Here is a 57671-nt window from a genome sequence, read left to right on the forward strand (position 1 = left end):
ACCTACAGCGTCAATGGATTTCGAAATATCATTGATGGGCACCAGCAGCAGATGCTAATTCAGAATTCGTGGGTATTGGCTGGTTACGCTGTGCTTGGTTTAGCCTTGAGTGTGGTTACTTTTACCATTAAATTTCATCTGGATCAAAAAAAGATTAAAGCAAGAAACTATGAAAACAGTACCGCGGGCTAATCCGTACTTAAAAAAGATCATCAGACCGAAACTTAAGGTCTGATGATCTTTTTTTTTTGCACGATAAGAAAGAATATAAATTCTATGGAGATCTGTAGGGGCAACGCCACCGCATCCTGCGGCAGTAAGGGGCGGATGAACGTTTCTCGTTAAGCAGCCTTATAGGTTCTCTGTTCGGCCAATATAAGCAATTTTAAAGACGCCGTTTTCAAAAACAACTTTGGTGACACTCGTATTTTCAATAGAAGAAACATGAATTTTAGCATCGGACAACAGGTAAATCAGACAGCTGATGTATAAGCCGTGGCTGACTGCAAGAATGTTCTGTTCGTCACTGTGTGCCATGACGCTGAGTATGGCGCGGATGCGCGTCTTGACGTCTTCGAAGTTCTCAGCCAATCCGGTTGTATCCAAACGTTTCAAGCCATCGAGTGCTTTAATCTTCAACTCATCCGGAGAATCGCCGCGAAGTTCCGGATCACCTGCCGCTTCACTTGCAGCTTCCCACATTGAATCATTGGGGTCACCTTCGAATTGGCCGAAGCTTACTTCACGTAAATCCTTGGTTTCAATGGGAGTGAGTTCAGGATTTGCTGAATGATCCAAAATCAGTCGCGACGTCCGCCGTGTACGCCCGAGATCACTCGAATAAGCACCATCAAATGTAATTTTTTCTGCTTTGAATCGCGTGCCTAATTCAGCCGCTTTTTTCTCACCAAGTTCTGTAAGCGGCGTGTCTGAAATGCCTTGAACCTTCCAAAGCTGGTTGAATAATGTTCGGCCATGTCTCACGAAATAGATGCTTTTCATGAGGTACCTCCTATTCTTTGGGTATCACGAATTGTTCCGTTGTTCTTAGTACTCAATCTTCTATAGATTAGCGTAATTTAACAAGACTTGTAAAGAAAAACGCGAGAATTTCCTAGAAAGTGGCTTGTATCTAGACGTGTGTGGCTGCGGGAATTATGATTAGAGAAGAGATATTGCTATAAGCTGAGAGGAGAATAATGATGATCTATATAAATAATCGAGACCTACTTGATCAAACACTCAATTTCGCTCTTGAAGAATATGCGCTCAAACAGCTGCCGAGTGATGAGACCTATCTGATGTTTTACCGTATGGCGCCAACCGTGATCGTTGGGCGCAATCAGAACACCGTTGAAGAATTAAACATGGATTTTATCAGCAAACATGACGTGACGGTCACGCGACGTCTTTCTGGAGGCGGTGCAGTGTATAACGATCCGGGCAACCTGAGTTTCAGCTTTATTGCAAAGGACGACGGCGACAGCTTTAATAATTATAAAAAATTCACCGAGCCGGTCATTCGTGCGTTGGCGCACATGGGCGTAGATGCCCAATTGGAAGGGCGCAACGACTTGACTGTAGCGGGTAAAAAGATTTCCGGAAATGCTCAATTTGTCACTCAGGGACGTATTTTCAGTCATGGAACCCTGCTTTTTGATGTCGACTTGGACGTGGTTTCAAAGGCACTGCATCCGGACAAGGCGAAGTTCGAGTCTAAGGGGATTAAGTCCGTGAGAAGCAGAGTAACGAATATTCGCGAACACTTAGCAAAAGATAGAACCATTCATCAATTTAAGGAAGAATTACTGCACTATATCTTTGAAGGACAAGATCATGTGCCGGAATACAGATTGACGGATCAGGACTGGACAAAAATTATTGCACTCGCCAATCGTCGCTACCGGAATTGGGATTGGGTCTATGGAAAATCGCCGGAATTTAATCTGCAGAAGGCACGCCGTTTTCCAGGTGGACGTGTCGATTTCCGGATGAATGTCAAAAAAGGAAGGATTGAGAAACTGGCGATCTTTGGTGATTTTTTTGGCGCTGGCGATGTGCATGAGTTTGAACGGCAGCTCATCGGGCTAAAATATGACCCAAATATACTTGATCAAAAACTGAAAGCGATCGACTGCCACCATTATTTTGGAAAAATTGGCGCGGAAGAACTGCTTGCTGCACTTTTCTGACAGCAAAGCGACAAGGTCAGATTGCGAATCAAACGCACGGGCTTTTGCGGGATTGATGTTCTAAACAAAGAAGTTGCGGACTAAATTGATAATAGCCCGTCCTTTAGTTATGAGAGACGGACAATCTGTGGGTAATGAAAGAGGAGGGTCCATCTTGAGACGTAAAAAAGTGTTCGGGTGGTTTATCATTTTATACGGGATTTATCTGCTAACCATGGCTGCTTATTTTTTTGTTTGGGCAAAATCATCCATTCCTTTGACAATGAAAGGAACAGCGGCCGATCCTTCTTTATTCATGAACAAACAACAGCTTGCTGAAAGCAGCACATTGAATGCATGGCGTCATTTTCTTTCTTTCGCGACCATTCCGCTCGATTGGGGCGTTTATCTGTTTGTGCTTGTTGGAGGCTTCTCATTATGGATCAAGAAATGTTCAGAACGGCTGTCCCGTTCGTTTATTGTCCAAATGGTTCTGTGTTATGTTTGTCTGTCATTGATCACGCTCATCGTTTTTCTACCGGTTTCCTTTGCGTCATATCAGTTATCCGTGCACTTTGGCATCTCGGTTCAGTCGCTTGCGGACTGGCTTAAGGATCAAGCAATCAGCACAGCAGTCAGTACATTGATTGGGTTGATCGCCATGACGGCGGTAATGGCTCTGGTCCGGCGCTATCCAAAGAATTGGTGGCTGCCGGCTTGGTTGCTGTCGATTCCATTTATTCTTTTTATGATGTACGTACAGCCGGTTGTGATTGATCCGCTGTATAATCATTTTCAGCCGCTAACAGATGGGGAATTAAAGACTGAAATTCTGAATATGGCATCGAGAGCAGGCATCCCGGCGAATAATGTTTATGAAGCAGACATGTCTCGGGAGACGAATGCAATGAACGCTTACGTGAATGGTATCGGCACACATTTGCGTATTGTCCTATGGGATACAACGGTCAATCGTCTGAGTCATTCCGAGGTACTGTTTATTATGGCACACGAAATGGGCCATTATGTGATGCACCATATCATATGGGGGACCGTTTCGGCACTGATTGGACTTCTGCTGACGTTGTGGATTGCTGCGAAAATTCATTTATGGGCAAGCATTCGCTGGGGGGGACGCATGAATATTTCTCACCCAGGCGATTTAACGGCGCTGCCAATGCTGCTTCTCATTCTGTCGCTCCTTTCATTTGCTGCCGAACCGGTGCAAAATATGATTTCGCGCGATTTTGAATGGCAAGCCGACCAATACGCGATTGAGATGACACAAGACCGTCAGGCGGCGATTCGTTCCTTTCAGAAGCTATCTGTATCCAGCCTTAGTGAAATGAATCCACCGGCGTTAGTAAAATGGATTCAATACGATCACCCAACCATGCTCGAGCGAATAGATTATTTAGAGCATGTGAAATTAAATCGGTGATGGCAAAATTCAAAAGGCGCTTTCCTTTCTTTGTGAGTATGATAAAGTAATGTGGAAAGCGTTTTCATAATATGGATAAAGGGACTGAGGCATCTACGATGGCAAATGAGAGGAAGACAGTCGCTGTTTTGTACGGTGGAAAGTCTACAGAACATGAAATCTCACTGCTCACTGCCTTTTCAGTAATCAATGCGATCAATTTAAAGCGATATCGCGTCTTACCTGTTTATATTAATCAGGACGGACGTTGGATTCCAGGCAGTGAAATCACGGGAAAACTTGAGTCAAAGGATCAACTGCTGCTTCACGAGAATAGTAAAGCGGAACACGCGGTGGAACACTGGATTGCACCGTCCAGTCCGGTGGATGCAACAAGCGCTCGCCCGGATATTGTTTTCCCACTTCTTCATGGACCAAATGGCGAGGATGGTACGGTGCAAGGCTTGATGGAGCTGCTTAATCTTGCTTATGTAGGATCCGGTGTTGCCGGATCGAGTGTTTGTATGGATAAGGTATTGATGAAAGATATCTTAAAAACGCATAAGATTCAGGGCCCGAATTATCTGTCGGTATCACGTTTTGAATGGGAAAGCGATGCACCAAGCCTGATCCTAGCCATTAAGCGTTCGATTGGCTATCCTTGTTTTGTAAAACCGGCAAACGGGGGATCCAGTGTAGGGATCAGCAAGTGCGTCAGTGAGACGGACCTGTCGGCGGCGATCACAGAGGCACTTCTTTACGATTCAAAGGTTATTGTTGAGGAGCATATTAATGGGCGCGAAATTGAAATCGGCGTTCTCGGCAACCATGAGCTTTCCATTTCGGTTCCCGGTGAAATCATTACGAAAAATGCAGCCTTTTACGATTATCAATCTAAGTATCATGAAGGAAACAGTACGCTAGTTATTCCGGTTCATTTATCTGAAAAGGTATTGGCGGAACTTGAAGAAACGGCAAAGCGTGCGTTTGCGGCACTCAATCTGTCCGGGCTTGCGCGTGTCGATGTGTTTCTCAGAGAGAAAGATCAACGCATTGTCGTTAATGAATTAAATACGATGCCTGGCTTTACTCAGTTCAGCATGTTTCCTTTACTCTGGCAGCATACTGGATTGTCCTATCCGCAATTAATTGAAACGTTGATTGATCTGGGGTTACAGCGGCATGACGACAAGCAGAAGATCCATTATCGTATTCAGTGCTGAATTAGGGCATCAAGAAAACCCCCAAAAAGGCTGATTGAGCCAAATGGGGGTTTTTGTACGACTAGAAAGTAGCGACATTTTCAAGGAAAGCGCATTTCTTTATGTAAAACAAAGAAGCTTGCCCGCTAAGGAGCAAGCTTCTTGTCTTAGTTAAGTACGGTAACGGTTAAGGTTCTACGGCCAAATTGTAAAGCTTGATCCCGCGATGGAAAATGAACGTCAATTCGCTTTCCCTTAATCGCTCCTCCGGTGTCTCCGGCGACAAAGACGCCGTACCCGGGGATTTTTACCTTTGATCCAAGTGGAATGACTTTTGGATCCACAGCAATCACTTTGGCGTTCGGATTACTGGAGAAATCAATCCCGGTGGCGGACCGTCCTCCAAGAGAATAACTTGTCGCCTCCACAGTTATTGATCGACCGGCTTGCTCAGCGGGCGCTGACTTTGGCGCTTGGGCTGGCTGAGCTGAAGTTTTACTTGCCCTTGGCTTATTTGTGTCTGCAGCACGCTCAGCTTCTTTTTGAGCTTGTTCTTTTGCTTCTTTTTCAGCCGCTTTGCGCGCGGCTTCTTCAGCAATTTTCTTTGCTTTTTCTTCAGCCGCCTTACGTGCACGCATTTTGGCTTGCTTTTTTTTCTGAATCTTAAGCGTAACGAGACCTTCTTGATTTTCTTTCGCTTCGCTGGTATGACGATATACCGTGTAAAGAACCGTTTTTGTACCCGCACCAATGAGTTCTTTTGAATCATTGGTTGAATCCGTTTCAAAGGCACTGACTGCCGACAGGGTGGATTCACCGACAACACCGTGATCTTCTCCGTCATAATAGCCAAGTTTTTGAAGTTCCTCTTGTAGCTTCTCAACGATTGGTCCTGAATCGCCTTGCTGAATCAAACTATTCCCAAATATTATGTTGATCTCCTGGCTGTCTGATTGAAGAGCCGGTGTGTTTGCTGCAAAACCAATTGCCTGACTCTGTTTAGGATCCTTACTTTTGTATGCGTGACTATCATTCGTACTGCCCGTTTTGGCGAAAGCAATAGTCGTTGGTGTTATGACACCAAAACATACTGCTAAGCTCGTCATCGCCGTCAGCCTTTTAATGATATTCATAAAGTAATAACCTCCTTAGATAAGCCGCCATGAAAGAATCATGGTCAACTCCAAGGGCTATTCTAAGGGTTTAATGTCTCAGCCGTGTTTTAGCGATATTACAGTTCTGTAACATGAGATCAATAGTGTTCATTTTGTCAATACATTTTTCGCTGTTTTTTACTCTATTTTTGTGAAATAGAGACAGGCGTGGCGACTTTTGTCCAATCGTTTCCTTGCCTTGCATCTTCATTGAATCGCAAATTTTGCGGTCTGCTTTTTGTTCATCTATACTGGTTAATAGGAGAAAAAAATAACTAAAAAAAGAATGATGTCGATACAAGACATGTTCCAATGTAATGATGACTAAGTCGCGTTTTATTAAAAATTGGAGGACAGTCATGGAAGCGAAAAGAGCACGAGATTCATTCGCAGTACTTTCATCTCAAGTTATGCCAAATGACACAAATAATCACGGAACATTATTCGGAGGAAAATTAATGATGTATGTTGATAATATTGCGGCAATTGCGGCAAATCGACATGCTCGGGAGCTCGTTGTGACTGCTTCTATTGATTCCGTTGACTTTTTGCGGCCAATTGATACGCAATCATCGGTGTGTTTTGAAGCGTTCGTTACATGGACGCATAATACATCAATGGAAGTTTTCGTAAAGGTTATTGCTGAAAATCTACGAACGGGCGTGCGGAGGTTGTGCACGACCTGCTTTTTGACTTTTGTTGCGCTTGATGATCAGGGGAAACCGACTACCGTGCCGAAAATAATTCCGGAGAGCGAAGAAGAGAAGATGCTGTTTTCGAGCGCTGAAAAGCGCTATACGCAAAGGAAACAGCGCCGCGGGCAAGCAAAGGCGTTTACAGAGCGGCTCTCATTGAACAAACCTTGGGCATGAGTTATTGCCCGGTTTTTCACAGGCTTTCACACGAAATGAAGGTTTCTGCATAACATGTAGTGTTGAGTAAGGACACAAGCTCAATAATTTTAAATGAAGGGGCGAGTGACGATATGGGTGCTTCTACTGGTGGATACAGCGGCAGTTTTGCGTTAATCGTTGTTCTGTTCATTTTGCTGATCATTGTGGGTACAGCTTACGTTTATTAATGACTGATGCTCATTAATGTATGATGAAGAACACCCGCGGCATGCCGCGGGTGTTCTAATTATGGACTTTAGTCCGTTGAGTACGTGTAGCGTGCGAAACATAAAACCCCCCGCTATGCGGGGGGAGTACCAAATCGTTATACAAAGAAGCGCTTCCTTTCGATAGAATATAGATGTTCAGGCTATATTGCTACATGAAAGGAAGCGCTAGAATGGCTAATAAAGCAAACAGTTTAGCCCATACCAAATGGTTGGATAAGCTACTTACCGCAAGAGGTCACGAATTCGTGCGTTATGCGGATGACTGTAACATCTATGTCAGAAGCCGGCGCGCGGGATACCGAGTTCTTGCCAGTGTCACCAGGTTTCTGGAAAAAGATCTAAAAGTGACGGTCAACCGGGAAAAGACGCAGGTGGGTTCGCCGCTGAGGCTTAACTTTCTGGGATTCTCCCTGGGGGTCTCCCGTAACGGTGCCTATGCGCGACCAAGCATGAAAACCAAGAGGCTCCAGTCTATTCAAAGTGCCTAAGTTATTGAACCACCGTATACGGGTCCGTACGTACGGTGGTGTGAGAGGTCGGAAACCGAAGGTTTCCTCCTACTCGATTAGGGATGTTCAATGGTTGCGTGACACAAAAATTTTCCTTCTATTATATATGAAGAAAAATCATTTTCCTCAAGCTGCGATACGCTTGTCAATAAACCGTTTCAACCGTGCACTGACCGGAATCATGATTAACGTGAGAGCGGCACCTTTTAGTAGATTAAAGGGCATAACGCCATACACGATTAAGGTCAGCAGGCTGTGGATGCTGCGATTTGCCGATTGTGACATGCCAACCATTGCGTCAATGCTGTATCCGAGAAACAGAGCATAACTTGGGAAAATAAAGTAATAATTGATGACTGCCATAATCACGGTCATTGTTAGCGTGGCTGTAATCATGCCGAACAAAAGCGAGAGAGCTGTTCTTTTTCTCCGGTAAAAGCCCCAAGTAACCAAGATAAAAATCGTTCCAGCAGCAAAGTTGGCAAATTCGCCAACAGGAACGACGGTAAGCGATCCCGTAAGCAGGACATGGAGAATATTCTTAATCGCTTCAATTGCGATTCCGGCTCCTGGTCCTAAAATAATTGCGCCAATGAGTGCAGGCAGATCACTGAAATCCATGGTAAGGAAGACCGGAAAAAGCGGAATTGGAAAGGCGATCAGCATAATTAAAAAGCCAAGTGCAGACAACAGTGAGATAAGTACCATTTTTTTCAAAGATGTGTTCATCAAAATACCCCCATATACGTTTACATTTTGGGGATCATGCGACGTGTAACTGAATTTACACGGTGCTATCAATACGCTTTTACAGAATCTTAACGTCAAAAGAGCCCAAAGGAAGTTCCTTTGGGCTCAATAAAATCAACGTTTCAAAAGCGTACGAAAAAATACGCACAACGACAAATAAACGCGTCACATCATCCTTCTTCCATCCAGACTTTACTGTCGGTTCCGGATTCGCACCGGATCTGCCTTTCGGCTCGCGGACTCTGACATTTGCCATTACCGCCGGTCGGGAATTACACCCTGCCCTGAAGGAACACTATTCAATTACAAAATCAGTATACACCAAAATTGATTAAACAACAATAGCCATCATCCATTGTCTCTCCGTGAATGACCGAATACACAACGAAGGCCGGCTAAATCCACATGCCATTTTGCAGCAGTACGTTCGTTTCGAAATGATTAAATATAATGATCAAGCACAACCCCTATGGAAAGAAGGATACCGAACAAGGTCTGCATTTGGGCGGTTGCTTTCATTGCGGGCATCATCTGAATTGCTTTTGTCTTCATCTGAAAACGTTTGGCAGCTTGAATGGCTTTAGGCAGGCTGGCAAAAACAATCAGCAGCCAAGCCGATTCAACATGAAAGACCATGAGGCCGATAATCCAAGCATAGGAAAAGGCGAATACACTTGCCAGCACCTTGATTGCTTTTTGTCGACCAAGCAAGATTGGCAACGTCAACCGGCCTTTTGCTTGATCGCCTTCCAAATCACGAATATTGTTGGCCATGTTAATGCCACCAACCAACAGGCCAATCGGAATCGAGATCAGGATGCAGTTAAGCGTAAGGGTTCCCGTCTGGATGAAAAATGAAATCCAGATAATAAACACCCCCATGAATAAGCCGGAAATGAGTTCGCCAAAAGGGGTATAGGCGATCGGATAAGGTCCTCCGGAGTAGAGATATCCCGTCAAGATGCAGATTGAGCCAACCAAGGCAATCCACCAACTGCTGTTGGCACAAATATAAACACCAATAAGCATTGCGGTAAAACAGAGTGCAAAAGCGAGTCTGAGAATCGTTTTTGGATGAAAGCCGTCCCGCACGATGCTGCCGCCAATCCCTACGGAATGCTCATCATCCAACCCGCGCTTATAATCAAAATATTCATTGAAAAGATTCGTTGCAATCTGAATCAGCATTGAGGCGATCAACATTGCAACAAATAAACGTATATTGGGACTTTTTACTGGTAATACAAGTGCTGTTCCAAGGGCTACCGGTACAAATGAAGCAGATAAGGTATGCGGTCGGAGCATAAACCACCATTTTTTAAAGCCGGTATTTTTTTCGAGTGCTCGTTCCCCCATCATTAATCTCTCCCACAATTAAAAGATACTGTTATGCAACAATTTAGCAGATTCATAGATTTCACGTACGAAAAATGCTGAGAATTGTCACTAAATTGACATACTCTTGTTCTTTTTTAGTTTATGGAATCGAGAAGCAGGTGTCAATATGAAGAGGGGAATGATTCGTATAAATTGGGAAATTTGTGTTGCACGCTTGAATTTGAAGATCGATGGACAGGCTACCGAAGCGGGCTCAATGAAGATCAGGACTGGGAAGTTTGGACAGGTGTTCCGTTAGAAGGATTTGAAGCGGACAGGGGGTGTCGGTTTAATAAACGTTTAAGCGTGTCGCACTCAAGGCCGGTCAACGTGATGCCTCGACTCATTTTTTTCTTGTCGGGGGCCCAGCTGCGTATATCGTATTTTGCTTCGCGCTGGTTCCAGCTGACTAAGTTAAACTCCTTTGTCCAACCGCTGTTTTCCGTTGCAAGCACGCCATAGTGCTCAACAATAGCGAATGTTACTTCTGAATTTGAATCTGCCATCGTATAATCACCTCTTCGAATGATTTGAACAAATGTTCTGATATTATTGTAAAAGCAAACAAATGTTCTGTCAATGGTTTATCTGAATTTTTCAAAGTTGATCTTGATACGTTCTGTTATAATTACTGCAAGAAACCTTTTATTTAAAGGAACGCATCAAGGAGTTGTGTGCCCGTGTTAAAATATACCATTGCTTTTTTAAAAATTCATGAGCAGCTATTAATGATTAATCGGCAGAAATCACCCTGGCAGGGAGCATGGAACGGTGTTGGAGGAAAATTGGAACCGGGAGAAACACCTGAAGCGTGCGTGATTCGTGAGATTTGGGAAGAAACAGGAATTGTCGTTCATGATCCGCAGTTTCGAGGGATTGTAACCTGGGAACCAGACAAAGAACCGACACAAGGAATGTATGTGTTCCTTGCCAATATCTCAGCGCAAGAGGTTATGGATTTACCACGCGCGACACGTGAGGGGATATTGGCATTAAAGGATATTTCTTGGATTCTTTCTGAGGATAACTTTGGAATTGTTCCGTCCATCCGTTTCTTTCTGAAACATACGCTTGACGAAACAAAACGCCCGGCAGATTACCACTGCACCTTTGAGGGGGACGAAATTGTCCGCGCAGAAATTCGTCCACTTCACGATAGAGTCCTGCGTTAAGGAAGCAGAAGCAGAATAAGCAGCATTAGACAACCAAGTATGCCGATGATAAAAAGGATCCAGTAATCGGCGCCCATCATGACGGTAAGCAGAGGGGAAAGTACGGTATAAACACCGGCAATGAACAGGATGATACTCACAGTCGTGAGAAATCGTACAGGCTTATTCATGTGCTGCAAGCTGAGTCGTGTCAAAAATGCTTTTTTGCGGAAACAATAGAGAACGATGCTGCATATTAGAAAAAGAAGACCGAGCATAACCCATTTATCCATGTCTGATGAACATCCTTTGTATCAATTTCATTCTTCCTATTCATTATACATAAGCTTTAGAAGAAATTGAGAAAACAGAGCTAATTTTTATATGAAAATTGGCTGTCTCGCAAGGGGGGCTCGAATAAATGTAAACGGCGCTCCGGTCGCTTGGCTCGCGGCTCGCACAGGAAGCCTGCACCTGAGCGCTTGATTCAGCATTTATGCATCGAAAAAGGGTGTCTCAAACGTCTGTTTTCGACTTTGAAACACCCTTATTCAACAGGTTAATGTGTGTGAATCGGCTGTTGATTTGATTCATCCGGAAGATCTGCAGTACAGTGCGCACATTTCGTTGCCTTGATCGGGATCGAGGAGAAGCAGTATGGACAAGTCTTTGTTATCACAGCGGTTTCTTTTTTCGGAGTCGCTTTTTGCAACATTTTAATGGCACAGAAAATGACAAATGCGATAATGATGAAGTTAATTACATTATTGATAAAAACACCATAATTTATTGTTGGTGCACCGGCTTTTTTTGCTGCTTCTAAACTGCTGTATGTGTGTCCCGATAAATTGATGTATAGACTGCTGAAATCAACTTTGCCAAGCAGCAGCCCGATTGGCGGCATGATCACATCTGTGACAAGCGAGCTGACGATTTTGCCAAACGCGGTTCCAATAATTACCCCAATCGCAAGATCGATGACATTTCCCCGTGCAAGAAACTTTTTAAATTCGTCTAATGTCTTCATATACACCCACCCTGGTCAAGTATTATAACGTAAATCATAGCATTTTCGACATTTTATTAAAAGAAATCCACATTTAGATGAGTAAAACCGGATCAATCGGCGCATTCTATGCTCAGGAGGTTGATTCGGGTGAAGTATCAAAAGCTGATTTATGCCCTATGTGCAATGCTTGCACTTATCGTCATTGCCTTTGTGCACCATCCGCATTTAAGCGCTAATGCAAAAGATGCTCAGAACGGCAAACTGATTGTTTCATTGATCAATGCCAAAAATGAGGAAATGGGTACAGCAAAACTTAGTGAAACAGCAAAAGGGGTACGTATCGAGCTGGAAGCAGAGGGATTAACACCCGGCATTCATGCCATTCACTTCCATGAATACGGAAGTTGTACGCCTCCTGACTTCATGTCTGCCGGTGCTCATTTTAATCCGGAAAATAAGAAACATGGATTAAAGAATCCAATGGGTCCGCATGCAGGCGATATGGTCAATATCTTTGCGGATCGTCACGGTCATGTGAAAACGGTTCTTTTCAATTCGATGGTTACCTTAAAAGAAGGGAAACCCAATTCTTTGCGTGATGCTGATGGTTCAGCGTTAATTATTCATGAAAAAGGCGACGATCAAGTCACTGATCCTTCTGGAAACTCAGGGGACAGGATCTTGTGCGGCGTCATTAAATGAAAACAAAAAAAGATGAATCGACCGCAACGATCGATTCATCTTTTTTTGTCGAATAAATGTATAGAGGCTGGGCGATGCCTGGTTTTTCTTAGTCGGCCAGTAAGGACAGTCCACCGTCGACAGTAATTGTTTGGCCGCGAATCATAAATGCAGCCGGAGTGCACAAAAAGTAGACGGCTTCAGCCAGATCTTCAGGCTTAACGATACGGCCGGCCGGATTGTGTTTTGCTGCTTGCTCGAGCAGTTCCTCGCGATTTGGAAAATGCTTGAGCGCGTCGGTATCTACCGCACCGCCGGACACCGTATTCACCGTGATGTTCATTGGGGCGAGGGCAACGGCAAGATAACGGGTCAATGACTCGACAGCAGCTTTGGACACGCCGACGACAACGTAGTTTGGAAGTGCACGCACTGCTCCAAGACTAGAAAGTGCGACAATGTGTCCGCCGCCGCTTTTGTCCATTAGTTTTGCAGCGCGCTGGGCGGCGAACAGATACGCTTTTGCATTAATATCCTGCGTCCAGTCCCAATGCTTTTCTGTGATTTCCATCAAGGGACGCTGAACACCGGATGCAGCATTGCTGATAAAAACATCAAGCCGTCCAAATGCAGATTCTGCTGCCGCAAACAGTTGATCAATCTGTGCCAGTTCACCGATATTTGCCTTGACAAGTTGAACCGAAACACCATATTGATGTTCAATTGCTTGCTTGGCTGTTTCCGCATTGGTACTTTTACGGGCGTAATTTAGTACCAGATCGTAACCGTTTTGGGCAAACTTCTCAGCAATGGACTTGCCGATACCACGAGTTCCGCCGGTAATCAAAGCCACTTTATTCACCATGTTAATCTCCTTTAAATTGAACTTACTTCGTATACAAATCGAATCAAGTATAGCAAAAGGTTTCGAATAAGGACAAGAAAAAATACATGAATGAACGCTTGAAGTCATGATCTTTTGTCTGGAATAGGGTATGATACGATTAGAATCTTTTTCGTCAAGAAAGGGGCCCAATCGATGGTTATTGTCTATCTAAGTCTTGTGCTGATTGCCGCTGCGATTATCTTTTTTGTCATTTCTATGATGAAAACAGCGCATTTAATGAATGGATCACTTGCGAAAATATCAAAGACCGGTGCAAAACTTCAGGATCAATCCGCAAAGGTTGTGAAAGAAAGTGAAGCATTGACGGTGAACCTTTCCCGCATTCAATCGGATATCATGCAAAAGAAGGGAAAAGTTCAAGACACTGTAAATCAAGCGAAGCAATCAATCCTAAGTGTTCAAGTTGCCATTTGCAAGGGAAAATCAATTTATAACACCATCCGCGCTTCTAGGGTACAGCGATAAATTTAGGCTCGATGTCGATCTGAACATTGCCCTTAACTGCTTTTGCGATCATACAATCCTGTTCGGCTCTATGGATACAGTACTCAAGACGGTCAGTGCCGGTTTCATCGAACGGTTTTAACAGGTAGATGGTTGGCTGGTGAATCACTTTTTCAAAATGGAGACCGCCGCGCTTGGTCACAACACCTTGTGTTTGAATAGCGATATGGTCATAAGCGATCTTTTCTTTATCGAGGCGAATGCCCAGCGTGATCAAAAAACAGGAGGCGAGTGCACCGAGCAGCAGTTCATCGGGATTGGTCCCGATTCCTTTTCCAGACATCGATTGATCAACGGAAACAACGGTTGAGAGACCGTTTGTTTTGATTTGTCCGCTGCCATCCCATGATCCGTTCCACGTTCCCTTAAGTTTAAAGTGAAAATCTGTCATAAAGTTCAGCTCCCAACTTAAAATAAGAAAAGGGACATGCATTGTTTTTAACGTTATCGTACCATAAATCGATTCATTTGGAAGCAGGGGGAAGGGCTTGTGTCAGCAAGAAAAAAAGAGCTTCAATCCAATACCGTCACACCATGGCTGTGGCTGTCTTTGACTTGCGTTTTATTTTTTTTGATTTTGGTTATCGCCGTGCGCCAGCCGGCTGTTCAAGCCTTAGATCGGGCATTGATTAAAAGTCTTGATCCAATCCGAACGCCGTCAATCGTAGCTTTTTTTTCCAGATTTACTGATTTTGCTTCAGGTAAACGGTTGTCGGTCATTATTGCACTTTTTATGGTGTATCTGTTAGTGTACAAGCGCTATCTGTCGGTGATTATTCTGCCGCTTTTTTTTCTGCTGGAGCGCCGGACAAATGCAGTGTTGAAGGACTGGGTGATGCGGGATCGTCCGCCGATGCACCATCTGGTTCATGAGACTGGCTATAGTTTTCCGAGCGGTCATGCCATGAATGCGTCAACCGTATACGGACTGCTCATTTTATTGGTTCTCCCGCTCATCAAACGCAGATGGATTCGGGTGTTGTGGGTGGTGCTCGGGTTTAGCATGATTTTGCTGGTTGGATTCAGTCGCCCATTTCTTCGGGTTCATTACTTTACCGATATCCTTGCTGGATACTGCGCAGGTGGTTTCTTTGTCGGGCTGTCGGCAATACTTTTAAATAGTGTATATAGGAAGCGATAACGAACGACTTGACCCACATTATGGCGCAAGCACCAAATACGGCTGAAACTTTTGAATAATCGGCCGATTCATAGCTTCTATGATGGTGTAGCTTTTCACAGTATGACCCCGGGTGTTGTCAGCCTGAGCGGCAGATACAGGGATGGGACGGTAAACACATTACCAAGAATAGTATTCCATTCTGTAATCAAAAATCCTTTTTTGACGACAAAGTTCTCTTTTGCAGCTTTTTGCGCAAAAAATAAGGACAGGAAGAGGGCCTGCCCAATTATAGGCTATTCTTTTTAATTCCACTTCTTAATTGAAGGAGCCATGTTAGCCCGCAAGAAAAAGAAATTGCACCTATAAGGATTCCTATTATAGGAATTCCAAATGTCTCAAATAAATAGCCTAAGCAAGCATATGAGTGTTGCATCACTCCTGAATATGTTGAGTTATGTAATGCAAAAACTCTACCCCTAACTTCTGGCTTTGTATGCACTTGCATTAAATAGCTGCCAAGCGGAATGATGATTTCTGAGCTAATTCGCATCAGGAAGAGGAAAATTGCTCCATAGATGAAACCATTAGATTGTGCCAGTAGGGCAAAAAAGGATTATCCGAGTGCTATGTACTTGATAATGAGACTTAATGGCTTGGTTCTCTTTTTTGTTTTATGTTTGACCTATGCTAAAATTAACAGATGATAAGTAGTTAATCTAGGAGGATCATTGATGACTAAAAAAGGATATATTCTGATGGAAAACGGCGAAAAAATTGAGATCGATTTGTTCCCCAATGAAGCCCCAAATACGGTTGCGAATTTTGAAAAACTAGCCAATTCCGGCTTCTATGATGGTGTAACTTTTCACCGTGTGATCCCGGGTTTTGTCAGTCAGGGTGGCGACCCAACGGGTACTGGGATGGGCGATGCTGGCTACACCATTAAGTGTGAAACAGAAGGTAATCCGCATAAACATGTGGCTGGCGCCCTATCGATGGCTCATGCAGGAAAAGATACAGGTTCTTGCCAATTCTTTATTGTCCATGAGCCGCAGCCGCATCTTGATGGTGTGCACACGGTTTTTGGACAAGTAATCAGCGGTATGGCTACAGTATTGGCCATGAAAAATGGCGATGTTATGAAAACGGTTAAGGTCTGGGACGAAGCATAAACCAATTTTAGGAGGTCTTACCGATGCCGATCAGTAATGTTGGGCTTCAAATTTTGCCCTTTTCTAAGGACAAGGACACCTACGGACTGGTGGATGAAGCAATTAAGGTCATTCAAGAGTCCGGTGTAAAGTATGAGGTAACAGCACTCGAAACGATACTTGAAGGGGAACTGGACGAGTTGCTAGATGTGGTGAAAAAGACGGTCTACGCAACGGTTGAAGCTGGTGCCGATGAAGTTGCGGCAGAAGTGAAGATCCATTTTCGCCCTCAAGGAACATCGATTGAAGAAAAGGTAGGAAAATACCGGAAATCAAATCAGTGATTAAAGCAAACTGAAAAGAAACAAGAAACCGCAGCGCGCGATTGCACTGCGGTTTTTGACTGTTTAACAGGACAGCAAGAAGCAGAATCAATCAATAGAACGGATGTTCTGTGTATGCTATAATTATAGGCAACGAAGCGAACGAATCCATTTAGACTTTCAAGAACAAAACAATGATTGGAGCGAAGATAATGTCTGTTCGATTTATTTTAGGACGCCCAGGGACTGGAAAGACGTCAGCGTGTTTGACGGATATTCGCCGCAAGCTGCAAGAGCAGCCCAATGGGGCGCCGCTAATCTATTTGGTCCCGGAACATATGACCTTCAGTCTGGAATATACACTGGCTTCGACTCCGGATCTCGGCGGCATGACCCGATTGAATGTATACAGTTTATCCCGTCTCGCATTGCGTGTTCTGCAACAGGCAGGAGGAGCGACACGGCAGCATTTGAATACTGCCGGTATCTCGATGCTCCTTCGCAAAATCGTTGAGAATCGAAAGAATGAATTGCATCTTTTCCGAAAGGCGGCACAGCAAAGCGGTTTTTATGACTTGCTTGGTGACACATTAATTGAATTTAAACGGTACTGTCTCGAACCGGAAGAGATTGCTCTCCGAGGGCAGCAGATTAAAAGCGACGATGCAGATCAGCAGCTGCTGAAGGACAAGCTTCATGATCTGTCACTAATCTATCAATCATTTAGTCAGGCACTGGAAGGAACCTATATTGATAGTGAAGATTATTTGTATTTAATGGTTGAACGAATGAATGACGCTGAATTTCTGAAACAAGCGGAAGTGTGGATTGACGGGTTCCAGACGATGACACCACAAGAACTTCTGGCCGTCGAACAACTGATGGGTTTGTGTAAACAGGTCACCATTGTTTTGGGAACAGATCAAATTTATGATCGGCTCCCGGACGAATTTTCTGTTTTTCGTCATCCGGCACACCTGTTTCTCCAATTAAAGGAACGCGCGGAGCTGAATGGACAGACCATTGATCCGATTGTTTTGAAAAGAACGCTCGTTCGTCCGGAGTCTAAGGCGTTGAAAAATTTAACCATGCATTTTGGACAATTGCCTCTGCAGACGAGCGCGCAGACCGATGGCGTTCGTTTGACGGAGGCAGCAAATCGGCGCGAGGAAGTGGAGCAGACTGCGCGCACAATTATCGAATGTGCCCAAGTCCACCATGATCGTTACCGGCAGATGACGGTACTTGTTCGCAATCTTGAAGACTATCGTGATCTCATCGAAACGATTTTTGAAGATTATCGGATTCCATTTTTCATTGATCAAAAGCGCACAATGAAGCATCATCCGCTTATTGAATTTATTCGATCTTCATTAGAGGCTCTTCTACAGAACTGGCGCTATGAGCCTATTTTCCGCTGCGTGAAAACTGATTTTCTTATTCCATTTGAATACGATCTGCAAACCGCACGCGAAGGTATGGACCGATTGGAAAACTATGTGATCGCTCACGGTTATTACGGAAAAAAGTGGACCGATAACGTGAAATGGTCTTATCGAACGTACCACGACTTGCAGGAACAAGAACGAAGGCAGTCCGATCAAGAGTTGGAAATCGAAAGAACGATTAATGAATACCGCTCGCTGATTGTGCAGCCGCTGGCAGCCTTTGAAGCTGAGCTGAAGGGTGCCTCAACTGTAGCCGAACGCTGCAGCGCGCTCTATCGTTTTCTCATGGGTATGGCTGTTCCTGAAAAATTGGAACGGATGGCAAGAAAAGCGGAACAGGAACACCGGCTCTATGAGGCAAAAACACATGGTCAAGCTTGGAAAGCTGTGATCGATCTTCTTGACCAATGCGTGGCAACCGGAGGCGATGAACCCATATCGCTTCAGCTGTTTGCCAACATCATCGACACCGGACTGGATGCACTGGAGTTTGCCATGGTTCCGCCGGCGCTTGATCAAGTCTTGGTGGGCAGTCTTGATCGCATGCGCGCTTCAGAACTAAATAATGTTTTTCTGCTTGGTATCAACGAAGGGGTGTTGCCGGCAAAACCGGTTGAACAAGGCCTTTTCTCGAGTAAAGATCGAGAGCTCCTGCACGATGAAGGGGTCACGGTTGCCGACGGAGAATCGGAACAGATGGCTGGGGAAAATGAATTAATCTATCGCGCCTTGACGCTGGCCAAAAAAAGGTTGTTCCTTTCCTTCCCATTGGCCTCTGAAGATGGCGAAGCATTGCGGCCGTCGCCACTTATCGCACGTTTGCAGCGCTTTTTCCCAAATCTGAAACAAACCGTTGCGGCCGCATCGCCAAGGGAACTCTCCGATCAGGAACAACTTGCTTTTATCAATACGCCGCGTAAGACGATCAGTACGCTTTCAGCTCAGATTCGTGCATGGAAGAATGGGTATCCAATTGCGGAACTATGGTGGGATGCCTATAACTGGTTTACCGTACATCGTGAATGGGGCAGTGCGGCAAAGATGGCGCTGTCCGGATTATTCGCGCGTAACGATGAGCAACTTAGTTCCGATGCTGCACGTGCATTGTATGGACAAACCATTCAAACCAGCGTTTCGCGAATGGAGAAATTTAATTCCTGTCCCTTTTCTCAGTTCGCTTCTTACGGATTAAACTTGAAAGAGCGCGACGTCTTTCAGCTTGCTGCACCCGATATTGGTCAACTGTTTCATATGGCGATTAAACAGATGACAACGAAAGTTATGAAGCAAAAGCGCAAATGGGATGATTTGTCGCCAGAAGAGTGCGATCATCTGGCAAGCGAAACGGTAGATACACTTGCGCCAAACTTGCAGAAACAGATCTTGACGAGCTCAAATCGACTGCGTTATTTGCAGCATAAATTAACGCAGGTTGTCGCCCGGGTTGCCCGAGTACTCCGCCGTCATGCGCGTTCCAGCGGTTTTTCACCACTAAGTCTGGAGCTTCCTTTCGGCCCGGGTAAGCCGATCCCGGCCTTGCATTTCCCTTTAAAACAAGGTGCGGAAATGGAAGTGGTCGGACGGATTGACCGTATTGATCAGGCGACGGATGAGCATGGACGGCTACTGCTTCGCATCATTGATTATAAATCGAGCGCTAAGAGTCTTGATCTTTCGGAACTCTATTATGGTCTGGCTCTTCAGATGCTTACCTATTTGGACGTGGTCATCACCCATTCGAAAGAGTGGCTGGGCACGCAAGCCGAACCCGCCGGCGTTCTTTATTTTCATGTACACAATCCGCTTCTGAACGTTAACGAAAAGCTTCCACAAGATCGGCTTGAACGCGAACTCTATAAAAATTTTAAAATGAAAGGGTTACTTCTGGAAGATGAAGAAGCGCTGCTTTTATCGGATCAAACGGCACAAGGAAAAATGTCGGACATTGTTCCGTTTGGGGTTAAGAAAAATGGGGACTTTTATAAAGCGTCTTCGCTGGCAGGAAAGGAAGAATTTGATCTGCTCCGCACTTATACAAGGCGAGTCATGACAGATGTAGGCTGTAAAATTCTCGACGGCGATGTAGCGATTGAGCCGTTTAATCTCAAAGGACAAGTTCCTTGTACTTATTGCCCCTTCCGGCCATTTTGCCGTTTTGATCAATCGCAGCCGGGCAATCAGTATCGGATGCTAAAGAAAATGAACGACAGCGATGTGTTGGGAAAATTAGCGCAGTTGGGGGAGAAGCCGGATGAGGACTAAACCAAAAAATGTAACGTGGACGGACGCTCAATGGCGTGCGATCACAGAGCAAGGGCATGACTTGCTTGTCGCGGCAGCCGCCGGTTCGGGCAAAACAGCGGTACTTGTTGCACGAATTATCCAGAAACTGACAGACCCGAATCAACAGGTGAATATCGATGATTTGCTCATTGTGACGTTTACAAAGGCGGCTGCCTCAGAAATGCGTGAGCGTATCGGCAAGGCGCTTGATCAATGTTTGGTTGACGACCCGAATCAGTTGTTCTTACGCCGTCAGCAAGCTCTGCTCGGCAAAGCATCGATTATGACCCTTCATGCGTTTTGTATGTCGGTTGTGAAACATTACTATTACTTTCTTGATCTGGATCCGGGATTCCGTCTGCTTGATGAGACAGAAGCGCAATTGATGCGTGAGGAAGTTCTGGAGGAACTCTTGGAGAAGTACTATGCAGCGAATGATCCGCAATTCTACCAACTTGTTGATCGTTATTCAGGTGATCGAAGCGATGACGCATTGAATCAGCTGCTCCTGCGTATCTATGAATTTTCGATGAGCCATCCATGGCCGGGAAAATGGTTGGATCATTTGGCTGAAACCTATCACGTTGCGAGCGAAACGTCGCTCGATCAATGCCAATGGCTGTCCGAATTAAAAGAATCGCTCGCTCAAACAATTAACGGAACGGTTCATGGAATGAGAAAGGCGGTTTGGCTTTGCGGCCAGCCCGGGGGGCCATCTGTCTATACGGAAACTTTGGTTGAGGAACTCCATGCCTTAGAGCAGCTCCAAGCAGTAGCTGGGGCAGAATGGCAGGTTCTGCGCGCAGCTGTATTATCTATTTCATTCGGCAAATTGAAACCGGTCAGAGGTAAAGAGGTGCTTCCGCAACTTAAAGACCAAGTCAAAAAAATACGTGATACGATAAAAGCACAAATAAATGATTTGCAACAGCAATGGTTCGCACGGCCGGCCGATGAATGTCTGAAGGATCTCAACGATATGGCACCTTCTGTTGATCTGATTATTGAGCTGGTAAAAAGCTTTATCAGGCACTATAAAAAAGCGAAACGACGCAAAGCTGTACTGGACTTTTCTGATCTGGAGCATGAATGCCTTGCGGTGCTGCGCGCTGAGGGTTCTTCGACCGAACATGAGCGTCCTTCTATAGTTGCCGAACAATTCAGATCGCGTTTTCAAGAAGTCATGATTGATGAATACCAAGATACCAACCGGGTACAAGAGGCGATCCTTCAGCTGATTACAAAAGACGGCGCTAATGGTGGTCATTTGTTTATGGTCGGCGATGTAAAGCAAAGTATTTACGGCTTTCGTTTAGCGGAACCTGGACTGTTTCGTGAGAAATACAAGCAGTTTTCCCGCCCTGATACAAACGGTCAGGTTATTGATCTGTCAAACAATTTCAGAAGCAGGCAGGAAATCATCAATGGAGCCAATTTTCTCTTTCGCCAGACAATGGACGAAAGGGTTGGGGGCGTGGCCTATGATTCTGCTGCTGAACTGTGTTTTAGTGCCAAGTACCCTGAAGAGAATCGTCCAATTGATTTAGAGATCATTAATCGGGCGTCTACTGAGGGCGAACCAGCCGGAGACACGGACGATTTGGACTCAGCAGAATTAGAAGCAGCGGTGATTGCCGACCGAATTCGTGCAATGATTGGCGATGACGGATCGTCTCCGTCCTTTCAGGTTTTCGACCGTTCTCGGGGACAGATGCGAGCGATTCAATTTCGTGATATAGCCATCCTGCTCCGCTCAGCCAGCACAACAGCAGCGGTGATCAAAGAGGTACTCGATCAACGCGGCATCCCGGCCTATGCAGAACTGTCAAATGGATACTTCGATGCGGTAGAGGTATCCGTGATGCTATCTTTGCTTCAGGTGATTGATAATCCAGATCAGGATATACCGCTGGCTGCCGTGTTGCGTTCGCCGATCATTGGGCTACATGCTGATGAACTAGCAGCGATCCGAATGGCTGATCGCCGTTCCGGGTTCTATAAGGCAATGAAAAGCTATTTAACAGAGGGCAAGCAGAAAACGGTTCAACGATTATCCGTCTTTTTAGAAAAGTTAGAGGAATGGCGCGACTTTTCAAAAAATCATGCAGTCTCTGAATTAATTTGGCAAGTTTATCGAGACACCGGTTATTACGACTATGTCGGTGGATTGAGCGGCGGGGCGCAACGCCAAGCCAATTTAAAAGCTTTTTATGACCGTGCACGTCAGTATGAGAAGACAACATTTCGCGGTTTATTTCGTTTCCTTCGCTTTATTGAACGGATGCGGGCTAATGGCAGCGATCTTGGTGAGGCAAGAGCCTTAAGCGAACAGGCGGATGTCGTGCGGATTATGACGATTCATAAAAGCAAAGGCTTGGAGTTTCCCATCGTTTTTGTTGCCGGAATGAATAAACGGTTTAATTTACGTGATACAGCGGAACCGGCACTGCTTCATAAAGACTTGGGTTTTGGTACGAAGTGGATCAGTCCTGAATATCGCATGAGCAGTCCGACCCTGCCTTATTTAGCGATTAAGGAGCGTATGAAACATGATGCGGTTGCTGAAGAACTGCGTATTTTATATGTCGCTGTCACGCGGGCGCGCGAAAAACTCATCCTTATTGGTACGGTTAAGGATGCACTGAAACAAGTTGAAAAATGCCGAGACACGTTGCATCAAACGGATTGGCTGCTCCCGGCCGACAGTCGCTCATCGGCATCAACCTACTTTGATTGGCTTCTTCCTTCAGTTGCCCGGCATCGGGCGGCAGAAGCACTCCATGAACTGCTTGAGGATGAACCAAGTAGAACCTCGGTATCTTTGGATCAATCGGCATGGAGGGTACAGCTTATCCCGGCTTCCGGGCTTCGCCAAAATGACGAAGAAAAGAAGCAGATCAATCAGGAACGGCTGCAGTTGCTGAAGCAAGGCAAATCGATGAGCTCCCATTCTGGTGTTCAGGATGAGGTCGCTGATCGATTGGCGTGGACCTATCCTCATGCTGCTGCAGCAGTATCCATGGCAAAACAAACCGTCACAGAAATCAAAGCGCAGCAGGATTACTTTAGCAGCGGTAATGATGATGCACTGCTAAGCGGCTCGGAACGATTTTCAGCGATTGGGCATGATCGGCCGCAATTTTTGCAACAAACTGCTCTATCTGCAACAGAACGCGGAACGGCGCTCCATTTGTTTATGCAGCATCTTGACTTGAAAAAATCAGAAACCCTTGAGCAGCTTAAGGAGCAGGGAACGGCACTTGTAGCAAAGGAAGTCATCACTGAAGCACAAGAGCAGAGTTTTGACTATCACGCCGTCCATGCCTTTTTTGACACCGCTATTGGCAAGAAGATGCGGGAAGCCGGCAAAGTGATCCGTGAATCGCCGTTTAGTCTTGCATTGCCAACTGATGAAGTATATCCGACATGGAACAGAGAAGAAGATCAAGAGAAGGTACTTGTACAAGGGGTCATTGACGTTATGATTGAGGACGAGGATGGATTGATTCTTCTCGACTATAAAACGGATCATCTTGGCCGATTCCCAACGCCCGAGGCCGCCGTCGCTGAATTAAAACAACGCTATGCGGTGCAAATCCGCTTGTATCAGCGGGCGATTGAACAGATTTGGAAGCGAAAAGTAATGCGTGCCGGGCTGTATGCGTTTGATATCGGCTGTTTTGTCGATTTGACGAAAGGAGGAATAAGCAGATGAGGCTGATGCACACGGCTGATTGGCATCTCGGACGAACGCTGGAGGGACGCTCTCGAGAGGAAGAACAAGAGCACGTCATGGATGAGATTTGTACCATAGCGGACGATGCACATGTTGATGCTGTGCTTATGGCCGGCGATGTCTTTGACACGGTTAATCCGCCGGCAGCCAGTGAAGCGCTGTTCTATGAGACGGCGCTGCGGTTGTCAAATAACGGAAAACGTCCAGTACTGATCATTGCGGGAAACCACGACAGTCCGGAGCGTTTAGAAGCTTCACGGCCGCTGGCGGGAAGGCAGGGAATTACCATTATCGGAAAACCGGTTTTGAAGCCATTAATGGTACCCATCGTGACGACTGGCGAGACGCTTGTGCTTGGCAGCATCCCCTATCCTTCGGAATCGAGGCTCAATGAGTGTCTGAGTGAACGAAATGATGAAGAATCAATCAAAACCGCTTATAATGATCGACTTGCTGAGCTTTTTCAACAGCATGCCGCTGCATTTAAAAAGGATACGGTCAACATGCTGATGACTCATCTTTTTGCGGCGGGAGGTAAGGAATCTGATTCCGAACGGCCAATACAAGTCGGAGGTGCCTACACGGTTCATCCATCAGCATTTCCAAAATCGGCGCAGTATGTTGCGCTCGGGCATCTGCATCGACCGCAGACTTTGGCCGATTCCGCGGTGCCGGCACGCTACGCCGGTGCCCCACTTGCGTATAGTTTTTCTGAAGCCGGACATGCCAAATCGGTAACGATTCTTGATGCATCTCCAGGTACGCCGATTGCGATGGAGCATGTTGAACTCAGCTCCGGACGCCCGCTGGTGCGCTGGCGTGCGGAGAAGGGGCTTGAAGAGGTGCATCAATGGCTTGAAGAAGGCCGTGATACAGAAGCGTGGATTGATCTCGAGATTTGCCTAAATGAGGCAATGAATATGCATGATATTCAGGCGCTGCGCAAAATGCGGCCACATCTTGTAACGATACGACCAATCTATCAAAACAACTTAGTGGAACATGATCACCAAGCGCGATCAAAATTGCCCATTGATGAATTGTTTGTTCGTTTTTACAAGCAGCAAACGAACGGTGCAGTTCCAGGAAGTGAGCTTATCCACATGTTTATGCAGCTGATTGACGATCAAGCGGAACGTGAAGCAGCAGCAGGGAGGGACTTGCATGAAACCGATTGAATTGACTATTAGCGGGCTGAATAGTTTTCGTCAGGAACAGAGAATTGATTTCGAAGCACTCTGTGCAGACGGATTATTTGGTATCTTTGGACCGACCGGAAGCGGTAAATCGACGATACTTGATGGGATGACGCTCGCACTCTATGGCACTGTTGAACGGGCGGCCAATAATACGAGCGGCATTTTGAATCAATTGGAACAGCAGCTTTCAGTCGGTTTTACATTTGAACTTTCCGGCGATTGCACCGTTCGTTACCGTGCAGAGCGCAGTTATAAACGGATGAAGGACGGTGGACTGCGTCAAGCAAGCTGCCGTTTGATTAAACTGGGTAAGGTCAAAGAGGTCCTTGCAGATAAAGAACGCGATCTGACTCAATCGATTCGAAAGATTCTTGGCTTAACGCATGACGATTTTACGCGTGCAGTCGTTTTGCCACAGGGCAAATTCGCTGAATTTTTGACCCTGAAGGGGAATGAACGACGCAAAATGTTACAGCGGCTTTTTCATTTAGAGAAATACGGCGATGAATTGTCCGCACGACTCAAACGTGCCGCAGAGGGACGGAAGCAGCGGCTGCAGGTTATTGTTGAAAAACAGGCGGTACTTGGCGATGCCTCGCGCGAAGCGGTAAAGGCTGCCGAAGACCGATGCGCGCAGATTGCAATCGAGCAAAAGCGGATTTTAGAAGAACTCGAACACATTGAAACGCAAAAAGCACATTTTGAGGACGTCCGCAGTCTGATCGATGAGAAGGATAACAAAACGCGTAAGCTTGAGCAATTGAAGCAGGAAAAGGATCATTATCATACGATTAAACGCGAGCTTGAAAGCGATGAAGCCGCTGATCGGTTGGTGCCTTATTTGGAGGCCTTAGTTGATGCAGAACGCGAAACAACTGAAGCGAAACGACTCATGGCGGAAGTAAGCGGCCGTTATGAACAGACAAAAGCGGCTGTGCAAGCGACGGAAATGCAGCATGCGCAAGCGAAGCGGGCTTTAGATGATCAGCTGCCGAAGCATGAGCGTGACAGGCAGCGGCTGCTTGAAGGTGCCTCTGTCCAAAAACAATTGCAAGAGGAGATCAGCACTGTTGAGATTTTGAAGAGAAAACGCTCGGAATTGAAGCAGAAAATTGATCGCGCACGGCTCGCCGTACAGCAGCAGCAAACACAATGCGCGCAATTGAAAGAAATTCTGGAATCCAATGAAGAGAAACGGATGGCACTCACCGTGGACAGTGAGCGCCGATTACGCGTGCAGCATGCACTCCAAGAGAAAAAAGAAATCGATAGCTTGGATCTGTATCTTGAAGAGAAACGAAGTGAATGGATCGGACTGCGCGACCGACTGCGCAAACTTTCCGAACAGCAAGATCAATTAAAGCACGAACAGAAGCAAGCCGAACAAAAAGCAGCTGTACTAAATGAGCAGAATCAATCGCTCTATAATCGGTCGGTACACCTTTCTCGGTTGATTCGCTCTGCTCGAGCATTTATCGAGTATGAACGAAACAAAATGGAACAGGAACGAGAGAAGATTCACCGTCAAAATCTGTCACGGCAATTGGTGGACACGCTGCGTGACGGTCAGCCATGTCCGGTATGCGGCGCGCTGCATCACCCCCATCCTGCGCCTAATCAAGTCATCTCAGAAGCCCCCTTTGAAAAGAGGCGCTTGGCTTTTGACAAGGCAGCGGAGCAGCTGAATCAAGCGCAACAGCACATCGGGATTTATCGCGCGCAATTGGAACAGCAGGCGAAAGTATTGACGGCATCTTTTGTGCAATCCGATGCGCTTAATCGAGGTCTCCGTGAAGATGAGCCTGCTGATTTTGTAAAGTGGGAACAAGATGGGGTGGACGCGTGTGTGAACCCTATTGAGGTTGCCGTGCGAGAATTGAAACAGGATCTCATCCATTTGGATCAGGCAACGGCTGCATTTCAAAATAAACAGCTGAAACAGGAGACTTTGCAGTCAACCTGTGCGGCGCAGTTCACCATGTATCAGGAAAAGATGCGTTTGCTGAAGGCGCAGGCCAGCGAAAAGAGCGCGTTACGGGATCAACTTTGGAGCAAATGGAGCGCGCAGTATGCTTCTTCTGAGCAGATGCAAGCTGAAGAACAGGAGATTGCATCTTCAGATAAGCAAAGTGAGCAGTTGCGCAAAGAAATTAGTCAATTAAAAGACCAACTAAAGCCGCTGGAGCGGATGCTTGAGAAAAATCTGCAAACGCTGCACGCACTGGAGAGCAAATGGAGTGAGAGCAGTGGGCGGATGGAGGCGGCCGAAAAAGCATTGCAGGGCCGGCGCAGTCAATTGAAAAATTTGCAATTAAGTGAAGAAATGCCGCTTGAGCAGCTGGCATTGGATCTCGAGCAGGACATAAAACGGATCAAGCAAGCGTTTGAGACAAGCAGCCGCGCGGCAGAGCATGCACGTGAAGCCTACCATCTGGCGGATAAGAACGCTGCGAATGCAAAATCGCGATTTGAACGTGCAGAACAAATACATCATGAAAAGTTACATAAGTGGTCGAACCATCTGGAAGCTTCTCAATTTGACGCGCGCGAGGCGGTAATGAACGCTCATCTGACCGATGAGGAGCGCATGCGGCGTACAAATGAATGGGAGACTTATGTTGCGCAAAGCAGGAAGCTTGTATCGGAGATTGACGCGCTGTCCGAGCGGATTGGTGGTCAAGACGTCTCCAAAGAACAGCTCAATGCGATCCGGCAGAAATGGACTGAACGGAAAGAAAAAGGTCAAGAAGTCAGCCAAGCGCTGGGAGCAGCAAATAAAGAAAAGGAAACCTTGATAAAAAATCATGCGTTGTTTCGCACGCTGGAATCGGAACGAAAGCGTAACCAAAAAGAATTGGATCAATTTGAAAAACTTCAGCGTGTTTTTCGAGGCAATGCTTTTGTTGAATTTGTTGCAGAGGAACAGCTTCAGCAGGTTTGCGCTGCGGCATCAAAGCGGCTTGGTGAGCTGACTCATGATCGATATGTACTTGAAGTCGATGAGCAGAGCGGCTTCATCATTCGCGATAATGGGAACGGTGGCGTCTATCGCCCCGTCTCATCCTTATCTGGCGGAGAAACCTTTTTAACTTCGCTAGCACTTGCCCTTTCACTTTCGGAACAGATTCAGCTGCGGGGCAATGTGCCGCTACAATTCTTCTTTTTGGACGAGGGCTTCGGTTCGCTTGATCCCGATCTTTTGGATACCGTGGTCACGGCACTGGAGAAACTGCATATGCGCCGTTTAGCAATTGGCGTCATTAGTCATGTACCGGAAATGCGCGAACGGCTGCCGAGGAGGCTTGTTGTTTCGCCCGCCATACCGTCTGGACGAGGAAGCCGCGTCCACATGGAGATGCTGTAATCTTTTGAAGCAGCCTAATCGAAACGAAAGCATTGTTTATCATGAGGGTGTCTCTTAACGTCGGGACACCCTTTTCTCATAGGTAAAGGAGGTCGATGATTTTGGATATGCAGAAATGGGACTAGCGGTATAGCACTAATCAAGTGATGATTCAGGATTGTTTGTAATAGAAAACAGCGAGCTGCGTTCGATCACGCAAAGCCAATTTATCCAAAATCGAACTGATGTAATTACGCACCGTGCCCTCGCTTAAATAGAGTTCTTGCGCAATTTCACGATTTGATTTTCCATCTGCTACCAGCCTGATCATCGCGAGTTCGCGGCTGCTAAAGTGATAATCGCTGAGGTTTGGCTGCTCATTTGACTTCATCAGAGACGGAATCTTATCAATGATTGCGTCACCAAAAACGCGCTGACCGCTAAAAACGGCCTTGAGTGCAGGGATAATACTTTCAAAATTTTGCTTAAGAATGTAGCCCTTAGCGCCAATACGCAGGGCTTCAATGATGTATTCATCATCTGAAAAGGTGGTCAAAAACAATACCTTCGTCTTAGGGGCTTGATTCATTAAACGTTTTGCAGCCTCAATTCCAGATAGGCCATCCATTCGAATATCAATTAAGAGCAGATCCGGACAAAGCCTCTGGCAAAGGTGCAGGGCTTCAGCTCCTGAGTATCCCGAACCGACAACCCGAATCTCCGGATCAGTCTCCAGTATTGTATTCAGCGAAGACACAACCAGTCGGTCATCATCCACAATGATCACATTCATGATCGGTTTTCCTCCTTAGGAATTGAGATAAAAAGCATAAATCCATTTTTATCGTCGATCGTGAAAATGCCGTGAAAAGCCTCCACACGCTCTTGAATATTCTTCAACCCCATTCCTTGGCCCTGCCAATTGCCGGGCACTTGCCCATTGTCATGGATGATGAGCTGATAGAATGCCGGGTGCTCACGCAGCGTTGTTTCAGCATGGGTGGCGTTTGAATGCCGAACAATGTTGGACAAGGCTTCTTTAACAATTGAGATCAGTGCATAAGTGAGTTTGCTCCCGGGAGTATGCTGTACCGCAAGGTCAAGGGTCATCGGACAGTACGTGAATTTCCGGATCAGCTTGTCGAGTTCATGCTGCAAATTGATCGACTCATCATGCAGATTATGAACGCTTTTGCGAATGCTTGTCATTGCTTCTGTTAAAGTGTCCTTCAGTTCGATCAGCCCACCAGTTGTTTGCGGCTTTTGTGAGACAGCGAGCAGGGCACCGGTTTGCAGCAACGCGCGCGACAGCAAATGACCAACGTTGTCATGAATCTCTCGTGCGATGCGATTACGTTCCCCTAGAGTTGCCATGGTCAGTTCGTTCGTTTGCTTTTTAAGCAAGTTCTGATTCTGACGCTTCAGTTGCCGAGCCATTTCTTTGGTGGTATCTCGCAAATAGTAATGACGGCGGATCAGCTGCGCCAACGCCTTTGTACGAAACCGCAGAAGTATGGAGAAAAGAAATAGGACGCAGAGCCCTAAATCAATCTGCAGCGTGCCAAGCGGCCAGAACTTCAGAAAGGGAAGTAAAGCTAACAGACAGATCCACTGCTTTTTCGAGTAAAACATGTCATAAAGTGCGAGTGGCAGAAACACGCACAGCCAAGGCAAAAACAAGCTTATGAGCAAAAAGAAACCGACAAGAAACAGGTGGAGGCGTTCTTGATGAAAATAGCTAAGAAAGCAAGAAAAAATAATCGTCAGTAAAAATGGGAGTACATCATAAGCAAAGGGTTTTCCTGTCAGAAACAGAATAGAGCAGCTTAAGAGCAAGACCAGTTTATCGATAATCGAATTCATCGCGCATATCCGTCCTGATTTATTCTTTTACTTCCTTTATTTAACCATGTTTTATGCATCCAAACAATTTATGACGTCCGAATGATGACAAATGTCATGGCGATTGATGATTGGCGACACTGATGTGTCCAGCAGCGATCAATTAAACTAAAGGTAAACTGGAAGGGGGATACCTCATGATCATTCATGTGAAAAATTTGCTAAAAAGATATGGGGATCTTGTTGCACTCGATCACCTATCGCTGGATATAAAAGAAGGCGAAATCTTTGGCTTGCTTGGCCCCAATGGATCGGGGAAAAGTACAGCCATTAATTGTATTTTGTCGCTGCTGCGCTTTGATAAAGGAGAAATTGAAATATTCGGTAAAAAAATGACGCCGGATGCTTATGAGAGCAAGCGTAACATTGGCATTGTGATGCAAAATGTCGCCGTTTTTAATGAGTTAACGGTCTATGAAAATATCGATTATTTTTGCGGGCTGTATGTGCATGATAAATCAGAAAGAAAACGGCTTGTGGAAGAGGCGATTGATTTTGTTGAACTGGGGAACTTCAAAAAGTTTCATCCCAAAAAATTAAGCGGTGGTTTGCTGCGGCGACTAAACATTGCCTGCGGGATTGCACACCGGCCAAAACTGATTATCCTTGACGAACCAACCGTTGCGGTTGACCCGCAAAGCCGCAACAAAATACTCGAAGGCATCGCGCGCTTAAATGAACAGGGCGCAACGATTGTCTATACCTCGCATTACATGGAGGAAGTCGAGCAGTTATGTTCACGAATTGCCATATTGGACAAAGGACGGGTGATTGCATCCGGAACGCAAGAAGAGCTGAAAGCGATGATTACGCTTGGCGAGAAAATTACGATTGAAGCCTTCTCGATCAATGAACACGAGCTGCAGCAGCTGCGTGAGCTTTCTGGCGTTCTCTCTGTTCAGTGGGTTGAAAAACGGCTGGTCATTAAGTCTGGAAAGAAAGCAGGAAGTCTTGAAGCGGTGCTTGATTTCCTAAAAACACATGAGATCGGGTTCGGACGTATTTACTCAGAACTGCCGACACTGAATGACGTCTTTCTTGAAATAACCGGCAAACAGCTCAGGGATTGAGGAGGAGGTTACGCGATGTTCATGCATATTTTTTTCTATCGTTTTAAATGCCTGATCAGAGATAAGCAGCTGGTATTTTGGACGCTTCTTTTTCCGATCTTGCTGGGAACATTCTTTTACATGGCATTCAGCAATCTGAACGATGAAGCATCGTTTCATCCGATTCATGCCGCGGTGGTTCCCAGCGGCAACAGCCACTATGATGCACCGTTTGTAGATGTTCTGCGCAGCGTTTCGAAAGGAAAAAATCATTTGTTCATGATGAAAACAGCTGCCAGTCAGGCAGAAGCTGATCGATGGTTGAAAGCAGGGAAGATTGACGGTTATTTCTCGAGTGGCGAAACGATTCAATTAACGGTGAATGAATCCGGACTCAATCAGAGTATTATGAAAAGTTTCGTTGATCAGTACCGTACAAGTAGTGCCGCGGCAGCGCAGATTGCCAAGGACAATCCGAATGCGCTGCAAAACGGGTTGCTGCAAGACTTGAGCGATCATCGCAGTTATGTTAAAGAGGTTTCCGGAGGCGGCGCGGAACCAAATAATGTATTGAATTACTTCTATACTTTGATCGCGATGGCTTGTTTGTACGGAAGCTTCTGGGGAGCGAAGGAAGTCATGGATATTCAAGCAGATCAGACGGAGCGTGCCGCACGAGTCAATACAGCGCCGATTCATAAACTCAAGATGTTTATTGCCGGTAGTCTGGCTGCATTGATTATTCTTTTTGCAGAAATTCTTATTCTGCTAGCTTATTTGCGGTTCGGGTTGAAGATCGATTTTGGTCCGCGTACAGGACTCGTGGTGCTTACCGCTCTGTTAGGAAGTATTCTTGGTATCTCATTCGGAGCTTTTATCAGTGCTGTCGTCAAGGCGGGCGAAGGGTTAAAAATTGCTTGCCTTATTTTCGTGACGATGGCCGGTTCCTTCCTGTCTGGCATGATGTATCAGAACATGAAATATATCGTTTCTCAGTATGTTCCGCTTCTTTCATGGCTTAATCCGGTCAATTTGCTGACGGATGCGTTTTACGCGCTTTATTACTACGATAACTTGTACCGCTTTGCATTAAACGCGGGGATGATGTGCCTTTTTATCATTGTTTTCTGCGCGGGGACTTATCTGATCATCAGGAGGCGAAGATATGCCCGTCTTTAACGTGTGTTTGAAAATTTTTCGGAAAAATTGGCTCTCGGTCTCGATCTATGTCGTTATCTTTTTGGCGATCGCAATTTTGATTTCAGCAACCAGTGTATCGGACCAGCCGACGACCTTCGCGCAAAAGAAAGCACGAATTGCCTTCATTGCAGAAGAACAGACGCCACTTGTCAAAGGGTTTCGCAAGGAGCTTTCGCGTAGTACGACGATTGTTGCTTTGCCGGACCAATCCGAGAAGCTTCAGGATGCGCTCTATTTTCGCCAGGTCACTTATATCCTGCGTATTCCTAAAGGGTTTACGGAAAACGTGCTTAGCGGTGGAAATATGCGACTGGAAAAAACGGTTGTGCCGAATTCGATTGAGAACACCTATGTGGACCTCAACGTTGATCAATATTGGAATCTTGCCCGGCTCTATGCGACCCATGAACCGGGGATCAGTCAGGACGGCTTGCTCAGCCGCTTAAAAGCAAATTTATCCGGCACTACTCCGGTGTTCATGAAAACAGAAAACGCGGCGAAAACTTCAGACAGCTTCTCAATGTTCTATTTTAATTTCCTTGCTTATACATTGTCCGCAGTGCTCATTATGGGAATTTCGACGGCAATGATGGTCTTTCGAAGACGCGATTTGCGTATGCGTCACTATTGCTCGCCGCTGAAGCCAACAAACATCACGATGCAGCTTCTTGCAGCGAATTTGCTGTTTGCCGGCGCTTCATGGGCGGTATTGGTCGGTTTTTGTTTCCTTCTTGATCCGAAAAGCATCGCCACAATAAATATGCTCTATTTCCTGATCAATTCGCTTTTGTTTACCGGATGCATCGCAAGTCTCAGTTATCTGATCAGTACGGTCTTAAAGAGTCTTAATGCCGTCTCAGCGGTATGTAATCTGATCACATTGGGCACGTGTTTCATTAGCGGTGTTTTTGTTCCACAGGAATTTCTTAATAGCACCGTACTCAAAATTGCCAGCTTCACACCGACCTATTGGTATGTTCAAGCAAATACCAAAATCGCAAAATTAACCCATTTCTCATGGGACCATCTGGCACCATCTTTGTACAGCATGTTGATTATGCTTGCTTTCACCGGGGCCTTCATCGCTGTCGCTCTGGTCATTGGAAGAAGACAGCAAGCGACCAATTAATTTCAGCAAAGGATTCATAAAAAGATAAAAAGAATTCATCTGAAGTTCATTTTGGTTTTGTATGGTAAACCTAAGACCCGCGTGATTAGGTCTTAAGGCGTAGCGGCTTTAAGTCTGAGGGATCTAGCGGGCAAAGTCAGAGTTGTTTACAATGAATGAAGGTTGTTTCATAGCCATAATTGTATAGGAAAAGGTGGAGTGAGTGGGTGCGAAAAATAATCGCGTTTTCAATGAAGAATAAGCTGGCTGTGTGGCTGCTGACGCTCGTTGTCATTATCGGCGGGATCTACGCCGGTACTACGATGAAGATGGAAACAATGCCGAATTTTACCATACCTGTCGTCAGTGTTTCAACAATGTATCAGGGCGCATCGCCAGATGAAGTCGACAACAGTGTGACCGAGCCGATTGAGCAGAAACTTCAGGCACTGCCCGGCGTTCAGAATGTGAGTGCAACGTCGTCAACCGGTATGTCTGCCGTTGTTGTTGAATATGATTATAGTCAAGATATGGACAAAGCAACAGATGATATTAAAGAAGCCGTTGACCAGGTGAGCCTGCCAGATCAAGTATCGACGCCAACTGTTGCGCGCATCAGCATGGATTCGATGCCCGTTTACAGCTTAAGTGTTTCCGGCAAGGATATGTCGCTGGATCAGTTGAGTGACCGTGTCGAAAAAGATCTGCTTCCATCCATTCAGGGCGTCGACGGAATTTCCTCGGTCACGTTATCTGGACAGCAAACTGAAAGTGTTCAGATCTCTTTTAAAGCAAATCAATTGAAGAAATACGGAATTACTCAAGATACAGTCGTAAATTTGATTAAAGGAAATAATGTATCGGCTCCGCTTGGCCTCTACACGATTGATCAAAGTCAGAAATCAATTGTTGTCAGCGGAAATATTAAATCTGTGAATGATCTGAAGGATATGCGGATCCCCTATACACCGCAACCAGCGCTTAGCGGGCAGGCACAACCGGGCACTGCAGCCCAGCAGCAAACCGCAAACGGAGCGAGCACGCAGCAAAACGCGGGCCAGACTCAGCAGGATGCAAGCGCGCAAGCCGATTCGGCTTCAGGCGCCCAGCAAGCTGCAGCAATCAAACTGCCGACAGTCAAACTTTCTGAAGTGGCAAGTGTAGCGCTCCAGAAGAAAGCTGAATCGATTTCCCGTACAAACGGTGAACGCTCCATCGGTTTGTCTGTTGTAAAAGGTCAAGATGCAAATACGGTTGACGTTGTGAATGACGTCAAAGCGAAAGTGGCAGCATTTAACAAGTCCTACCCAGACATTCAAACGGAATCAATGTTTGATCAGGGCCAACCCATCGAGCAGTCAGTAAAAACAATGGTAGAAAAAGCGATTTACGGTGCGCTATTTGCAATGCTGATCATTTTGCTTTTCCTGAGAAATATCCGCACGACCTTAATCTCGGTCATTTCCATCCCGCTTTCATTACTGATTGCTTTGATTGTGCTGAAACAAATGGATATTACGTTGAACGTTATGACACTTGGTGCGATGACGATTGCGATCGGGCGTGTTGTTGATGACTCTATAGTTGTCATCGAGAATATTTACCGGCGAATGTCGCTGTCTACAGAAAAACTAAGAGGTAGGGAATTAATCCGCGAAGCAACTCATGAAATGTTCATTCCAATTCTTTCTTCGACAATTGTCACGATTGCGGTGTTCTTGCCGATGGCTCTCGTATCAGGCGTTGTCGGGCAGATCTTTTGGCCGTTTGCCTTAACGATCGTCTTCTCCCTACTCGCTTCGCTTCTTGTCGCGATCACGATCGTTCCAATGCTTTCGAACAGTTTCTTTAAGCATGGTTTGAAGAAGAAGAGCAATCATGAGGAAAAACCAGGCAGAATTGCCTCAGGCTATCGGAAAATCTTGAACGGCGCTTTGAATCATAAGATGCTTGTCTTCGGTGCCGCAGTACTCGTCTTTGCAGCAAGTTTGTTTCTCGTGCCGCATATCGGCGCAAGCTTTATGCCAAGCGACTCGGAAAAAGAATTAATCATTACTTATAATCCAGATCCGGGACAAACCGTCAAGGATACGCAAAGGGCTGCAGAGGAAGCTGAACGCTATTTGGAATCAAGCAAGTATATGGATAAAGTGCAATATTCGATTGGCGGCTCTAGTTCTTCGGCAATGTTCCAATCATCCGATAATCAGGGGCTGTTCTTTGTTTCTTACAAAACAAGCACCCCCAATTTCGAGGATTTTCAGCAAAGAGTGCTTAAGGGCTTAAATGCCCGTGCTGATCATGGTCAGTTTAAATTCCAAGACTTTGGCTCCGGTTCAAGCTCGAATACGCTGACGCTCTATGTGTATGGCGATTCAATGAATCAGCTTCGCCCGGTAACAAGCGACGTCTTAGATGTCGTGAAAAAGGATAAAAATTTCACGGATGCGGACTCCAGTCTTTCAAAGGCCTACGATCAATACACGATGACAGCCGATCAAGCAAAACTTGGCCAGAATGGTATTGCCGCCGGACAAATTGCACAAACACTGCTCGGATCAAGCGGAATGACCAATAATCAGGCACTAACCACAATCAAGCGGAATGGTGATGACCTTAAGGTTTATTTGAAAACCTCAGGCAATACAAATCTGAAGTCGCTGGACGAACTGACCGATCAAACCGTTGCATCACCAACGGGTCAAAATGTGAAGATCAGTGACTTGGCCAAGGTTGAAAAAGGAACCTCACCGCAAACGATCACAAAACGTGACGGTAAGCTCTATGCTGAGATTTCGGCAAAGGTGACGGCAAAGAACGTATCCGGGGCAACTGCCGATTTGCAAAAGCAGATTGACAAACTGGATCTTCCAGATGGAGCTAGCGTGTCTTTCTCCGGAGTAACCGAACAGATGAACGACTCCTTCAGTCAGCTCGGTTTCGCCATGCTCGCTGCGGTGATCATTGTCTACTTCGTCCTTGTTGTGACTTTTGGCGGCGGATTGGCACCGTTCGCCATTCTGTTCTCACTGCCTTTTGCAATTATCGGAAGTTTGGTTGCCCTGCTGGTCAGTGGTGAGACGATCAGCGTGTCGTCAATGATTGGTGCATTGATGTTGATCGGTATTGTTATTACTAACGCGGTTGTCTTAATTGACCGAGTCATCCACAAGGAAAAAGCAGGATTAAGCACACGCGAAGCATTGCTCGAAGCAGCCGGTACGCGTATCCGACCCATTTTGATGACCGCAATTGCCACCATCTGCGCGCTGATGCCACTTGCATTCGGCATGGAAGGAAGTGGCGGTTTGATCTCTAAAGGATTGGCGGTTACCGTTATCGGCGGAATCACGAGTTCGACACTCTTGACCTTACTGATCGTGCCGATTGTCTATGAAGCATTGATGAAACTAAAAAGTAAAAGGACACATAAAGAAGACACAACAGTAAGTGACTAATCACATTCAAAAACTGCTTCGACCCATTTGGTCGAAGCAGTTTTTTTAACAGGTAAAGAAAATTTATGATTTTGCCCCGTCTTCAAATCAATAGATCCGTGTTTTGGTCGAGAATCAAAGCGGAGGTGTGCGCTGGCGCCGCGGGATCGCGCTTAGTTGATGCGTGCCGGGAACTCGGCTTGTTTGAAGCAAGCGGCTGAAATGTCGAGCTATAACGCTCATGACACGCATTTTAAAATTTGATTTATAAAAAATTTGAGCATCATTGTCCTCTGTGTTAATTTGGTAATAATATAAGAAACAGACCGGCTGCCTTTGGCGTTCAGTCAGATTTGTTCTTTGCTGAGAATAAATGAGAGGACAGGCATGATGAAAGGAAAAACTTTTTATCAAGATTTGAAAGTAATGACCCTTGTAACCATCGGTGCGTTGCTGAACGCTGCTGCGATGAACTTATTCCTCATTCCCGCAAACGTATTGGCCGGTGGGGTTACGGGTATCGCCCAGTTGATCTCGGCACTGCTTGCGCCGACCTCATTCCACTTGAGTACCGGCATTCTGCTGCTGCTCTTAAATATTCCGGTTGCCTATGCCGGATGGATCAAGGTTGGACACCGCTTCACTTTATATAGTTCAATCAGTGTTGTGCTGACAACGTTGTTTATGGCAGTAATTCCGCTGCATCCATTAACAAATGATATTTTGCTAAATGCGGTTTTTGGCGGTGTTGTACAGGCAATCGGCGTCGGTCTAACGCTAAAATTCGGCGCATCAACTGGAGGCATGGACATTATCGCCATGATTCTGACACGGATGAAAGACCGTCCGATTGGTTTTTACATGTTTGCCTTGAACAGTTTAATTATTGTGTCTGCAGGATTCTTATTCGGGTGGCGTCGCGCGCTGTACACGTTGCTGCAGCTCTATGTCAGCATTCGGGTGATTGACACGATTCACACAAGCTATGTGAAATTGACCGCATGGGTGGTTACATCGAAGGCGCCGGAATTGCAACGAGCAATCGCAACGCAAATGTATCGCGGCATAACCAAGATACCTGCAAAAGGCGGCTACACCAATCAAGATAAAGATATGCTTATGATTGTGCTGACGCGTTATGAGCTTTATCTGCTTAAGCGAATTATTAAGGAAATTGATCCGCGCGCATTCACTAATATTGTTGAAACCACGGATGTTTTTGGATTGTTCGTGCGCAAAAAAGAATCGTGAGGATTATTGAAGTGCTTGTTCTTTTTTTATCAATTTGGTACACTTTTTGTAACAATGATAAGGAGGTGGGTCGGTTGATGTTCATGAAGTGTCGCGCTCAGTTAGAGTCTTTTCTCTATATCGTTCGCGCGATTTTTGCGGTTATTTTCTTCAAGGGACAAGTCTGCCCTTTTTTAGAAAATAATAGCAGTTCATGAACGTACGCGGACCCGCACAGCGGTTAATTTATTGCTTGACGGAATGAAATCCACGGGTGGATGTACGCCTGTGGATTTTTTTGTTTTGCACAATTGTTTTTGAAAATAGTGATGAAATGATGTTCCCTAATAGGCAGTCCGTCTGCGCGGTTGTCCGCGAAAAGCAGGCAGTTTTTGCGACAATCATAAGTTGAGGGGACGTGCGTATCATGATGATTTGTCATGCAGATCATATTCATAAAAATATAGCTGGGAATGAGATTTTACGCGATATTTGTTTCTCAATAAACGAGCATGAAAAGATTGCGCTTGTCGGCGCAAATGGAAGTGGAAAAACAACACTACTTAATCTAATCGCCGGACGCGACGTCACGGATCGAGGGGCAATCGCGATAAAGAACGGTGCTACAGTCGGCTATTTACAGCAGCTTCCGAACGGGGACGGGCAGTCTGTTCGTCAGTTTTTGATGAAAGCTTTTGCCCACTGTCTAAGCATCGATAAAAAAGTGAAGGAATTAGAACAAATGCTTGCACGTTGTTTGCCGAATCAACTGAAGCGGATGCTCGACCGTTATGCACGGCTTCAGGATGAATTTCAGAAATCCGGCGGTTATGAAATGGAGTATAAAATGGATCAGGTCGCCGGTGGTCTTGGTATTCAGGAATTGCTGGATCATCCGTTTGATTCGCTTAGCGGCGGCGAACGCACGAAGGTCGGTCTTGCGCTGCAATTGCTGTCTGAGCCGGATTTTCTGCTGCTTGATGAGCCAACAAATCATTTGGACATCGTTGCGCTTGAATGGCTGGAACGGTTTATTCGGCAATACAAAGGAACGATTTTGCTGGTTTCCCACGATCGGTTTTTTCTTGACCGCACGGTAAGTAAAGTGCTGGAGCTTGATGATGGTGTTGTGGTTTGCTATACAGGAAATTATTCCAGTTATGTTAAAGAGAAACAAAAAAGGCTCATACTTGCATTTGCAGCTTACACAGATCAGCAGAAAAAAATCAAGAAAATGAAAGAGACCATCAAACGGCTCAAGGAATGGGCGAATCAAGCGAAACCGCCGAATGCTGGGATGCATCGCCGGGCGAAGAGCATGGAAAAAGCGCTTGATCGCCTGGAACGCTTGAAACGTCCAAAAATGGAGCAAGATCAAATGGTCCTTGATTTTGCCGCGAATACGCGAACAGGAAACCGTGTGCTCAGCTGCCGCAATCTGTCGATTGCTTACCATGGAATCCGATTGCTCGATCATGTGTCTTTGGACATTCGTTATCAGGAACGCGTCGCAATCTGCGGCCCAAATGGTGCCGGAAAAACGACTTTGATCCATTGTTTGCTCGGTAAAAGAAAACCTGATGAAGGCGAGGTGCGTCATGGAACACATTTAAATATCGGCTTTTTATCACAGCATGTCTTCGAAAAGAAAGACGAGCGTGAGCGCCGCGTGATTGATGTTTTTCGTGAACACGCACGACTAACTGAAGGTGAGGCGCGTCATGAACTGGCAAGATTTATGTTTTACGGATCGGACGTGTTTCGAAAAATTGGTACGCTCAGCGGCGGCGAACGCGTCAGAATCCGATTGGCTGATTTAATGATGAAGAAGATCAATGTGCTCGTACTTGATGAACCAACGAATCATTTGGATATCGATTCGCGAGAAGTCCTTGAGGAAGCGGTAAACCAATTCAGCGGAACCGTTCTTGCGGTCAGTCATGACCGTTATTTTTTGAAGAAATGTTTTAACGAGATCTATTGGCTGCAAAATGGTCATTTGAATAAGGAAAAACACTTCTCGCAGTTCGACCATTAATACGAAGAGACAACAAAAGCCATCGTACTCTGAAAAGATACGATGGCTTTTGTCATTACTCAGTATTTTTGGCGAGCGCACGTTTCTGCTTTTCGTTGTTATAATAACGCATGACATGCGCCACATAGTCCGGATCGCCATAACTGCTCCATTGGAGTTCACGTGCTTTCTGATCTGCGTAGTGATGGGCAAGCTGCGCGCTGAATTTCCCCCCATGCGCTTTGACATAATCAGCAAATCCAAGCCCAAAGTTATAGCTCTGAAGCGCAAGCGAAGGATCATTATCGGAACGATTCAGTGCTCTTTTAAAATATTGGATGCCTGCTCGAATACTCTTCTCAGGAGTAGCAATTGAATTGCGCGGTTTCCCCAAGCTTTCCGATGCCTGCATCACATCGACGGCTTTTCCCTTAGATTCCTGCATCGCAATCGCCATAATCAGATCGGTATAATCGCTGATCCCATATTCTTTGGCAACTTTGGAAATCGTCGGTCGATAAGCTTTGACATCATCATTAATCACACGTTTGTCATTTAACAGCGGAACATGATCCGCTTGCGGACTGTACAAACTTGAAACAATGTACAGCAGAACAAAGGAAATCGCAATGAGCAGAGATGAGGATAGAATAATTTTTAACGTTTGACGTATCATGAACTTCTCTGCCTTTTCGTCTCGTTACTTACTATAAGCTTCAATGAAAAAAGCCGCTTTTCGACCGTCTAAGTGAAAGAAACTTTTTTGATGATTCATTGAACGCGTACATCTTAGGCGAATGACTCACATGCTTTGCGATACTGCATAGGATGAAAAAGAGGTCAATGCCTAACCACGGCAGGAAAGGATGACATGATGAATGTGCGGAATTACAGGCTGGATTGATTGGCATCGGGATTTAAGCAGCCAGCAAGATACGATTGCCCATATGGCTCATACATTGGATCATCGCGGTCCGGATGATTTAAATACATGGCTTGCGCCGCATGCAGCGCTCGGCCATGCGCGTCTGGTTGTTGTTGATCCTAAGGGCGGATGTCAGCCAATGAAAAAGACGGTTAACGGACAGGATTATGTTTTGGTTTACAATGGCGAACTCTACAACACTGAGGAGATTCGATCGGATCTGCTTAAAAAAGGATACACCTTTAAAGGGCATTCCGATACGGAGGTACTGCTGAGTGCTTATATTGAATGGCAAGAGCAGTGTGTGGATCATTTCAATGGTATTTTTGCCTTCGCGATTTGGGATGCAGCTCGGGATTTGCTGTTCGGTGCACGTGATCGCATGGGCGTCAAACCGTTCTTTTACGCTGAATCCGGCGGCAAGCTGATTTATGGGTCGGAAATAAAAGCGATTTTAGCTCATCCGGATATGAAGGCGGAAATTGATCGTGAAGGGTTATACGAGGTTTTCGGTCTTGGACCGTCACGGACGCCTGGGCATGGCGTTTATGTAGGCATTCATGATTTGCGTCCGGCTCATGCGTTTACGTACACGAGAAATGGAATGAAAATATGGCGGTACTGGAATGTGGTAAGCCATGAACATACGGACAGTCTTGAAGAGACGATCGCCCATATTCGCTATTTGGTCACTGATGCAGTGAGAAGGCAGCTTTATGCAGATGTACCAGTGGCAACATTTCTATCCGGAGGTCTTGATTCAAGCGGAATCTCAGCAATTGCTGCAGAATATTTTAGAGAACGGAAACGCCCGGCACTGCATACGTTCTCGATTGACTATGTGGGCAATGACCAATATTTCCATACGAGTAAATTTCAACCGAACAGTGATGCGCCGTTTATTGATGAGGTTTCCAAGTATTTGGGGACGGTGCATCATAATCTGATCATCGACAATGAGCATCTTGTCTCTTATTTGAAAAGGGCGATTCAAGTACGCGATATGCCCGGTTATGCGGATGTTGATTCCTCTTTGCTTTGGTTATGTGAACAAATCCGAAAAGATTTCACGGTTGCCCTTTCCGGTGAGTGTGCCGATGAAATCTTTGGCGGCTATCCGTGGTTCCACAGCCCGGAAACGTCTGCTAAGGAAGGCTTTCCATGGATGCGTTCGATTGATGCCCGCCAAGACTTGCTGAACAGCAAATGGGGGAGCAGGCTCAACTTAAAAGAATACGAGCTGGAGCGCTTTAATGAAACCATTGCCGAAACACCTCGGCTCGAGGGTGAATCGGCAATTGACGCCAAGCGCCGTGAATTGTTCTATCTCAATATGAATTGGTTTATGACGGCGCTTCTTGATCGCAAAGACCGCATGAGTATGGGGGCAAGCTTAGAAGTGCGCGTGCCATTCGCCGACCATCGAATCGTGCAGTATCTGTGGAACGTGCCGTGGGATATGAAAATGCTTGGCGGTCATGAAAAAGGGATTCTGCGTGCCGCACTGAAGGGGTACCTTCCTGATGATGTACTGTATCGTAAGAAAAGCCCTTATCCAAAAACGTATCATCCAAAGTATACGCAAGCGGTTTCCGAATGGCTGCAAAAAGTCATTGATACACCAAGTTCGCCTTTGCTTGAACTTGTTGACAAACAGAAGCTTCAGGACTTGATTGATTCGAAAGGTGATTCATTTAAAGCGCCTTGGTTTGGGCAGCTCATGTCTGGTCCGCAACTCATTGCCCATATGGCGCAGATGAATGAATGGTTGAAAACCTATAAGGTCAATATTATTGATCGCTAATAAGCTAATAAATAGAATCCCTCAGGCCTGCTCTTGAGGGATTCTATTTACATACGAATTGAAAAATGGGGGCGAACATGTGCGGATTCTATAGCGCACTGCGCAAAAGGGAATCAAGCGATGTGATGGCATCGTTCCGAAATTCGCAAACCGATCTACTCTTTTTATAGGTATCGTTTGGCGGTCAGGTGGAGAATCCACGCGTGGGCGGGGCGGGAATGATGCATTCGATGAAACCTAAAGGTGGGATAGTGCAGTTTTATGTTATGAATAATCACATTGTATGTTATTTTTAACGACGCATGATGTCGGTTGTCTAGACATCCTACGCGATTTGTGTGAAAATGACAGAATAGCAGTTGAAATTTATTTTCGAGGGAGGATCGTTGACGCTCCTGTTCAGTGGCTTCATTTATTTCATTAATTTTTTTATGATGGGGGAGAAAATCACCTGAATTATTCATAGCCTAATTTGCTAACTGGCCAAAACGCTTTCCCCACAAGGAGATAACCCTTTTCGTTTTTTCACCGATTAGGTGAAAAAAGTTAATGAAAAAGGAACCATTCCTTTGTATGATAATAGGTGACTAAACCAAAAACATACAAGGAGGTTCCTCATATGCTCAGTGTAGAGGAAAAGTCGTGTCAATTCAACAGGAAGATCAAAATCAATTTTACCGGTGGCGAACTTTCTTCCGACAGCGGTCATCTGATTTTTAAAGAATTTGATGAAAAACTCGGTTTCTCAAAAACGCTGACTCACCATCTGGTGCTGAACGATTCGCGCAAAAGTCCGGATTATTCCAATGAGCAACTTTTGCGCCAGAAGATCTATCAGCTGCTGGCTGGTTATTCTGAAGATGATGCAGCGGATTCATTGATTCACGATCCCGTGTTCACTCAGGTTGTTGAATCACCAACACTTGCGTCACAGCCGACACTCTCCCGTTTTTATGATCGCTTTGATCCTAATGCTCTGGATCAGCTTGGCATGGCCAACCAAAAATTACTCGACAAAGTTCACCGCTATCTGATCCTTGACTTGGATTCCACCCATGTTGATACGTATGGAAAGCAAGAATCCTCGGACTATAACGCGCATTACGGTACGATCGGCTTCCATCCCTTGGTGGCGTTTGATGGGGCAACGGGTGATTTTTTGAAAGCGAAACTGCGTCCTGGAAATCGCTATACATCGCATGGCGTTGTGGACTTTGTCCGGCCGATTCTCGAACACTACAACGAGCACTTTCCAGAAACCACGCCGCTCGTTCGCGCTGACAGCGGTTTTGCCACACCGGACCTCTACGAGGCGTGCGAAACAGAATCCGTCTACTACGTGATTCGGCTGAAGACCAACGCCGTGCTTCAACGGATGGCCGAAGAACTTCACCCGAATGATTCACCAACCGGTAAAACTCAGTGTTACTATGAAGAATTTGATTATCAGGCGAAGTCCTGGGGTAAGCCAAGACGGGTTGCCGTTCAATCCATTCGCCCGGCCAATGAACTTTTCTTTACGCATACCTTTATCGTGACCAATCTGGTTGAATGCTTCTCCCCGAAACAGGTCTTTCAGACTTATCAGAAACGAGGGACGATGGAAAACTACATCAAGGAAGCCAAATCCGGATTCAGTCTGGATCAACTGTCTAGTCACAAATTCGAAATTAACGAAGTCCGATTGATGCTCAGTCTGCTCGCCTACAATTTAACGAACTGGATGCGGACGATGGCATTCCCAAAAAGACAGAAGGCCATGCGAATCGAAACCATCCGAACGCGGATCGTCAAAGTGGCCAGTAAGCTCGTCCGGTCAGGACGATCCCTTTATTTCAAGCTGTCTTCCAGTTTTGTCTATCAGGCATTCTTCTGGAACGTGCTCAACCGGATTCAACAACTTCACATCGAGTAACAAAAAAACACTCAGCTCAAAATTCAAAACGGGTTCATCAGATCAACGGGGGAAGTCTGTCTCAAAATGGCCTTCTTTTACGTGAATGTTCAGAAATTGATCTTCAAGGTCATTTTTCCATTCAAAAAATCAAGTGAAATCAGGTTGGCTGCATCCTGGTGAGCAAAATCCCGAAAAAACGGCAAGCGGTGAATAATTCAGGAATCATGTTAGGATTTCTGCAAAGAATAGGAAAGTCACTGATGCTTCCTATCGCAGCGCTGCCCGCAGCGGCACTGCTTTTGCGTCTGGGGCAGCCGGATCTGCTGAATATACCGTTTATTGCAGCTGCCGGTAATGCGATTTTTACCAATCTCGCACTGATTTTTGCGATTGGCATTGCGGTAGGATTTGCCAAGGATAATAATGGTGCGGCTGCACTTGCCGGTGCGATGGGTTTTTTTGTACTGAGTGCCTGTGCGACGTCATTGAATAAGACAATCAATCTTGGCGTACTCGGAGGTATTGTTGCCGGTATCGTAGCCGGACTGCTCTACAATCGCTATCATAATATAAAATTACCGGACTGGCTGGCATTCTTCGGCGGCCGGCGTTTTGTTCCAATAGTGACGTCCGGCGCCATGCTTGTCCTTGGATTTGCTTTTGGCTATGTCTGGCCATTCGTGCAGCTGGGGATGTCTCACCTGGCAACGTGGATCTATGATGCCGGCGTTTTCGGTGCCGCGATCTATGGTCTGCTGAACCGGCTTCTGCTCCCGCTTGGCCTGCATCATGTAATCAATACATTGGTTTGGTTTGAATTTGGTACTTATAAAGGACTTCATGGAGAGATTACCCGTTTTCTCAATGGTGATCCATCCGCAGGGCTGCTGCTTTCCGGGTACTTCCCAATTATGATGTTCGGATTGCCGGCTGCATGTTTTGCCATGATTGCGGCGGCAAAAAAGGAGAAGCGAAAAGCAGTTAGCGGAATGCTGGCCGGGATTGCACTGACTTCCTTTGTCACTGGGGTTACAGAACCAATTGAATTTTCGTTCATGTTCCTTGCACCTGTTCTTTATGTCATTCATGCAGTGTTGACGGCAATTTCGATGGCGGTCACTTATTCTTTGGGGATTCATGATGGATTCGGGTTCTCTGCGGGTGCGATTGATTATATACTCAACTATCGGATTGCGCAGAAGCCACTGCTGCTCTTTTTTATCGGCTTGATTTTTGCTGTGATCTATTTTGTTGTCTTTTACTTCGCAATCAAATGGTTCAATCTGAAGACACCTGGACGTGAAGATGATGATCTGACAGAAGATGGCGAGGCATCAATGACCGCGGTTGATTCGGGTGATAAGTATGAAGGGTTGGCTGCTCGATTGATTCAAGACATTGGCGGTAAGCAGAACATTACCAATGTCGATAACTGTACAACACGGCTGCGGCTTAATGTCGTTGATTCGAGTGTTGCGAATGCTTCCGCAATTAAGCGTCATGGCGCACATGGCGTGATCAAGCTTAACAAGACAAATTTGCAGATTATTGTTGGCACCGATGTGGAATTTGTTGCGGATGCAATGCGGCAACAGCTTGCTCATGGTGCTGCGGCGTTTCCAAATGATATACCTGAAGCCCCTGATGAATCGGCAGTAGAGTTGGCGACGGTGACCGTTGGTGCCGAATCCGTTTGTGCGCCGATTCAAGGGATGCTGCTTCCGATTACCGATGTTCCGGATAAGGTTTTCTCTGAAAAGATGATGGGCGACGGTTTTGCTATTGATCCGGATGAAGGACTGGTTGTATCGCCGGTTGATGGAAAAGTCAGTGGCATATTTCCAACCAAACATGCCATCGGATTAACTGGAAGCGATGGTCTGGAGATTTTGATTCATGTCGGTTTAGATACCGTTAAATTGAGCGGGGAAGGGTTTATCAATTACGTGAACGAAGGAGATGCGGTTGTGAAAGGTCAGAAACTGATGTCTTTTGACATTCCGTTGATTAAGAATAAAGTTCCTTCCCTTGTTACACCTATTATCTTTACCAATCTTGATACAGCGAAACATGTTGTCTTAAAGAAAAGTGGTAAAGTGGCTAAAAATGAATCCGATATTATAACGTTTGCTTAAACGATAGATTAAACAAGCCTGCGCCGTGGCTCGGCGCAGGCTTGTTTTCTTTTAAAAAAGGTGCATCATCAGTTATCTCAAAATGGTTTGCTGACTTCTGTCAATAGATTCTCGATTTGCGGCAATAGCTCGTCCCATGCAATATCCGGAGTTTTACATACAGTTAAAAAGTTATGATAGCCGAACAAGCTGACAATTCCCTCTGTACGAATTAATCCATTTAAAATCGGAGAAGCAGGTGTATCGCTTTTTATAATTTCAATACGATCGGTAAATAGAGGCTGATCAGCAGTGAATTTCATGGCGTTCGGATTTGGCGTTGAGGAAGCAGTAAAATGCATAATCGAATTCCTTTCTCTGTAGCACAATATTTTCTCTATTATATAACATATTTCATTGTGTTGGTTTATTCAAGACTCTTGATTTATAACGTCAGAGGTGAAATAGGTGCTCGATTCGGTTATACTAAACGTATTCCGAAAAGGGAAGGAGGGGGATCACGGTGGCTGAAAACAGTACCAATGAAGAACTGAAAGATCGCATCCTTGAGGCACTGGAAAACGTTATCGATCCAGAATTAGGTGTCGATATCGTTAATTTGGGTCTCGTCTATGGTGTCGATATAGATGAAGAGAATAACGTTATCATTGAGATGACCTTAACGTTCATGGGTTGTCCATTGTCTGCGACCCTATCCTATGACGTGAAACGTACACTTAGTGAGATTGATGAAGTCAATCAAGTCGAAGTTAATTTTGTCTGGGATCCACCTTGGACGAAGGAACGCATGTCGCGTTATGCGCGTATTGCACTTGGGCTTTCTGAATAAAGGTGACCATGTAATCCGGAGCGGGGGACTATCCCCTGCTCCGGATTTTCTTACTCTTGGGTAAAGATGCGCTTATGTTGTCTTTGCATGAAGAGAATCATCTTGGTTAATCAAGCATAACGTCTAATGAGTAAGTGAATGGAATGCCCGGTCTGTAGAAATAAAGGAAGGAGCGATGAGGATGCAGGAAACGGTGGTGTTCGGCGGATTATCACCTGCCGGTTTTTCGCTCTCTGAAGCATTGCTGAATGCAGGCAATCAAGTCCTTTCGATCAGCTCTGCGGTTTCGAAAAAGGAAAAGGAAAAAGAAGAAAATAACGAACTTTATTTAGGGCGCAATGCACTTTTTCACCATGTCCATGAAGCATTTGATCAATGTGAGGGAAAACCACTTATTTTTGCCGACACATTTCGTATTGATCCGAAGTATAATCGCGCGCTGCAGGAAAAACTTACGCTGTTCCTTAAAACGGTTCAACCGTTTAAACGGCTTATTTTCATATCTTCTATTGAGCCCGTGCAAGAGCGGAATGATTACAGTAAATTGCAGCCTGTGGCGGGCAGCAAAGCGGCCGACGATACAGAAGCGTTTTTCATCCAAGTACTTAAAGAGATCGGGCAAAACGATGCCCTTATCTTTCGTACTGATTTAAATGAATTGATGGCGACAAAAGGTAGTGAATCTGCCGCAGGTTTATTTTTAGGTCTGATCGAAGCTAAACATGATGGACTTGATGTCGTTGCGTACAGCAGCAAGGCGGGAGCGGATGCCCCGGTCAACAGCGGAATGCGCCACTTGCTTCCGCCTTCTTATCATAAACTCCTCTAATCCCTTTTTTACGTTTGAAACCTTTCTTATCCAAATCCAGTAATAAGGAAAGAACCCTGTCGGTCCTTTCCTTATCTATGCGGTCAGCTTATGATTTTTTAAAGAAGTTAAGCAGAGGAGAAAGCTGCTTTATCGCTGGAGCAGTCTGGTTAATTACATTGACGAGCTGCGATGCACCGGTCATCATTTTCCCAACGTCAATATGTCCATCCTGTCCGAGAAACGGCTTTAAAAAACCTGCCGGTGGACGTTGTGGTGCCTGTTGCATGGGTGCAACGGGCGGCGGCATCTGCGGTTGCCCATTGCTTGCCTGCCAGCCACCGTTCTGATAGAATGCTTGTGGCGGCTGGTACGGTTGCTGCTGCATTGGCGGGACTTGCGAGCCAAACATCATGTAAGTAAACGGATCAAAGTGACTGTCTCTCGGGTTATGACTTGGCTGTACCAAGAGGCTCCCCTCCTTCTCATGGGGTTTTTTAGAGCTTTGGGTTTTTCTCACTCTTATTTTATGCGCTTGATCAATGGTTGGTGCATGGCATTCGTCCGCAAGTAAGATGCTTGTTGGACAAATGTTTTGTAGTGTATTATTGTATTTATATTGTTACCAAGTCTTTATATATATTGTTATGATCTGAGAGGGGAATTGCGGATGTCCGCAGGAATATTAGGAATGGGCAAGTTTGTTCCTGAACATGTGGTTACGAATACGGATTTAGAAAAAAGAATGGATACTTCTGATGAGTGGATTCGGACAAGAACCGGCATTTCTGAACGGCGAATTGCCGACGAACAAATGAATACCTCGGATATGGCGTTTGAAGCAGCAAAAAAAGCAATTCATCATGCTGGTTTGAGTGCGAAAGATATCGATCTCATTCTTGTTGCTACGGTAACGCCGGATCATCCATTTCCATCGGTTGCCTGCATGCTTCAGGATCGGTTAGAAGCAAATCATGTACCCGCTATGGATATTAGTGCCGCATGTTCAGGGTTTATGTACGGAATGGTTACTGCGAAACAATTTATCGACAACAATACGTATCGTCATGTACTCATCGTTGGCGTTGAAAAGCTGTCGAAAATCACCAACTGGGAGGATCGTGGAACAGCGGTTCTCTTTGGCGATGCAGCTGCAGCAGCGGTCATGGGTCCTGTTTCAGACGGAAAAGGAATCTTATCGTTTGAACTTGGCGCAGATGGTAATGGCGGTAAATTCCTCTACCAAGAGGATCAATTTATCAAAATGAATGGTCGGGAAGTCTTCAAGTTTGCGGTTCGCCAGATGGGTGAATCGGCTGTTCACGTTGTTGAAAAAGCAGGACTCAAAAAGGAAGATATTGACTATTTGATTCCGCATCAAGCCAATATCCGAATTATGGAGGCCTCTCGTGAACGGCTTGGGATACCTGAAGAGAAAATGATTAAAACCATTCAAAAATATGGTAATACATCGGCCTCATCCATTCCGCTCGCATTAGCCGATGCGCTTGAAGAAGGAAAGATTAAAGATGGAAATCTGATTGTTATGGTCGGCTTCGGCGGCGGATTGACATGGGGTGCGCTGACACTCAAATGGGGAAAATAAGCGTAAGTGAATTCATGAATAGTTTATGAACATTTTAAATCCTATTGCAAGGAGAGAATTGAATGAATAGAAGAGTCGTTGTGACCGGTCTTGGCGCAGTAACTCCGCTTGGCAACGATGTTGCGACAACATGGACGAATGCGATTAACGGAAAATCAGGAATCGACATTGTTACACGTGTTAATCCGGATGATTTCCGTGCCAAAGTTGCCGGTGAGGTGAAGGATTTTGATCCTGAAAAATATATCGATCGTAAAGATGTACTTCGCATGGATCGATTTTCACAGTTTGCAGTTGCTGCATCAAAAATGGCTGTTGCAGACGCAAAGTATACGATTGACGAAACAAATGCAGAACGTACCGGTGTGTGGATCGGTTCAGGAATTGGTGGCATGGAAACATATGAAAAAGAATTGACGGTTGCGATGAACCGCGGATTCCGACGTGTCAGTCCATTCTTCGTTCCAATGATGATACCGGATATGGCTTCCGGCCAAGTGTCGATTCTTTTGGGAACCAAAGGAATCAATTCGTGTACGGTGACCGCTTGTGCAACCGGATCCGACTCAATTGGCAGCGCCTATAAGGCGATTCAGCGCGGCGATAATGACGCCATCATTTGCGGTGGCAGTGAAGCGCCGCTGACCAATATGTCCTTTGCCGGTTTCACATCGGCGAGAGCGCTTTCGACGAATCCGGATCCGGCAACTGCTTGCCGCCCATTTGATAAAAACCGCGACGGATTTGTCATGGGGGAAGGCGCAGGTGTACTGTTGCTTGAATCTTTGGAATCCGCACAAAAGCGTGGCGCACATATCTATGCGGAAATTTCCGGATATGGTGCAACCAGTGATGCATTCCATGTCACACGTCCGGATCCGGAAGGCAAAGGGGCGGTTCGTTCCATGCGCATGGCGCTTGAAGATGCCGGAATTACGCCAGACGATGTTGACTATGTGAATGCCCACGGAACAAGTACGCAAGCGAATGATTCCACAGAAACAGGCGCTGTGAAGACGGTTTTTGGTGAGAAGGCCTATGATCTTGCCATCAGTTCGACGAAATCGATGATGGGACACTTGCTTGGTGCATCTGGCGGAGTCGAGGCCATTCTCTCCATTAAAGCGATTGGAACGGGAATTGTTCCTCCAACGATTCACTATGAGACGCCGGATGAAGCGTGTGACCTCAATTATGTGCCTAACGAAGCGATTAATAAGCCCGTTCGCGTTGCATTGAGCAACTCCTTCGGTTTCGGCGGCCATAATGCAACGCTCGTCTTTAAAAAGTTTGAGGCTTGAAAAAACTGCGAAACAGCGTAAATGTCATTTCCGCAAACTATTTGCGGAGGTGGCATTTTTACGTTTAAAGTGCATCTTAATCGAGCAGACAATAAATGAATGACAGCGAATAAAATCTTCCAATAATGACCATAATGTTGGCAAAACAAACAGAGGAGATGGAATCTCATGGAGATCGTCAGTGATATCTGGGTCAACTGGTTTGAGGGAGAAGAAAACAGTTACAATGTTTGCGAATTTTACGAATGGCGCAAACATGATTTTATTGAACTGCTTGATCAGATCCCACTAATTCGAGTGGAGAAACCGCTCCTAAATTACATTGAAAACAACTTGCAGGACCTGCCTCAGGAATTGCTAAAGGATGTGCGCAATCGAAGCGTTATCTGTAAGAATAATCAACGAGAAATCATCGAATATTGTTTCATTGCAACCGACGGGGAACGTTGTATTGTCGCTGATACACTTGGCTATACCATCCCCGTTCGCAAGAGCAGACTAATTCCGCGACAAGAAAGTCTGATCTTGCAAAAAGCAGAAAAATTAGAGACCGCTTCTTATCCGCTTCCTGATGCAGCGATCAGGAAGAAAGACTATCACATGCTGTCGCTGGATCCTAAGTGGATGATCGGGTTAACGCGTAAGGAACGGCAGCTGAAGCAGCTGCTGTTCATGGCCCTAGATCAACTTCATGCTTCAAAAAATGTTGAGGAAATGCGCTATTGGTATACAGAATGGTATCCAACGCGCTATCTTCAAAGCAGAACATTGCGTTTTGAGGAAGCGTGGCAGGGACTGGTGGAAGGAATGATTCCCGGATGGTCGGCAAAACATAGTGATCTCTGCGAACGTATGGTAAAAGGACAAGCCTATTTTGAAAAACTGTGGGAACTTGAAAAAGGTTCAAAAGTGAACTAAATGAAACGGCAGTACTGAGGGTCAAGTGTTGTACTTGATCCTCTTTTTTTAGATCAACCTTAACGATACTGTGATTTTTTTCCAATGAGTGGTCACTATAGACAAATGGGTGATTAGTTCGTATTATAGAATTAAAATTTAACTATATTAAAAAGGAGAAACTATGAAACATCCGGGCGCAACATTACGATTTCTGCGAAAATCGAAAAAAATGACACTGAATGAACTTGCCCAAGGTGAAGTCTCTGTTGCTTTTCTTTCACGATTTGAACGCGGTGACTGTGATATATCCTTCACTCATTTGCTTCATTTGCTTGAGAGGCTGCATGTGAGTGTCGATGAGTTTCTTTATATCAGCAATGGTTATGAGGTCGGCGACTTTCAGGATTTTTTTACGCATTTAAAAAGATATGTTATGGAAGATAATCTTCATATGCTTCAGGTCACTCGTGAAAAAATGCGCGACTATTATAATAGGAAGAAACGCGATCAATATCTTCACTTTTCAGCGATCGCAGCGCTTTACGCACATCGTATTTCAAAGCAAAATCCCGATCCGAATGATGTACGTATTCTGAGTGATTACCTTGAACGTGTAGCGATTTGGGGGTATTACGAGCTGGTGGTTTATGCGAACTCAATGTATTCCTTTCCTCCGGAGCTGATCATTAAATTTTCGCGAATGGCTTACGAGAAGAGCATGGACTATCAGCCGCTTGAGATCGGACTCGACAAGAAACAACTGATTCTAATGAACACGGCAACGGTTCTGATGGAAGTTGATCGTTTGGCGGAGGCCAATACGTTTCTTGTTCTCTTAAACGATTCGATTAATAAAGAGAACGACTCTTATATGAAGATTAAACTGATTTATTTAAGAGGAATCTATCTGATTAAACAAGGCTATCGCAAGAGGGGTGAATCAATGGCCCGGCAAGCCGTTCAGATCTTTACCGAATTAGAAAGTGTTTCACAAGCAGCGACGCATGCAAACTATCTTCAGGACGTTCTTAATTCTACTATAGTGAAAAAAGATAATTAGAAAAGAAGCCGCTTTGATGTCGTCCATCAAAGCGGCTGTCTTTTTAGATTCTTGATTAGTGTCGGTTATGACGGCCGATCCCCAATGCTTTTTCAGTCTTTCTTAATGTTTCTTTTGCAATGGCATAGGCACGTTCGGCACCTTCATCGAGAATTCGATCCAGTTCCGAAGACTCGATTAATTGCGCATAATGGTCTTGAATCGGCTTCAGTGTGCCAACCACTGCTTCGGCAACATCGGTTTTAAATTCACCATACCCTTTGCCTTGATAAGCAGTAACCAACGCATCAACGGAACGGCCGGAGCAGAGCGAGAAGATATCGAGCAGGTTCGAGATTCCCGGCTTTGCGTCGCGGTCATAACGGACAACGGCTTCATCATCGGTAATTGCAGATTTAATTTTCTTGATGATGTCTTTTTCCGGATCCAGTGTGAAGATCGTTGCTTTTCGGTTCGTATCCGACTTGCTCATTTTCTTCGTCGGTTCCTGGAGTGACATGATGCGCGCGCCAACTGGAGGAATATAGGGTTCAGGAATTGTAAACACATCGTCGTATTTATTGTTGAACCGTTCTGCTAAATCGCGTGTGAGTTCCATATGCTGTTTCTGATCTGCACCGACCGGGACAAGTTCGGTTTGATAAAGCAGAATATCTGCAGCCATCAACGGTGGATAAGTAAGGAGTCCAGCAGGAATGGCCTTCTTTCCTTTTGATTTATCTTTGAATTGGGTCATTCGTTCCAACTCACCCATATAGCTTGTACATTGCATGATCCATCCGAGCTGGGCGTGGCAAGGCACTTCAGACTGAATGAACAGAATTGATTTCTTTGGATCGATGCCCATAGCGAGGTACAGAGCAGCCAGATTACGAATGTTCTTTTGAATTTCTTTAGGATCCTGAGGTACGGTAATCGCGTGTTCGTCAACGATGCAATAGATACAATCATTGCCTTCTTGGAGGGTCACAAAATTGTGCATCGCACCTAAGTAATTGCCAAGTGTCGGGATGGAGGTCGGCTGTACGCCGGAAAATATTTTTGCCAAAATCAATCACCTTTCTATGCTTTCAATTTTTTTGGATATATAAAAAGGCCTATCCATCCACAAGGGACGAATAGACCGCGGTACCACCCTGATTTTTCTGCAAAACAGAAACAGCTTATCTGGTCCTAACAAAATGAGAACCATCACCATGATAACGCATGGAGGCGTCAATGCCTACTGACAGATTTGATTCTGAGGTTCGGATTGCAGCTCAAAAGTCCATTCCCATGCAGTCCATCACCTCGATCTCACCAAGTCCGAAGCTCTCTGAAGATTTTCCGCAAGGTACTCTTCTTTATCATTGCTCTTTCATATGCACTGTTATTGCTAAATATTATAGTCAATAATCTTTTTTCATGCAACTTCACTTTTAAAAAGCAAGTGAGATTAAAACCGTTGTAACAAACAGGAGCAAACTGGAAAGGATCAGCGGCCAAGTAATCGGCCAGCGCTGCGATCCGTCACGGTGCTTCATCTCAGCAAGCGGCGCTTCCGCTTCCGCTTCCTGTTGCCCAAGCTGTTTTTTTCTAATGGCACGTGCGACCCGTTTAAAGCTATAAGTCATTCCGTCGAAAAAGCCGCCTTGAATGATGAAAATGATGAGCCCGAGGTTAAGAGAAAGCAGACTGACAACGGAAAGATGGTTGATCAAAGTGATCAGAGAGAAGGCGCGGGCGAATAATCCCTGCGTGACTATGGAAATGAGGATTTCTACAAAAAGAAAGAATAGATACAGATTTTTTATTTTAAATCTAAATTTACTCATGGAACACCTCGAATGATTTTTTATTGTTTGTTAGATAAAGGTCGATTCATGGAACTTTTGTTAGAAATTATAACATAATATTAAAAAATATATTTTCAAAAAATAGCTTAACATCAATATATTCTACATCTTTCACGAGAAAGAGACAGACAAGTTCAAAAAAAAAACATGCAAAAATTACAGATAACTTGTATAATAGCTTCTGTAGGTTGAACGGTTCTTGTTATACATACAAGGGTATAGCAGGAACCAGCCTAAAAAAGATAGCAATTTAGGGGAGGTTATTGCTTTTATGAAAAAGGCAAAATGGTCACTCGTACTGTCCTTTGTGCTCGCTTTGAGTCTTGTACTGTCCGCTTGCGGAAGCTCAAGCAGCAATGACAGCAGCAGCAAAGGAAGTAGTACGGAATTAGCGAAGGATCAAACATTGACTATGTCAATTAATGCTGACATTCCAACACTTGATCCAAATCTTGCAACCGATACAACGTCAACAAACGCAATTGATATGACGCAATCCGGTCTGACAAGAATGCACAACAACAAGTTCGAATGGGATTTGGCAAAAGGTGAGCCAAAGGTAAGCGCAGATAAGAAAACGTATACGTTTACTCTGCGTGATCAAAAATGGTCCGATGGGAAACCCGTAACCGCTCAAGACTTTGTTTATGGATGGCATCGTCAGAATGATCCGGCAGCAAAACCTGCATACAATTTCCTTTTTGCATCTGTTGGTATCAAAAATGCAGCTAAAATCGAAGATCCTGATAATAAAGCATATTACGGAAAATATGATAAACTAGGTATTAAAGCGCTTGATGATAAGACACTGCAAGTAACGCTTGAACAGGCTGCTCCGCCATTCTTCTACAGCATTTTGTCTCAACCGCAATTCTTCCCGGTACGTGAAGACGTTGTTAAGAAAAACGGAAGTAAATATGCAACATCCGCAGATACAATGCTCTATAGTGGTCCGTTTGTCCTTTCCGACTGGAAAAAAGGTACCGGCTGGACTTATAAGAAAAACAAAGACTACTGGAATGCAAAAGAAACGAAACTTAAGACAGTAAACTTTAAAGTTGTAAAAGAATCAGGTACAGCTGTAAATATGTATAAAACTGGATCGAGTGACATTGTCCAATTGTCTGCTGAATTTATTGACCAGTTCAAAAAGCAATACCCAAAAGAAGTTCAGAGTTCAGTAAATGCTGGTACTTACTATCTCTACATTAATGAGAAAACAAACAAAAATTTGAAAAACCTTAATCTGAGAAAAGCACTTAATGCGGCAATTGACCGTCAAGGGCTGACTCAAACCATTCTTAATGATGGTTCCGTTCCGTCAAACTATGTTGTTCCAAAAGATTTCACTGCCGGTCCTGACGGTAAGGATTTCCGTTCGAAACATCCTGATGGTTTCTCAGCAGGAGAATCTTCAGAAGCAAAATCTTATTGGAATAAAGCGAAAAAAGAATTGGGAATCAAGTCACTTAAAATTAATTTCTTAAGTCAAGACACGAGCAAAGTGAAACAAATTGACGCTTATATTGCCAACCAGATAAAGAAAAACCTTCCTGGTGTAACTGTTGAAGTAAATGAACAACCATGGGCAAATTATTTAAAACTAAACAACGAGTTTAAGTATGATATTGCGTTTAGTGGTTGGTTCCCAGATTATCAAGATCCGATGACTTATCTTGATATGTGGACAACGAATAATCCAATGAATACAATTGGATGGTCGAATAAGAAATTTGATTCACTTATTAAAGATGCACAGACGAACACGGCAGATGTAACTAATCGTTGGAATGATCTGGTATCTGCTGAAGAATTAATGATGTCTGAATATCCAATCGTTCCTCTGTTTCAACAGGGATACACTTGGGCACAGAAATCTTATGTTAAAGGTTATTCGCAACCATCATATGGTCCTGAGTTTGACTTCTCAAAGGCTTATATTTTAAAGCATTGATTATGTGAGTGTTTTTTAGTTGATATGTGAGGTTTTGAAGGAGAGTATGTGTCTGAGCGGCATGTACTCTCCTTTCCATTAGTTTACAAATTCTTTAATTGTTTAGTATG

50 protein-coding genes, 1 riboswitch and 1 other annotated feature (1 of these 52 running past the window's edge) are annotated in these 57671 nt (G+C 45.2%); of the genes, 34 read left to right on the forward strand and 16 right to left on the reverse strand.

All coding sequences use genetic code 11. The features are described 5' to 3' along the window. On the forward strand, positions 1-192 hold the final stretch of the coding sequence (locus K7399_RS02855) for a YhgE/Pip domain-containing protein (protein WP_128166510.1). The gene continues 2445 nt to the left of window position 1, outside the view; only the last 192 of its 2637 coding nucleotides appear in the window; the start codon falls outside the window, past its left edge; it ends in the stop codon at positions 190-192. A 159-nt stretch (positions 193-351) separates the two neighbouring features. Here the strand turns inward: K7399_RS02855 and K7399_RS02860 are convergent, their stop codons facing one another. Beyond that, positions 352-1002: a histidine phosphatase family protein gene (locus tag K7399_RS02860; protein ID WP_028976058.1), complete on the reverse strand. Its 651-nt coding sequence runs from the start codon at positions 1000-1002 to the stop codon at positions 352-354. Positions 1003-1202: 200 nt separating this feature from the next. Here K7399_RS02860 and K7399_RS02865 point away from each other — a divergent pair, with 200 nt between their 5' ends. The 3 genes from K7399_RS02865 to K7399_RS02875 all read left to right on the forward strand — a co-directional run bounded on the left by K7399_RS02865 (position 1203) and on the right by K7399_RS02875 (position 4814). Then, complete coding sequence (locus tag K7399_RS02865; protein ID WP_128167303.1) at positions 1203-2192, forward strand: lipoate--protein ligase; 990 nt, start codon at positions 1203-1205, stop codon at positions 2190-2192. A 154-nt stretch (positions 2193-2346) separates the two neighbouring features. Then, on the forward strand, positions 2347-3612 hold the full coding sequence (locus K7399_RS02870; protein ID WP_206612226.1) for a M48 family metallopeptidase: 1266 nt from the start codon (positions 2347-2349) through the stop codon (positions 3610-3612). A 98-nt stretch (positions 3613-3710) separates the two neighbouring features. After that, the gene (locus K7399_RS02875) at positions 3711-4814 is read left to right on the forward strand and encodes a D-alanine--D-alanine ligase (protein ID WP_128166512.1); all 1104 of its coding nucleotides are present in this window, start codon (positions 3711-3713) and stop codon (positions 4812-4814) included. A gap of 146 nt (positions 4815-4960) precedes the next feature. Here K7399_RS02875 and K7399_RS02880 read toward each other — a convergent pair whose 3' ends face one another. Then, complete coding sequence (locus K7399_RS02880; RefSeq protein ID WP_028983988.1) at positions 4961-5926, reverse strand: 3D domain-containing protein; 966 nt, start codon at positions 5924-5926, stop codon at positions 4961-4963. Between the two features lie 380 nt (positions 5927-6306). Between K7399_RS02880 and K7399_RS02885 the strand changes: the two genes are divergently transcribed. From K7399_RS02885 to K7399_RS16270, 3 genes are all read left to right on the forward strand, one after another. Continuing rightward, positions 6307-6819, forward strand: coding sequence for an acyl-CoA thioesterase (locus tag K7399_RS02885; protein ID WP_028983989.1), 513 nt, complete (start codon positions 6307-6309; stop codon positions 6817-6819). Between the two features lie 113 nt (positions 6820-6932). Then, entirely contained in the window at positions 6933-7028 is a 96-nt protein-coding gene (locus K7399_RS02890; RefSeq protein ID WP_037562872.1) for a YjcZ family sporulation protein, read from the forward strand. 212 nt (positions 7029-7240) lie between these two features. Then, the gene (locus tag K7399_RS16270; RefSeq protein ID WP_420854101.1) at positions 7241-7558 is read left to right on the forward strand and encodes a reverse transcriptase domain-containing protein; all 318 of its coding nucleotides are present in this window, start codon (positions 7241-7243) and stop codon (positions 7556-7558) included. Positions 7559-7705: 147 nt separating this feature from the next. On the opposite strand, the gene K7399_RS02900 is transcribed toward K7399_RS16270, so the two are convergent. The 3 genes from K7399_RS02900 to K7399_RS02910 form a co-directional block, all read right to left on the reverse strand. Beyond that, entirely contained in the window at positions 7706-8308 is a 603-nt protein-coding gene (locus tag K7399_RS02900; RefSeq protein ID WP_028977556.1) for an ECF transporter S component, read from the reverse strand. 190 nt (positions 8309-8498) lie between these two features. Beyond that, positions 8499-8625, reverse strand: a riboswitch (FMN riboswitch). A gap of 145 nt (positions 8626-8770) precedes the next feature. Continuing rightward, entirely contained in the window at positions 8771-9685 is a 915-nt protein-coding gene (locus K7399_RS02905; RefSeq protein ID WP_028977558.1) for a 1,4-dihydroxy-2-naphthoate polyprenyltransferase, read from the reverse strand. A gap of 245 nt (positions 9686-9930) precedes the next feature. Further along, complete coding sequence (locus K7399_RS02910) at positions 9931-10212, reverse strand: YdbC family protein (RefSeq protein WP_028977559.1); 282 nt, start codon at positions 10210-10212, stop codon at positions 9931-9933. Between the two features lie 174 nt (positions 10213-10386). Here K7399_RS02910 and K7399_RS02915 point away from each other — a divergent pair, with 174 nt between their 5' ends. Continuing rightward, on the forward strand, positions 10387-10878 hold the full coding sequence (locus K7399_RS02915; protein ID WP_128166514.1) for an NUDIX hydrolase: 492 nt from the start codon (positions 10387-10389) through the stop codon (positions 10876-10878). Here the strand turns inward: K7399_RS02915 and K7399_RS02920 are convergent. Both K7399_RS02920 and mscL read right to left on the reverse strand, forming a co-directional pair. Beyond that, complete coding sequence (locus tag K7399_RS02920; protein WP_028977561.1) at positions 10875-11150, reverse strand: hypothetical protein; 276 nt, start codon at positions 11148-11150, stop codon at positions 10875-10877. The genes K7399_RS02915 and K7399_RS02920 overlap by 4 nt on opposite strands. Before the next feature lie 266 nt (positions 11151-11416). Then, positions 11417-11884, reverse strand: a complete 468-nt coding sequence (gene mscL, locus K7399_RS02925) for a large conductance mechanosensitive channel protein MscL (protein ID WP_128166516.1) — start codon at positions 11882-11884, stop codon at positions 11417-11419. Positions 11885-12013: 129 nt separating this feature from the next. On the opposite strand from mscL, the gene K7399_RS02930 reads away from it, so the two are divergent. Further along, complete coding sequence (locus K7399_RS02930; protein WP_028977563.1) at positions 12014-12568, forward strand: superoxide dismutase family protein; 555 nt, start codon at positions 12014-12016, stop codon at positions 12566-12568. An 88-nt stretch (positions 12569-12656) separates the two neighbouring features. Here K7399_RS02930 and fabL read toward each other — a convergent pair whose 3' ends face one another. Further along, complete coding sequence (fabL, locus tag K7399_RS02935; protein WP_028977564.1) at positions 12657-13412, reverse strand: enoyl-[acyl-carrier-protein] reductase FabL; 756 nt, start codon at positions 13410-13412, stop codon at positions 12657-12659. Between the two features lie 174 nt (positions 13413-13586). Between fabL and K7399_RS02940 the strand changes: the two genes are divergently transcribed. Further along, a complete protein-coding gene (locus K7399_RS02940) occupies positions 13587-13919 on the forward strand; it encodes a hypothetical protein (RefSeq protein ID WP_028977565.1) in 333 nt (110 codons plus the stop codon). Here the strand turns inward: K7399_RS02940 and K7399_RS02945 are convergent. After that, positions 13903-14349 carry an OsmC family protein gene (locus K7399_RS02945; protein ID WP_028977566.1) on the reverse strand — a complete coding sequence of 149 codons (447 nt, stop codon included), beginning with the start codon at positions 14347-14349 and terminating at the stop codon, positions 13903-13905. The genes K7399_RS02940 and K7399_RS02945 overlap by 17 nt on opposite strands. 99 nt (positions 14350-14448) lie before the next feature. Between K7399_RS02945 and K7399_RS02950 the strand changes: the two genes are divergently transcribed. The 7 genes from K7399_RS02950 to K7399_RS02980 all read left to right on the forward strand — a co-directional run bounded on the left by K7399_RS02950 (position 14449) and on the right by K7399_RS02980 (position 28585). Next, positions 14449-15099: a phosphatase PAP2 family protein gene (locus tag K7399_RS02950; protein WP_128166518.1), complete on the forward strand. Its 651-nt coding sequence runs from the start codon at positions 14449-14451 to the stop codon at positions 15097-15099. A 713-nt stretch (positions 15100-15812) separates the two neighbouring features. Further along, complete coding sequence (locus tag K7399_RS02955) at positions 15813-16253, forward strand: peptidylprolyl isomerase (RefSeq protein ID WP_128166520.1); 441 nt, start codon at positions 15813-15815, stop codon at positions 16251-16253. Between the two features lie 23 nt (positions 16254-16276). Beyond that, the gene (locus tag K7399_RS02960) at positions 16277-16576 is read left to right on the forward strand and encodes a thiamine-binding protein (protein WP_028977568.1); all 300 of its coding nucleotides are present in this window, start codon (positions 16277-16279) and stop codon (positions 16574-16576) included. Between the two features lie 191 nt (positions 16577-16767). Further along, on the forward strand, positions 16768-20265 hold the full coding sequence (gene addB, locus K7399_RS02965) for a helicase-exonuclease AddAB subunit AddB (RefSeq protein WP_128166522.1): 3498 nt from the start codon (positions 16768-16770) through the stop codon (positions 20263-20265). Continuing rightward, positions 20255-24001, forward strand: a complete 3747-nt coding sequence (gene addA, locus K7399_RS02970; protein ID WP_128166524.1) for a helicase-exonuclease AddAB subunit AddA — start codon at positions 20255-20257, stop codon at positions 23999-24001. The genes addB and addA overlap by 11 nt, the downstream gene beginning before the upstream one ends. Continuing rightward, positions 23998-25200 (forward strand): exonuclease SbcCD subunit D, encoded by a 1203-nt coding sequence (locus tag K7399_RS02975; RefSeq protein WP_028977571.1) that lies wholly within the window; start codon positions 23998-24000, stop codon positions 25198-25200. Before addA ends, K7399_RS02975 begins: the two co-directional genes overlap by 4 nt. Beyond that, a complete protein-coding gene (locus tag K7399_RS02980; RefSeq protein ID WP_128166526.1) occupies positions 25187-28585 on the forward strand; it encodes an SbcC/MukB-like Walker B domain-containing protein in 3399 nt (1132 codons plus the stop codon). The genes K7399_RS02975 and K7399_RS02980 overlap by 14 nt, the downstream gene beginning before the upstream one ends. A 151-nt stretch (positions 28586-28736) precedes the next feature. Here the strand turns inward: K7399_RS02980 and K7399_RS02985 are convergent, their stop codons facing one another. Together K7399_RS02985 and K7399_RS02990 are read right to left on the reverse strand one after the other, a co-directional pair. After that, on the reverse strand, positions 28737-29357 hold the full coding sequence (locus K7399_RS02985) for a response regulator (protein WP_028977573.1): 621 nt from the start codon (positions 29355-29357) through the stop codon (positions 28737-28739). Next, the gene (locus tag K7399_RS02990) at positions 29354-30427 is read right to left on the reverse strand and encodes a sensor histidine kinase (RefSeq protein WP_028977574.1); all 1074 of its coding nucleotides are present in this window, start codon (positions 30425-30427) and stop codon (positions 29354-29356) included. The genes K7399_RS02985 and K7399_RS02990 overlap by 4 nt, the downstream gene beginning before the upstream one ends. A gap of 176 nt (positions 30428-30603) precedes the next feature. Here K7399_RS02990 and K7399_RS02995 point away from each other — a divergent pair, with 176 nt between their 5' ends. From K7399_RS02995 to abc-f, 7 genes are all read left to right on the forward strand, one after another. Continuing rightward, a complete protein-coding gene (locus tag K7399_RS02995; protein WP_028977575.1) occupies positions 30604-31536 on the forward strand; it encodes an ABC transporter ATP-binding protein in 933 nt (310 codons plus the stop codon). Positions 31537-31551: 15 nt separating this feature from the next. Continuing rightward, positions 31552-32694, forward strand: a complete 1143-nt coding sequence (locus K7399_RS03000; protein ID WP_128166528.1) for an ABC transporter permease — start codon at positions 31552-31554, stop codon at positions 32692-32694. After that, positions 32681-33844 (forward strand): ABC transporter permease, encoded by a 1164-nt coding sequence (locus K7399_RS03005; RefSeq protein ID WP_128166530.1) that lies wholly within the window; start codon positions 32681-32683, stop codon positions 33842-33844. Before K7399_RS03000 ends, K7399_RS03005 begins: the two co-directional genes overlap by 14 nt. 206 nt (positions 33845-34050) lie before the next feature. Then, the gene (locus K7399_RS03010) at positions 34051-37281 is read left to right on the forward strand and encodes an efflux RND transporter permease subunit (protein ID WP_128166532.1); all 3231 of its coding nucleotides are present in this window, start codon (positions 34051-34053) and stop codon (positions 37279-37281) included. Positions 37282-37650: 369 nt separating this feature from the next. Next, on the forward strand, positions 37651-38511 hold the full coding sequence (locus K7399_RS03015; protein WP_051575306.1) for a YitT family protein: 861 nt from the start codon (positions 37651-37653) through the stop codon (positions 38509-38511). Between the two features lie 83 nt (positions 38512-38594). After that, positions 38595-38708, forward strand: a complete 114-nt coding sequence (locus K7399_RS16275) for an RAxF-45 family protein (RefSeq protein WP_415640325.1) — start codon at positions 38595-38597, stop codon at positions 38706-38708. Positions 38709-38917: 209 nt separating this feature from the next. Further along, the gene (abc-f, locus tag K7399_RS03020) at positions 38918-40528 is read left to right on the forward strand and encodes a ribosomal protection-like ABC-F family protein (RefSeq protein ID WP_037562901.1); all 1611 of its coding nucleotides are present in this window, start codon (positions 38918-38920) and stop codon (positions 40526-40528) included. 55 nt (positions 40529-40583) lie between these two features. On the opposite strand, the gene K7399_RS03025 is transcribed toward abc-f, so the two are convergent. After that, the gene (locus K7399_RS03025; RefSeq protein WP_028984001.1) at positions 40584-41183 is read right to left on the reverse strand and encodes a lysozyme family protein; all 600 of its coding nucleotides are present in this window, start codon (positions 41181-41183) and stop codon (positions 40584-40586) included. A gap of 202 nt (positions 41184-41385) precedes the next feature. Between K7399_RS03025 and asnB the strand changes: the two genes are divergently transcribed. The 3 genes from asnB to nagE all read left to right on the forward strand — a co-directional run bounded on the left by asnB (position 41386) and on the right by nagE (position 47268). Further along, the gene (gene asnB / locus K7399_RS03030; RefSeq protein ID WP_028976121.1) at positions 41386-43236 is read left to right on the forward strand and encodes an asparagine synthase (glutamine-hydrolyzing); all 1851 of its coding nucleotides are present in this window, start codon (positions 41386-41388) and stop codon (positions 43234-43236) included. 619 nt (positions 43237-43855) lie between these two features. Beyond that, on the forward strand, positions 43856-45151 hold the full coding sequence (locus K7399_RS03035; RefSeq protein WP_128166613.1) for an IS1380 family transposase: 1296 nt from the start codon (positions 43856-43858) through the stop codon (positions 45149-45151). 206 nt (positions 45152-45357) lie between these two features. Further along, positions 45358-47268, forward strand: a complete 1911-nt coding sequence (nagE, locus tag K7399_RS03040; RefSeq protein ID WP_028976120.1) for an N-acetylglucosamine-specific PTS transporter subunit IIBC — start codon at positions 45358-45360, stop codon at positions 47266-47268. A gap of 77 nt (positions 47269-47345) precedes the next feature. On the opposite strand, the gene K7399_RS03045 is transcribed toward nagE, so the two are convergent. Further along, entirely contained in the window at positions 47346-47609 is a 264-nt protein-coding gene (locus tag K7399_RS03045) for a NifU N-terminal domain-containing protein (protein ID WP_028976119.1), read from the reverse strand. Between the two features lie 161 nt (positions 47610-47770). Between K7399_RS03045 and K7399_RS03050 the strand changes: the two genes are divergently transcribed. Both K7399_RS03050 and K7399_RS03055 read left to right on the forward strand, forming a co-directional pair. Next, on the forward strand, positions 47771-48097 hold the full coding sequence (locus K7399_RS03050) for a metal-sulfur cluster assembly factor (RefSeq protein ID WP_010026297.1): 327 nt from the start codon (positions 47771-47773) through the stop codon (positions 48095-48097). A 181-nt stretch (positions 48098-48278) separates the two neighbouring features. After that, positions 48279-48926: a hypothetical protein gene (locus tag K7399_RS03055; protein WP_028976118.1), complete on the forward strand. Its 648-nt coding sequence runs from the start codon at positions 48279-48281 to the stop codon at positions 48924-48926. Positions 48927-49014: 88 nt separating this feature from the next. On the opposite strand, the gene K7399_RS03060 is transcribed toward K7399_RS03055, so the two are convergent. Beyond that, complete coding sequence (locus K7399_RS03060; protein ID WP_028976117.1) at positions 49015-49374, reverse strand: YppG family protein; 360 nt, start codon at positions 49372-49374, stop codon at positions 49015-49017. Positions 49375-49575: 201 nt separating this feature from the next. Here K7399_RS03060 and K7399_RS03065 point away from each other — a divergent pair, with 201 nt between their 5' ends. From K7399_RS03065 to K7399_RS03080, 4 genes are all read left to right on the forward strand, one after another. Further along, a complete protein-coding gene (locus K7399_RS03065; protein WP_028976116.1) occupies positions 49576-50511 on the forward strand; it encodes a beta-ketoacyl-ACP synthase III in 936 nt (311 codons plus the stop codon). A 62-nt stretch (positions 50512-50573) separates the two neighbouring features. Next, positions 50574-51812, forward strand: a complete 1239-nt coding sequence (gene fabF / locus K7399_RS03070) for a beta-ketoacyl-ACP synthase II (RefSeq protein ID WP_028976115.1) — start codon at positions 50574-50576, stop codon at positions 51810-51812. A gap of 168 nt (positions 51813-51980) precedes the next feature. Next, positions 51981-52730, forward strand: a complete 750-nt coding sequence (locus tag K7399_RS03075) for a YjbA family protein (RefSeq protein WP_028976114.1) — start codon at positions 51981-51983, stop codon at positions 52728-52730. Between the two features lie 163 nt (positions 52731-52893). Next, positions 52894-53772 (forward strand): helix-turn-helix domain-containing protein, encoded by an 879-nt coding sequence (locus K7399_RS03080; protein ID WP_028976113.1) that lies wholly within the window; start codon positions 52894-52896, stop codon positions 53770-53772. Positions 53773-53827: 55 nt separating this feature from the next. Here the strand turns inward: K7399_RS03080 and trpS are convergent, their stop codons facing one another. Continuing rightward, entirely contained in the window at positions 53828-54820 is a 993-nt protein-coding gene (trpS, locus tag K7399_RS03085) for a tryptophan--tRNA ligase (protein WP_028976112.1), read from the reverse strand. Between the two features lie 59 nt (positions 54821-54879). Beyond that, positions 54880-55131: a binding site (T-box leader), on the reverse strand. 59 nt (positions 55132-55190) lie between these two features. Continuing rightward, positions 55191-55586, reverse strand: coding sequence for a DUF3899 domain-containing protein (locus K7399_RS03090; protein WP_028976111.1), 396 nt, complete (start codon positions 55584-55586; stop codon positions 55191-55193). A 292-nt stretch (positions 55587-55878) separates the two neighbouring features. On the opposite strand from K7399_RS03090, the gene K7399_RS03095 reads away from it, so the two are divergent. Then, a complete protein-coding gene (locus K7399_RS03095) occupies positions 55879-57561 on the forward strand; it encodes a peptide ABC transporter substrate-binding protein (RefSeq protein ID WP_128166534.1) in 1683 nt (560 codons plus the stop codon). The last annotated feature ends 110 nt before the right edge of the window (positions 57562-57671 follow it).

It is taken from the genome of Sporolactobacillus terrae (assembly GCF_019930545.1).
Classification (GTDB): Bacteria; Bacillota; Bacilli; order Bacillales; family Sporolactobacillaceae; genus Sporolactobacillus; species Sporolactobacillus terrae.

Coding starts and splice junctions, on each gene's coding strand:
- K7399_RS02860 (WP_028976058.1), bottom strand. CDS start 1,002: ATGAAAAGCATCTATTTCGTGAGACATGGCCGAACATTATTCAACCAG.
- K7399_RS02865 (WP_128167303.1), top strand. CDS start 1,203: ATGATCTATATAAATAATCGAGACCTACTTGATCAAACACTCAATTTC.
- K7399_RS02875 (WP_128166512.1), top strand. CDS start 3,711: ATGGCAAATGAGAGGAAGACAGTCGCTGTTTTGTACGGTGGAAAGTCT.
- K7399_RS02880 (WP_028983988.1), bottom strand. CDS start 5,926: ATGAATATCATTAAAAGGCTGACGGCGATGACGAGCTTAGCAGTATGT.
- K7399_RS02885 (WP_028983989.1), top strand. CDS start 6,307: ATGGAAGCGAAAAGAGCACGAGATTCATTCGCAGTACTTTCATCTCAA.
- K7399_RS02890 (WP_037562872.1), top strand. CDS start 6,933: ATGGGTGCTTCTACTGGTGGATACAGCGGCAGTTTTGCGTTAATCGTT.
- K7399_RS16270 (WP_420854101.1), top strand. CDS start 7,241: ATGGCTAATAAAGCAAACAGTTTAGCCCATACCAAATGGTTGGATAAG.
- K7399_RS02900 (WP_028977556.1), bottom strand. CDS start 8,308: ATGAACACATCTTTGAAAAAAATGGTACTTATCTCACTGTTGTCTGCA.
- K7399_RS02905 (WP_028977558.1), bottom strand. CDS start 9,685: ATGGGGGAACGAGCACTCGAAAAAAATACCGGCTTTAAAAAATGGTGG.
- K7399_RS02910 (WP_028977559.1), bottom strand. CDS start 10,212: ATGGCAGATTCAAATTCAGAAGTAACATTCGCTATTGTTGAGCACTAT.
- K7399_RS02920 (WP_028977561.1), bottom strand. CDS start 11,150: ATGGATAAATGGGTTATGCTCGGTCTTCTTTTTCTAATATGCAGCATC.
- mscL (WP_128166516.1), bottom strand. CDS start 11,884: ATGAAGACATTAGACGAATTTAAAAAGTTTCTTGCACGGGGAAATGTC.
- fabL (WP_028977564.1), bottom strand. CDS start 13,412: ATGGTGAATAAAGTGGCTTTGATTACCGGCGGAACTCGTGGTATCGGC.
- K7399_RS02940 (WP_028977565.1), top strand. CDS start 13,587: ATGGTTATTGTCTATCTAAGTCTTGTGCTGATTGCCGCTGCGATTATC.
- K7399_RS02945 (WP_028977566.1), bottom strand. CDS start 14,349: ATGACAGATTTTCACTTTAAACTTAAGGGAACGTGGAACGGATCATGG.
- K7399_RS02955 (WP_128166520.1), top strand. CDS start 15,813: ATGACTAAAAAAGGATATATTCTGATGGAAAACGGCGAAAAAATTGAG.
- K7399_RS02960 (WP_028977568.1), top strand. CDS start 16,277: ATGCCGATCAGTAATGTTGGGCTTCAAATTTTGCCCTTTTCTAAGGAC.
- addB (WP_128166522.1), top strand. CDS start 16,768: ATGTCTGTTCGATTTATTTTAGGACGCCCAGGGACTGGAAAGACGTCA.
- addA (WP_128166524.1), top strand. CDS start 20,255: ATGAGGACTAAACCAAAAAATGTAACGTGGACGGACGCTCAATGGCGT.
- K7399_RS02975 (WP_028977571.1), top strand. CDS start 23,998: ATGAGGCTGATGCACACGGCTGATTGGCATCTCGGACGAACGCTGGAG.
- K7399_RS02980 (WP_128166526.1), top strand. CDS start 25,187: ATGAAACCGATTGAATTGACTATTAGCGGGCTGAATAGTTTTCGTCAG.
- K7399_RS02985 (WP_028977573.1), bottom strand. CDS start 29,357: ATGAATGTGATCATTGTGGATGATGACCGACTGGTTGTGTCTTCGCTG.
- K7399_RS02990 (WP_028977574.1), bottom strand. CDS start 30,427: ATGAATTCGATTATCGATAAACTGGTCTTGCTCTTAAGCTGCTCTATT.
- K7399_RS02995 (WP_028977575.1), top strand. CDS start 30,604: ATGATCATTCATGTGAAAAATTTGCTAAAAAGATATGGGGATCTTGTT.
- K7399_RS03000 (WP_128166528.1), top strand. CDS start 31,552: ATGTTCATGCATATTTTTTTCTATCGTTTTAAATGCCTGATCAGAGAT.
- K7399_RS03005 (WP_128166530.1), top strand. CDS start 32,681: ATGCCCGTCTTTAACGTGTGTTTGAAAATTTTTCGGAAAAATTGGCTC.
- K7399_RS03015 (WP_051575306.1), top strand. CDS start 37,651: ATGAAAGGAAAAACTTTTTATCAAGATTTGAAAGTAATGACCCTTGTA.
- K7399_RS16275 (WP_415640325.1), top strand. CDS start 38,595: ATGAAGTGTCGCGCTCAGTTAGAGTCTTTTCTCTATATCGTTCGCGCG.
- abc-f (WP_037562901.1), top strand. CDS start 38,918: ATGATGATTTGTCATGCAGATCATATTCATAAAAATATAGCTGGGAAT.
- K7399_RS03025 (WP_028984001.1), bottom strand. CDS start 41,183: ATGATACGTCAAACGTTAAAAATTATTCTATCCTCATCTCTGCTCATT.
- asnB (WP_028976121.1), top strand. CDS start 41,386: ATGTGCGGAATTACAGGCTGGATTGATTGGCATCGGGATTTAAGCAGC.
- K7399_RS03035 (WP_128166613.1), top strand. CDS start 43,856: ATGCTCAGTGTAGAGGAAAAGTCGTGTCAATTCAACAGGAAGATCAAA.
- nagE (WP_028976120.1), top strand. CDS start 45,358: ATGTTAGGATTTCTGCAAAGAATAGGAAAGTCACTGATGCTTCCTATC.
- K7399_RS03045 (WP_028976119.1), bottom strand. CDS start 47,609: ATGCATTTTACTGCTTCCTCAACGCCAAATCCGAACGCCATGAAATTC.
- K7399_RS03055 (WP_028976118.1), top strand. CDS start 48,279: ATGCAGGAAACGGTGGTGTTCGGCGGATTATCACCTGCCGGTTTTTCG.
- K7399_RS03065 (WP_028976116.1), top strand. CDS start 49,576: ATGTCCGCAGGAATATTAGGAATGGGCAAGTTTGTTCCTGAACATGTG.
- fabF (WP_028976115.1), top strand. CDS start 50,574: ATGAATAGAAGAGTCGTTGTGACCGGTCTTGGCGCAGTAACTCCGCTT.
- K7399_RS03075 (WP_028976114.1), top strand. CDS start 51,981: ATGGAGATCGTCAGTGATATCTGGGTCAACTGGTTTGAGGGAGAAGAA.
- K7399_RS03080 (WP_028976113.1), top strand. CDS start 52,894: ATGAAACATCCGGGCGCAACATTACGATTTCTGCGAAAATCGAAAAAA.
- K7399_RS03090 (WP_028976111.1), bottom strand. CDS start 55,586: ATGAGTAAATTTAGATTTAAAATAAAAAATCTGTATCTATTCTTTCTT.
- K7399_RS03095 (WP_128166534.1), top strand. CDS start 55,879: ATGAAAAAGGCAAAATGGTCACTCGTACTGTCCTTTGTGCTCGCTTTG.